The sequence below is a fragment of the Nostoc sp. FACHB-110 genome (assembly GCF_014697425.1).
Classification (GTDB): domain Bacteria; phylum Cyanobacteriota; class Cyanobacteriia; order Cyanobacteriales; family Nostocaceae; genus Nostoc_B.
On the sequence record NZ_JACJRU010000009.1, the window covers coordinates 1 to 57,060 of the forward strand.

A 57,060-nucleotide genomic window follows, 5' to 3' on the forward strand; every position below is an offset into this window, starting at 1 on the left:
TGGAAAGCTACTGCCCGGCGAACTAGTGGCAATACACCGCCTTTAGTCAGGGTATTAGAACCAGAACAAGAACAAACCTTGATTATTTTATTAGATCGCGGTCGCTTAATGACGGCGCGAGTTCATGGCTTACAGCGATTTGATTGGGGTTTAAATGCTACTTTATCATTAGCGTTAGCCGGATTACATCGGGGCGATCGCGTCGGGGTGGGTGTATTCGACCACCAAATGCACACATGGGTTTCTCCAGAACGCGGACAATCTCATCTGGGTAAATTAATCGATTATCTCACCCCCATTCAGCCAGTTTTACTCGAATCTGATTATTTAGGGGCTGTGACCAATGTAGTGCAAAGGCAAACTCGCCGCGCCTTAGTAGTTGTCATTACGGATTTAGTTGATGTCACTGCTTCTACAGAATTATTAGCAGCACTCTCCCGGTTAGCACCAAGATATCTACCATTCTGTGTCACTTTGCGAGATCCCCAAGTTGATCATCTAGCGCACACATTTACTCAAGAAGTCACAGCAGCTTACAGTCGTGCTGTGGCTTTAGATTTATTAGCACAACGCCAAGTAGCCTTTGCTCAATTAAAACAAAAAGGTGTTTTGGTACTCGATGCACCAGCAAATCAAATTACTGATCAGTTAGTGGAAAGATATCTACAACTTAAAGCCAGGAATCAGTTATGAATGGTCAATTGCACTATTTTAGAGTTTTACGCCGATAAATAGAGAGGCTGACTTATATTAAAAATATGCCCAAATTAGACATTATCCACAACTCTGTAAAAAATGCACTGATAAAAGATGGCTGGGTGATTACAGATGACCCTTACATAATTCAGTATCGTAGACATAGAAGCAGAGGAGATTCAACAATGGATAAATTAACGGAGTATCCTAAGTTAATTAAGCGAATTTTAACTGAGTATGTAGAACTGAGTAATAGTAAACCAAACCCAGATATAGAGAGATTTTTGATTGTGGATGAGTCAAAAGCTAATTATATTTGGATGAATCTCGGTTGGCAGAATGGAGAACGCATTTCTGGTATAACAGTCTATGTGCGGATTCGTGATGGCAAATTCTGGATTGAAGAAGATTGGACTGAAGAAGGCATTGCAACTGATTTAGTTCGTGCCGGTGTTCCTAAAGATGATATTGTACTGGCATTTCATGAACCGCAGATGAGGCAGTATACAGACTTTGCTGTAGTATCGTAATTTTTTTCATCTTTGCCCCTACTCTGCGAGTTCCGCTTGCGGTATGTGCGAGACTTAAAATTCGTGTTTCATAACATTCATGCAAGAGGTCTAATAATTACTGATTGAGACTGAAAAATTATGGGGAGTGCAAATAATCAGGGAATTTGCTGGTGGTTTCTCGCACAGTTTACCCGCTACAGTTTAACTTTATTGCTAAGTGCGGTAATGTTTGCTGATGTTGTGGCGGCGACACCGAAAAACCAAGGGTTGCAGATAGAACAGCAAACCACTCAACAAGATACCACTCGCGCTACTGCGAAACGCCTTTTTCAAGAGGGAATGCAGTTTTATCAACAAGGAACAGCAGAATCACTGCGACAAGCAATTAGTAAATACCAAGCAGCTTTGAAGCTTTGGCAAAAACTTGATGAGCAAAGCCGGGAAGCCGAAACTCTCAATCAACTTGGCTTAGTCTACGACGATTTGGGAGAAACACAAGAAATACTCAAATATTACAACCAAGCTCTACCAATACTCCTTGCAGTGGAGGATAGAACAGGGGAAGCCACCACCCTCAACAATATTGGCAAAGTCTACCTCTCATTAGGAGAAACAGAAGAAGCACTAAAACACTTCAACCGAGCTTTACTTATCAGCCGTGCAGTGGGGGACAAAAAGGTGGAAGCCCTGACTCTCAACTATCTTGGTGTTGTCTATAACTCATTGGAAGAAAAGCAAGAAGCTCTCAAATACTATAACCAAGCTTTACCAATACTTCGTGCAGTTGGGGATAGGGAACAGGAAGCCAGCACCCTGAAAAATATTAGCTTAGTCTACGTCGCTTTAGGAGAAAAGCAAACAGCAATCAAATACCTCAACCAAGCTTTATCCATAGGCCTGGCTGTGGAAGACAAAAGAATTGAAGCTCGTACCCTCAATGATATTGGCTTTGTCTACGCCTCATTGGGAGAACCGCAAGAAGCTCTCAAATATTTTGACCAAGCTTTACCCATACTCCGTGCAGTGGGCGAGAAAAGAAGGGAAGCCACTATCCTCCACAATATTGGCGGTATGCACAAATCATTAGGAGAACCGGAAGAAGCCCTCAAATACTTCAACCAAGCTTTATCTATACGCCGTGCCGTGGGGGACAGAAAAGGGGAAATCCTCACTCTCTCTAACATGGCTTCCCTAGAATACAGACGGGGTAATTTACAACCAGCCCAAACACATATTCAAGCAGCTATTGAAATAATTGAAGATTTACGCGCCAAAATCACTAATGCAGAACTACGTGATGCTTATTCTGCATCAGTGAGAGGCTATTATGAGTTCAACACCTATCTATTGATGGAACTGCAAAAAAAGGATTGATAAATTGGCAGTAAAAGTTAGCGATCGCTCTTATCTTCTCATCAAACTACTTGGTTAAAGTGTTTGAAAATTCTCAATTGTCAAGAACAATTCCTCGTCAGCTATTTGAAAGCTGTAGTCGATGCTAATTTGGGTGGGATAACCACGCTGGCCGTTATACTGTACATCAATTCTGTCTGCTCTACGAGCGATCGCATCTACAATTACATTAAACAGTTTGGGAATTGTTCTATATCTTTCAAAAAATTCTGGGTTACTAACCGGTTCACCTGTAGTTGTGGTGATAGATGTTGTAATCCCATTTCTAACAGTAATAATTACTGGCCCTCTGGCAGCAGGCGCACAGAAGCAACTATTACTAAGCGTATAGCGGTAATTGCGGATATTTTGCTGATTCCACAAAAGATAATTTTTTCGGAAATTAGCAATCGCTAACTTGTTTTGTGTTGTCTGTACATTGGTTTGAGAAATGGCTGGTGCAGTCAAATTTATCGGCATTAATAATCCTGCACTAATCACCACAGCCCAACGCAGAAGCATCCTTTGAAACCTAAAATTTTTCAGCATTAATAATCTCCAAGTGTTTATGCTGTTCACTTTTCTTGGAAAACACTTAAGAATTTAAGGCTTATGAATCAGCTTGTCAAGTTCTCGGGTATACATAATAGGACTTACGCATCAAAACGAAAAATCAAGGGTTTTAGCGAGGGTGTAGGGGTTCAGGGGTATACTAATTCAAAATCCTTACACCCCATACCCTTTCACCTATTAACCCAATCTCCACAGATAATCTTTGTGCGTAAGTCCTGATAGTGATTCTATGAGTAAAAAGCTATGTCTGAAGTAGCCCCTCTTTCCCCAGAAATTATCCAAGCTGTGATTACCCAATATTTTGCCGCGACTCGTTCCGCTAATAAAATTGAGTCTGATGTTTCTTGAACATCCAGTACCTTAATTGTTTCAGTATGTTTGCGAACTCTTAAAAGTGCTTGGAAAGTAGTCGAAAGCTCGGTATACTTCGCAGTGATACCCAGAACTCAATCACTAACTAACTCTGAATGGAGAGTTTATTTACTACTACCGATGTTTTACTGATCACCAAAATTGCCCAAAAAGACCAATCTGCGTTATCTGCTCTCTATGATCGCTATAGCAAAATTATTTATGCGATCGCCTTTAAAAGTCTGAAATCAGCAGAAGAGAGTGAAGAAGTGGTATTGGATGTTTTCGCTCAAGTATGGCGAATTGCCGAGCGATACGATACACAAAAAGGTAGAGTCGATACTTGGTTATTTACCATCGCCCGTAGTCGCATCCTTGATCGCTTACGCAAACTGCAACGCACTCACGTATCTACTACATTTTCTTTAGATACAACAGAAATTCAGCCCAAAGCCGATAACATAGATTTGTTTGAGTCAGTATTTATTGCTGAACGGCGGAGTCGGGTAATCGCAGCCATGAAAAAATTACCAGATGAACAACGACTGGTAATTGAATTAGCATATTATCAAGGATTGACTCAAAGTCAAATTGCAGAGGCAACAGGTGTATCATTGGGAACAGTCAAAACCAGAATTCGGCTAGGATTAAAAAAGTTACAATCTATTTTTGTCACTGAGGAAGAATTTTAAGTTAGTGTCTTGCCAGATATATACACGACTTATTTAGTATTAAATCAAACTAGAACTCGATGATGCACAGCAATTCTGAAAACTACTGCTTTTGTGAACTAGCTCCCTTGTATGCTCTTGATTTATTGGATGAACAAGAGCGAAATTGGGTTGAGCAGCAAATAGCAGAGTATCCAGAATTAGCCGCAGAGTTAGCAGAGTATGAGTTAGCAGTGACAGCAATTCCTTATACTACTCCTACTGTGCCAATGGCGACAGATTTAAAAAATCGCTTGTTTGAGCGTTTAGGTTTAGATACTCCAGCACCAACCCCAGTCAAGGAAGCAGTAACACCGCCAGGATTTTTTGCAGTGCGATCGCAAGATTTGAATTGGCAACCACATGATGTCCCTGGTGTTAAAATCGCCATCTTACACATTGATCAAGTCAAGCGCGAAGTCGTCGGATTATTTCACGCCGAGCCTGGTATTCATTATCCCTGTCACCGTCATGCAGCAATTGAAGAAATATACATGATTTCTGGGGATTTGATGGTTGATGAGCAGGTTTATGGTGCAGGAGATTACATCCGTTCTGAACCAGGTTCAGTGCATAGCCCCTATACGAATGGTGGTTGTATGTTTTACTTTCATACCTCAATGGATGATGAATATCCTAGTACAAAAAGTCTGAAGTCTGAAGTCTGAAGTCTGAAGTCTGAAGTCTGAAATGAAGAAGCCCTGATATTTAGCTTTTCAGTAATTTATAATGGGTGCTTTATTTCCACCGACCTGTAATAGTTTGAAAGTGCTGAGTGCTGAGTAGAAATATTCGTTTCTAGTCCTGCTTTCATGTTTGGTTGTGAGTTTTTCCCATGAGAGACTAGCTTGCAGGAGGGTGTAGGGGAGAAGGCTAATAACTAATTTTCCCAAGGATAAATCCAACAGTAAATATTTGGCGTATACCTCTGTAGTTCAACTAATGGAGGGGTTGGATTTATTGGTATGAATATCCAGTATGTAGTTTCCCGAAAGAAATCATCACAATTATCTGACAATGCACAAATTCACTGCTCAACTTTGAAGGAGTATGACGTGACAAGTGTTTCTCAAAAAGTGGTTAAAAGATTTTCTTGCTTGGGCATTGCTATATTTGCTATTTCAATAGTTTTGACTGGCCATCCAGTTTCGGTAAATGCTTCTGAGTCTGTACCTCTAAAAGAAGATTTGGCATTAACTCCAACTAAAATAACGCAATTTACTCTACCAAGGGCTGGACTGGCTCTGGGTCGCCTGATCAGCCGAGGTCGTAGTTTTCAGGACACTGAAATTACCGACTTTATCTCAACCGCCATAGGCTCATTTAATAATGATCTTGGTGCTGCATTTGATTTACGCCAGTCTATTCCAGATGCTCAGTTTATTTATTATTGCGTTCGTCCTAGACGCATTGGACTTCGTACAGCTGACTTTCACTTTTCGACTTCACCAATTTGTCAAGATAAATTTGATGGTGGTCAACGGGCAACAAATCCCCAAACCCGACAGGTTTTAGATCCGATCCAGATATTTAAAAATCCACCTCCTGCATCACTCCTTGTTCAGACTACTCCTCTATTTGCTTGTCAAGCATTGATTAGTGGTGGTATAGAACGAGATTATTTCACCTCTAAAACTCCTAGCTGCAATGATTTTCCAACTTCTTTTCCAGTTGCGCCAGTGATCATCTCTCCAGGTAGTTCCGACCCTTCTTTGATAGGTTTTAGTGTAATCCAGCAATTCTAAGTTGAAATGTAACTGTATTCTTGATGGACACAGCTACATTAATGAAAGCGCACCAATTGAGGCGTAGTAGCGTGGCAAACTTAAAGGATTGGGTTGTTCAGTATGAAAAAGTCAAAACTTCATGATGATTGATTACTTAACCCAAAAAACTTAGACTAGACGCGCTACTACATTCATTTTTCTCTTTTTCAAGTGATAGAAGAGGGCTAATATCTAATTTTCCCAAAAATAGATCCAACAGCCAATATTTAGCGTATACCTCTGTAGTTAATCGAACTCACGTTAAATTTATTTTTTAAATTGATAGATCCAAGTTGCTATTCTTGACGTATTTAATATTGAAAACCAACAAAACAAGTATTCTGCATCAACAAAATACATAGTAAGGTGGAGTATTTACTAATATGAAAAGTCAAACAACGACCAATCAAAAAAATTGGCTACACTTTAGTTTTGCTAATATCAAAGTTCTTATAGGTGTCAGTTTATTAGCTTTAGGTTTAACAGTAGGTTGGACAACCTTAACACCAAAATCTGTAACCGCTTCTGACCACGATGATGGGGAAGTAGATACAAAAGGACGTAATTTAAATTTGACTGATTTATATGTCTTCCGTGAGCAAGACCAGAACCCAGCCGCGCGTCAAGATGATTTGATTTTAGTGATGAATACAAATCCGCGATCGCTAGCTCGGCAACAGTATTATTTTAGTACGAATGCTCTATATGAATTTAAAATTAGCCGGGTTACTGATCGAGATGCTACCCCTACAGGTCGAGAAGATGTGATTCTGCGCTTTCAATTTGATGAACCCAACAGCAGAGGCGAACAACCATTTAAATTGACTGTAATTGCTGATCGTCATAGAAGTAGCGATCGCGGTATCACTACTCCTTTAAGTGTTAATCCCAACAACCCTACTATTAACAACTTAGATTTGCGTAAAACCCCAGTCACTGTTTTTGCTGGACTGCGTGAAGACCCCTTTTTCTTTGATGTTGAACAGTTCTTCCGAGTGCGTGCAGGTGCTTTAGGTATTGGCCCGGCTGTGGGTTTTCGTCCGGCGGATCAAGCCATTGACTTTGCCAAAGGCTATAACGTGAACTCCATTGTTGTCAGAATACCCCGTTCTCTGATTGCGGGACATACCAACGCCACAGTATTTGATGTTTGGCAAACCATATCATTTAAAAACTATGCCTATGGTAAATTCCAACAAGTTGAGCGTCTAGGAAGACCTGGAATTAATGAAGGTTTAGTAGTCACTAACGATTTTCTTAACGCCTTTAACAGCATTCCCCCAACAGCCGATTTAAGCCAAGCCGCAGCACCTGTAGGAGCAGAAGCCAGGAAGACACTTAAAGCCTTGGGTAATAGTGACCAACGTGCTGACGCACTGCTGGCAGCATTTCTTCCCGATGTGATGCGAATAGATACTAATGTCCCTAGTGGTTATGCTAATGCTCTCAATGCCAAAGGCAGTCCTGTTACTGGACGTAAGCTAACAGATGATGTCATTGATACTACACTCAGCGTTCTGACTAACGGTGCTGTGACTAGCGATAACGTATCCTATACAGGGACTCCCGGCAACCCATCCCAAGGACATCAACCTTTAGTCTCGCAATTTCCTTACCTAGCATTACCAAATTAAGGCAAGGGTGCAGGGTGCGGAGAGCAGAGGGGAAATATCTCTCCCTGCTCCCTGCTCCCTGTCCCTTGTCCTCTTCTGTTCTTAGCGTATGTCTGCGTAAAAAAATGCAAATACAGCTTTTCCACTACAAATTCCCCGGAAAAATCCTTTGGGTATTGATTACCGCCCCTATATTGTTCATCATTCCTCTTCATCTCAACTCGCAACCAAATTCGCCCTACCGCTATAACTTTTCTCTCTCCTTACCTGGTACTGAAAATAGCCGTGCCACATTACAACAAGAAATCGCCTTTTACCAAACGAAAGTACGGCAAAGCCCTGATAGTGGTTTGAATTTAACTGCTTTGGCGCAAGCCTACTTAAAAATGGCCAAAGCTACGGGCGAAAGTAATTGGTATTTATTAGCAGAACAGGCAGCCAATCGCTCTCTATCTCATTTACCATTCCATAATCAAGGTGCAATTCTGGTTCTGGCTCGTGTTGCCCAAGCTAGACATGACTTTGCCGCCGCGATTCGCCTATCTGAGCAAGTCTTACAATCTCAACCCAATAACGATCATGCTCTGGCTATCTTAGTCACATCAAATCTGGCGACGGGCAATTTAACTGCCGCTAGAACCGCCGCCGATGCCTTGGTGAACAAAATTCCCACCCAAGGTAACTTAACTTTACAAGCTTTGGTATTAGTTGCCCAAGGGCAAGATAAAGCTGCGATCGCCACTTTTAAAAATGCTTTAGCAACTGAAGAGCCGGGCGAACTCGGTACTTCCGCTTGGACAAGGGTTGTATTTGGTCAATTTTATGACAAACGAGGACAGCGAGATTTAGCCGCAAGTCTCTACAACGAGGCTTTACGCATTATACCGAGGTATCCTTTAGCATTGCTGCATCTAGCAGAACAAGCAACGCGCCAAGGCAATTATCAGCAGGCGGAAAGTTTTTACGCCCAAGTTTTACCTAATTCGCAAACATCATTCACCATTTTTGACCATGCTGTGTTGCGAGGTAGAGCCAAAGTTCTGCAATTACAAGGTAAAGCCGCAGCCGCACAAACACTATTAACTCAAGCAGAAAGCTTACTGCGACAAGAAAACGCCGGACACACTAACGGTTCCTTTGGACATCGGCGAGAGTTAGCCAGGTTGTTATTAGAAAAGAATCACCCTCAAGATACGGCTGAGGCTTTATCACTGATGCAGGCGGAAATTAAGATCCGCCGTGATGCTCAAACATTGGATACCTTGGCTTGGGCTTTATTTCGCGTCGGACGTTTGCGGGAAGCGCAACAGCAAATACAAGCCGCCTTGCAATTGGGTACGCGAGATGCGGGAATATTTTACCGGGCGGGGATAATTGCCAAAGCCTTGGGAAATCAACAGCAGGCTTTGAATTACGAGAAGTTAGCCCAAAGTGTCGATCCGACTTTTAACGCCAAGGCGCGGCTGATATCAGGACTTGGTTTGGAGAATTTGGGAATTTAGGAGCGATGACAACTATGTGGCGCAGATACCGAGTGGCTTTCATCTGCTTGATTGCAGCATTTTTAGTAGTAATTGGTTGGGCTAGTCCTAGTCAAGCACATTGGGCTGATTTGGCGGTGGCGGAGGTGACGGTAGAACAGACAAAAACAGCAATGATTTTGACCTTTCCGACAGCTTTAGTACCTGGGGTTGATGATAACCGTGATGGACAACTCTCCATTGATGAAGTTACCACCAATCAATCAGAATTAGAAAAATTTTTTGGCGATCGCATCCGTCTGATTGACGCACAAGGAGAAACAGGTAAACTGGCGGTGGCTGCAACGAATAATTTACCTGGGAATATTGCGAGTAATATTCAAACTCACAGCACTTTAGAGCTAACTTATACTTGGGCGCAACCAGTCACTGGACTCGTAATTAACTACAATTTATTTCTCCCCAATGTCGCTACCGCAAGATGTCTCGCCACCGTGATGCAAGGGGGACAAATTCGTAATTTAGTCTTTACTCCCGAACAACGAGAATTTACTTTGATTAACCCTCCGATATGGCAACAAATTAGTAGCTTTGTATGGCTAGGAATTGAACATATTTTGACAGGTTATGACCATGTTTTATTTTTAATTAGTTTATTAATGCTAGGTGGTGGTTTTGGTTATTTAACGAAAGTAGTTACAGCTTTTACTATTTCTCATTCTGTGACTTTGACTTTAGCTGTATTGGATATTGTGACTTTACCAGTCAGGTTTGTCGAAAGTGCGATCGCTCTCACGATTGTTTATGTAGCGGCGGAAAATTTCTGGCGTACCAGTTTACGCTGGCGTTGGTTAATCACTTTCATTTTTGGATTAATTCACGGGCTAGGTTTTGCTGGGGTTCTCAAAGATATTCATCTGAATCAAACTAATTTGGCTTTATCCTTAGCTAGTTTCAATGTGGGTGTAGAAATTGGTCAAATAGCGATTGTCACTATTGCCTTTGTGATTTTTAGTACCATTAAAAAATATCCTGGGGAATTAATGCTACGTCGTTGCTTATCTGCTGGTGTTGTGGGCTTGGGATTAATTTGGTTTGTGCAACGAGCCTTTTATTAAATGTCTATGTGTCCTTTGTGGTTCGTTTTGTTGTTACTGGTGCATAAGTCCTGTTTTAAATATCCCACACCCCACACCCTGTTCAAAAAATTGCGTTGCTCCCCTTTATACTTAATTTATCTTTGCGCCTACATTTTGATTGATAATGTATCAAAAAAATGCCTCACATCAAATCATCTAAATTGATTATTACAGCTTGTGAGAAATTCGGGTGTAACCATGAACTGTTAATTGGGATAAATATATGGCAGGTAAATTAGAAAAAAAAGTAGCAATTATTACTGGTGCTTCTGCGGGTATTGGTGAAGCAACAGCGATCGCCTTAGCCGCAGAAGGAGCGCAAGTAGTAATCGCAGCAAGGCGTTTAGACCGTTTAGAGGCATTGGCAAAGCGGATTATTGAAAGTGGGGGTCAAGCCTTACCGATAGTAGCAGATGTGACAGATGAAGTGCAGGTAAAAAATTTGGTAGATAAAGCGATCGCAACTTTGGGAAGAATCGATATTTTAGTTAATAATGCCGGAATTGCAGTTATCGGCAATATTGACGGTGGTAATACTGCTAATTGGCGCAAAATGATTGATGTTAACGTCTTGGGAGTGTTGTATGCAACTCACGCCGTTTTACCTATTTTCAAAGGACAGAATTCTGGACATATCGTTAATATTTCCTCAGTAGCGGGGCGTACAGCTAGGGTGGGAATTGGGATATACAACGCTACTAAATGGGGCGTGAATGGTTTTTCAGAAGCTTTGCGTCAAGAAGTCTGCAAACAAAATATCCGCGTCACCATTATCGAGCCAGGTTTGGTAGACACAGAAATCAACAACCAATATATAGATGATCCCATTGTTCAGCAGCGTAGTGAAGAACGGCGTAAAACAGTCACCCCATTACAAAGCGAAGATATCGCTACTGCTATTGTCTATGCCGTTACTCAACCGCCACGGGTGAATGTTAACGAAATCCTCATCCGTCCTACCGCACAGGAATGGTAATCAAGTTGAAAATTGCAGATAAGTTTAGTTTTGATGAGATATGCTGTGACAGCGTTCTGATATTATGCCATTCGGTAGTATTGTGTTGCACAAATTAACAGAATGGCTATTTTGAATGTTCTGATTTTTTGACGCTTTGCTAAGATTTGCACGACTGAGATTACTATTTCTAAAAGCAGCCATTTCTAGATTAGATGCTTCCAGGTTTGCGCCTTGTAAATCCGTCTCCACTAGTAAAGTAAAGCTCAAATTTGAACCAGTCAAATTTGCTCCCTGTAAATTTGTATAACGTAAGTCTGCCCATTGCAAATTGGCATCTTGAAGATTGGCATTTGTCAGGTTTGCACCCTGAAGATTTGTTGAACGTAAATCAAATTCTTGTAAGTTTGCTCCTGACAAATTTACTCCCGATAAGTTACAGCCCACACATCGCTTAGTTGCTTTCATCTGTTTGAGCATATTCTGATGGAGTAAGTCATTTACTTGAGTCACAATAGTAGGAGTTAATATTAAGAATACAGGGAAAATATGACGTAACAAGTAAATCATCATCTTGGTTTTCGCTCGCTACTTATAGAAACTAATCTCCCCCTTAAATTCTGCTGTAAGATGCTTAGTTTAACTCAAAAACAGAAGTATAACTATTTGTTGGATGAGATTCTAGCAAACAAGTATTCAGCGTATAATAAACAGAATGAATTTTTTTGAGTGTCACTTTTAAAGCCGGAACCATCATAGGATGTATAGCTATTGCTAAAATGTAGTCTCCTGAGTAAATTTCAGGATTTTCTTGCGCTGGTATCACATTTTCTTTTCTTAAAATTCCTAAAAATTTACATTTTTCAGGTAATTTGATTTGGTTTAAATGAATACCACAGTAGATACTATTAGGTTGAATTAAAACTCCAAATAGACTTGGATTTTTCATATTAAAAATATTATTTCGTTAGGGATTTTATTTAGCCGATCGCAATTTGGTAGACAAGAACTTAAAAATTGTGATCGCTTTGATTGCACCATAGTAGCGACTACGAGGATAGAAAAAGCTATCTTTGTTTTCAGCATTAAGCTTTGACATAAACTATTTCCACTGTTTTGATCCTCAAATATTTAAGCAATCACTTCTCCAGATTTAAATCCGTTTTTTGACTTGACTTTTTTATTTTTAACTCTGACTTGAGGCAAATCTTTTTTATCTTTGTGTAAGTAACAAATTTCCACCAAAGTCGGCCATATTTCTAAAGAAGCATGAAATTGGCTAATGACATCATCAACTATTCTAGAGACATTCTGTTGAAAGAAATCAGGTTCAAAGCCATAAAATACCCTCGATAAATTATTTGCAAACAATTGCAAAGACTGTTTACGTTCTTCATTTTGCGTAGACAAAGAAGCTTTAATTACTTCCTGGTGAATGGCAGATATTTTTGCCAAAATCTCTTCCGAGTCAAGTAGAGTCACTTCACCAGAGTAATCAAACTTGATTCCCAAATCATCAATATGATAGACGCTGCTTTTAATTTTCTTTTTGAGTAGGCTGCATATTTCCTCATTAAAAATCTCACTGGCTAAAGGATTACGCATATAATTGTTGCGAATATGATTTTGAACGGCATCAACGTGTGCAGCTACAACACCCTCTTGTTGTATCCAAAGCCTGTAAATATAATCTTCAAATCTGAGTCGAGTGGGAAAGAAAGGTGGTAATCCTAACTGATTATCATATCCAGCTACACCACAATCCATGCGCCAATTTTTGTTAGTCACAACAGGTCTAAAATTGGTGAGAATATAATAATCATTCAGGTCATAAGGACTGATTTGATTTTCATCGTTGAGATACATATGCACAAAGTCAAGTGTATCAATATCGTTAGTGCCTGTGCGGAATGTTTGAGCAATTTTGACAATAGAATTATTTAATACTCTGCCTTTTTGTAGTAACAGAGAGTTTTCTGTAAAATAACCTTTTGTTGTATTAGTTTCTAAATCCATTGCTGTATCAAGTAAAAACTCGCCAGTTTCGTAATTTTCTGGTATATGACTAGCTTTTTTACCTAAAACATCATTAAAAGCAGTCAGTAAATCAAAAGATTTATGAATGTAGCCACCTTCTTGATTAGATTTGACTAATTTACCGCGACAAATTTCATCTGGTGATAGAGATTCTGGACTAGTTTCTATTAGTGCATCAGGGCGCATATCATCATCTGCACTAACCATTAAATGTCCAAGAGTGTACATCAGCGTAAAGTTCCGGTTTCCGCCGTAACTAGGGCGAAATAAATTCTTCACAAGTGATTCTAGTTTTTTATCTCGCAATCTGTCGTTTAAGAAAGTGATAAACTTTTCTTTTTCGTGAGGGCCAACGTAAAATACATCGTTGACTGTTTTAGTTTGTTCTAGGAGTGGATAGTATTTTTCATAGTTTGCAATGCTGGAATCATCAAATATCATGATTTTGGTTGCATGACCATTAGCCCAGAAATTTTCGTCATATTTTTCGATGGTTTGGGCTACATCTCTTAAGCGATGGGTAGGGATGACAAATACGGTTTCTTTATGTTTCATAAATCCTTTAATTTGTATTTAATAAAACTGTGATTTGTCTCAAATTTAATTAGTTATAAAAGGCGTAGGTTGGGTTGAGTAACTACACCCAACATTCACGCATACTTTGTTGGGTTACGCTATCGCTCCACCCAACCTACTATTCTCTTAACTAATCACAGCATTATTTCTAAAAATCACTGCAACGGTTTTTCGTTATGTCCAATGTTCATAAATTGCTGTATGGTTCTGGATATTTCATTTTTCAAATTGCTAGAAATTGAGTTTGATTCAACTACTAGAGCAAGACAAGCAATAGTAAAGGCGATCGCAGTTACAAATATCTGGTAAATCTTGTATAGTCTGCGCCTAGTTCTTGGCTTCATCACAACCCTTGTTTCTTCTGCTTCAGGTGGTGTTTCAACTACCAGGCGTGGGGCTAAAAACGCCGCTACTTTTTCGGCTAGTTCGCTACCTTCGGTTTTCGCCGGTAAGTAATGCCAAGTTTTTGTTTTTGGGTCAAAGATAGTAACGGATGCTATGGAACCATTTAACTAGCAGATTTTAAAGCATCTAAGGCGAGGTTTAATTTCAAAACGTTTACCCCAGGTTCACCAAAGAGTCCTAAAAAGCGACTGTCTGTATTTTGACTAATTAAAGTTTCTAAATCTTGGGGTTGGAGTCCTCGCGCTTTGGCGACACGGGCAATTTGGGCTGTGGCGGCTGCTGGGGTAATGTGGGGGTCAAGGCTGGAACCAGAGGTGTAAACTAAATCTGCGGTGGGCTGTTGGACACCGGCTGTTTTGAGTCGGTTCAAATCACCTTCAACTCGTTTACTGGGGTCAGGGTCGTCTTTACCTTTGATGCGTTCTATTAATGCTGAATTGCTGGGTGCTAAATTGCTTGCACCGGATACTCCTGTTTGTAAGACTTTAGCATCATCTTTTTTGGGGTCGGCGGTGCTGTAGCTGGTGGTGCTGGGGCGAGAGTTAAAATAGCGATCGCTATTAAATGGTTGACCAATTAAACTCGAACCTAACACTTGACCTTGAGCATTCTTAATTAAACTACCATTAGCTTGAGATGGAAATATAATTTGTCCAAAAGCAATCATCACAAACGGATAAATAATTGCCCCAATCACCCAAAGTACAAAGGTAGAACGAATTGCCCTGCTGGCTTCTTTTGCAAAACTCATTAGAATTTCTCCGGTACAAACATCACAAAAAATAAATAAGTAGAAAGGCTTAAGGTTGCTAAACCTAAAAGTCCAATAGACCAAGCTTGAAAGTGAGAAAATTCTTGTCCAGTAGTCGCATAAACAACAGGCGCAACCACCAAGTTGAAACACATTGCCAGAAATAGGTATAACGGCAGTTTTTGTTTACGCCATTGCAACCAAATTTCGCTAATTTCTGCAAATACTTGCGGTAAAAGCATCGAGAAAATATCTGTCCGAGGAAGTTTCATAGTATTGCGATAGTTATTAAAATTCACAAGGTTTAATACTCAACACTCAGCACTCAGCACTTTCAAGACAAAGGCAAAATTACATCGATGATTTTGATCGCAATAAAAGGTGCAATAATACCGCCTACGCCATAAATGAAGATGTTGCGTTTTAATAATTGGTCTGCTGTTAAGGGACGGAATTTTACACCTTTGAGGGCTAGGGGAATGAGAACAGGAATAATTAAAGCGTTGTAAATTAACGCTGAGATAATTGCAGATTGCGCGCTTTTGAGTCCCATAATATTCAGTGCGCCAATACCTGCGGCGGCAAAGATAGTAGGAATGATGGCGAAATATTTAGCAATATCGTTGGCGATGGAAAAGGTGGTTAACGCCCCACGAGTGATGAGTAATTGTTTACCAATGGTGACTAAATCAATTAATTTGGTGGGGTCAGAATCTAAGTCCACCATGTTAGCTGCTTCTTTGGCGGCTTGAGTGCCAGAGTTCATGGCTAACCCGACGTTAGCTTGAGCTAATGCAGGTGCATCATTAGTACCATCACCTGTCATGGCGACTAGTTTACCTTGAGACTGTTCGTTACGAATGACACTAATCTTGTCTTCTGGTGTGGCTTCGGCGATAAAGTCATCCACTCCGGCTTCTTCGGCAATTACGCCTGCGGTAATGCGGTTGTCACCTGTGAGCATAATTGTTTTGACACCCATGCGCCGCAGTTGGTCAAATCTTTCGCGTAAACCAGGTTTGACAATATCTTTGAGATAAATGACTCCGATAATTTGGTCGTCTTGGCAAACTGCTAGGGGTGTACCGCCTAAGCGCGAGACTCGCTGATATGCTACATCGACATCATCGGGAATGCGCCCACCGCGAGAACGCACAAAACCTTTAATTGCATCTACCGCCCCTTTACGAACTTGCTTTTCGTTAGGTAAATTAGTGCCACTCATCCGAGTTCTGGCGGAAAATTCCACACCTTCGGCTTGTTTGAGGTCAAAATCAACTTTTACGCCAGAATTTTCGGCTAGTTTAACAATTGACCTGCCTTCTGGTGTTTCATCAAAGATACTCGCAGCTAAAGCAACTTGCGCCACATCTTGCACGGTGTAACTGTTGACCGGAATAAACTCATCAGCCATACGGTTGCCCAAGGTGATAGTACCTGTTTTATCTAGCACTAAGGTGTTGATGTCACCGCAAGCTTCTACAGCGCGTCCAGAAGTAGCAATCACGTTAAATTGTGCGACTCTATCCATACCAGCAATCCCGATCGCACTGAGTAAACCACCGATAGTTGTGGGTATTAAAGCTACCAAGAGCGAAATCAAAATAGCCACGCTCGCACCTGCACGTAAACTGTTTCCCGCTTCTACACCAAACACTGTGCTGATAAAGGTGGCGATGAAATTGACAAAAGGAGGCATGGTAGCCACGACAATTAAAAACACCTGTGTCAGAACGGCGAGTAATACAGTCAGGGCAATTTCGTTAGGTGTTTTAGTGCGTTCTGCTCCCTCTACTAAAGAAATCATCCGGTCTATAAAACCCTGTCCAGGATCGGCGGTGATGCGAATTGTCAACTCATCTGAAAGTAAGCGCGTCCCTCCTGTAACAGAAGAAGCAATATCTGTACCTGGTTGCTTGAGTACAGGCGCAGATTCTCCGGTAATTGCCGACTCATCTACCGAACCGATGCCTTGAATTACTTCCCCATCGGCAGGAATCATGTCATTGGCAATGACTTTGACTAAATCGTTGCGGCGTAATTGGGTAGAATTAACTTGCTGAATTGTGCCGTCGGGGAGGACTTTACGGGCAACTGTATCAGAACGGGTTGACCTTAAAGAATCTGCTTGGGCTTTACCTCTTCCTTCCGCAACCGCTTCGGCAAAGTTAGCAAATAAAACTGTGAAAAATAAAATTAAGGTAATTAATCCATTTAACAGGCGTTGCTGATTGACATCTACCTGTAACGTACCAAATAAATTTGGGTCAAGAGTGACTAAAAAGGTAACAATTGTGCCTAGCCACACGACAAACATCACGGGGTTTTTGACCGCAATGCGAGGATTGAGCTTGACAAATGATTCTTTAATAGCTCTTTGATAGATGCCCCGCATATTTGCTTTAGGCGTGTGTCTGCGTGAGTCACGCGTTCCTTGAGGCACACGGGGCGGGTGAGGTGAAGGGGATGAGTCTATATTGGTGGTCATAAATTATATAAGTTTTTATCTCACGCAAAGGCAAGGCAGCGCGTTGGGCGGCTCTGCCGACTTGAAGCGACTGCCGCGCAAAGGCGCAAAGAAGGAGTTTTGCAAGAAGTGTATTGAGGCTTTGAGATTGAATGTTGAGGTTCTGAGGTTGAACGTTGAGGTTTTGAGCTTGAACTTTGAGGCTTTGAGGTTAAACGTTGAGGTTTTGAACTTGAACGTTGAGGTTTTGAACTAAAACGTTGAGGTTCTGAACTAAAACGTTGAGGCTTTGAACTTGAACGTTGAACCTTTGAGGCTGAACGTTAAGGTTTTGAACTAAAAATTTCAAGCTCGACCAATGACCAATGACTCATCCAATCCCTTTGGCTATCCAAAACGCTTCACCGATGGGGCCAAATGCGAGAACGGGAAAGAATGTGAGTGCGCCGAGGATTAAAATTACGCCTGCGGTTACGCCTGTAAATAGTCCAGTGTCGGTGCGTAATGTACCAGCCGTGAGCGGAACTGCTTGTTTGCGGAACATACTATCTGCGAGTAATAGCAAACCAATAATGGGAATGTAACGTCCTGCTAATAGGCTGAAGCAAGTACTGAGGTTCCACCACAAAGCGGTGACAGTGGTTTTTGCACCAGTAGCAATAGCAATGGGTGAGGGTTGAGAGTCACCTAAACCTTCAAAACCCGAACCGTTGTTAGCCGCAGCCGAGGCATATTCGTAAATAACTTGAGCAAAACCATGAAAGCCGGGGTTACTTATTCCTGCTAGTTGGTCGGGAAATGCTAAGGCGATTCCCGCAGGAATCATAATTGAGATGGGGTGAACTAAAAGAATCAGAAAACTCGCCAGCACCACCTCACGCTTTTCAATTTTGCGTCCGAGAAATTCTGGTGTGCGCCCAACCATTAAACCTGTGACGAATACAGCCAAAATTAAATAAGCAAATAAATAAGCTGTTCCCGTACCTTGTCCACCCCAAATGATTTGCAGAAACATATTCGAGAGGGTGACAAAACCACCGTTAGGCATAAAGGAATCATGCAGACTATTTACAGCACCGCACATGGTTCCGGTTGTACTGACGGCGAACAATATAGACTGCGCCCAACCAAACCGGACTTCTTTACCTTCTAAATTCGGTTGTGTGCTTCCGAGTAGGGCATTGACGGCGGGATTACCGTTATATTCGCCAATGGCAGTGATAATAATAAAGCCAATATAAATCACGCCCACCATGCCATAGACTAACCAGGCTTGTTTAATGTTGTTAGCAAATACGCCATAGGTGTAAATCAAGGCTGTGGGAATTGATAACATCGCCACAATTTGAATTAAGTTAGAAAATCCGTTGGGATTTTCAAAAGGATGGGCTGAATTGATGGCAAAAAAGCCGCCGCCGTTTTCGCCTAGTTGTTTGATGATTTCAAAATGGGCAACAGGGCCGCGCGCGATCGCTTGACTAATATTAGGATCTTCTAAAGTGGGGAACACAACAGGCCCGGCTAAGGTTTCCGGTACACCCGCCGCCATCAGGGCAATCCCACCGACAATACATATAGGTAACAAAACCCGTGTAATTGAGCGAATCAAATCTACATAAAAATTACCCAACGGTCTACCAGTCAAACCGCGAATAAAAGCAATCCCCACCGCTAACCCAGTCGCCGCCGAGGTGAACATATGATAACCAAGTCCCCACATTTGGCTGGCATAGCTGAGGTATGTCTCACCAGAGTAGTGCTGTTGGTTAGTGTTAGTAATAAAAGATATGGTAGTGTGCAGTGCTGTATCCCAAGTTGGCGCGTCTATCTGCGTAGGATTAAAAGGCAACCATCCTTGATTCATGATAATGAAAAATATCAGCAACCCCATCACTACGTTGCTGTACAAAATAGCTCTGGCATATTGCCAACCTGTCATATTTTCTTTAGCAGCAACGCCCACCAAAGAGTACAGCACGCGTTCAACTGGATTTAAAATTGAGTCGAGAAATGTGCGCTGTTCTAGGTAAACCCGCGCCAGATATCGCCCAAAAAAGGGAGTAATCGCTACGACAATGAGTAGCGTTAAGGTTATTTGAATCCATCCTTGGAGCATGATTTATACCATTTTTCAACGCAGAGGTTTTATGGATTTAATTAGATCGTCAATTGATTGGCTAATAAAAACAAGATATAGAATATATAATTTGATGTTTATTCTTTCTATATCTAATGTTTAGTGTGTTTATATATCAACTAAACGCCAGTAAATTTTCATAAGATTAACTTAGGAATTTAACGTCTTCATCACCAACAGACTGTAAAAATACTCTGCGTTACTCCGCGTAAACCTCCGCGTTACTCTGCGTTTAAAAAAGTTACTAATTTATGCAAAGCAATACAAAAAACACACAATTGAGCAGATTAGCAGTCATATTTAGCCTATTTGTGGGCGTGATTTTGATGGAGTTTGAAACACCAACGGAGTATGTGTTTGGCTATTTATACACAGGGCCAATATTATTAACTAACTCCTGGTTTGGAGGCATTGCGACTTTTCAAGCAACATTAATTGCTGTGAGTTTAACAATGTTAAATCTTTTTTGGCCTGCTGGTGAAGTGATTAAGACATCAACATTTGCCAGTCGAGCGATCGCCGCAATGGCTTTGATTGTCACAGGGGTATTAAGCGATCGCTTGCGTCGTTCTCAAGAAGCGATCGCCCTCACCCGTGCTAAACTAGAATCGCAAGAAGAATTAGTCAAACTCCGCGAAGATTTTGCCTCGACACTTACCCATGATTTAAAAACGCCATTACTAGGCGCAATTGAAACAATCAAAGCTTTTCAACAAGAAAAATTTGGTACAGTTTCACCCACTCAGCAACAAGTTTTAGATACAATGGCACGCAGCCATAAAACATCTTTACAACTGTTAGAAACGTTATTAGATATCTATCGCAACGATACAGAAGGTTTAAAACTAGATTTAGTAGCTGTAGATTTAACCGAGTTAGCACAAGAAGTGGCGAGTAGTTTAATCGGATTAGCCGCCAACCGTCGAGTGCATCTTGCCGTGAGTTATGGTGATTCTGATTGGCGACGTGCGTTGTGGGTACAAGGCGATGCACTACAACTACAACGAGTTTTGAATAATCTGTTGGTGAATGCAATTAATCATTCGCGGCGTGGTGAAAGAGTAGAAGTAGTCTTAGAAGGACAAGCCTCTTATCAGGTGGTGAAAATTTTAGATACAGGCGCAGGAATTGGGATAGAACAGTTTCCCTATTTATTTGAAAGATTTTACCAAGGCCATAGCCAGCGTCAAGCCAAAGGTTCAGGGTTAGGGCTTTATCTGTCTCGCCAAATTATTGAAGCTCATGGAGGTATAATTTGGGCAGAGAATAGAGTACCCAGTGGTGCGATGTTTGCTTTTAAATTGCCTGTTTATCCATTTCAATCTCTAAGTGTGTGAAATGTCCTCGAACCCAATTAAAATTTTGCTTGTTGAGGACGATGAACTGTTCCGCTTAGGTTTGCGCGTGCGATTACAGCAAGAACCAGATTTAGAGATTGTCGCTGAAGCTGAAGATGGTGAAACCGCGATTGAATTAATCAAGCAAATTCTTGTAGATGTGGTGCTGTTAGATATAGGTTTACCGGGAATTGGCGGAATCGAAGCTTGTCAACAAATTAAACAGCAAAATCCGCAATTACCAGTTTTAGTTTTGACTTCTCACTCACAAAAACCTTTAATTACGCGGTTAATTGAAATAGGCGTACAAGGCTATTGTCTCAAAGGAATTCCTGCCGAAAAATTACTTTTAGCACTGCGTTCTGTGGCGGCGGGTGCTTCCTGGTGGGATGCAACCGCCACACAAGAAATTCGTTCTTCTTTAGTTGGGGAATTAACATCACCTGAGTTAGAAACTACCCAACTTTCTCATCCTTTAACACAGCGCGAACAAGAAATTTTATCGCTGTTAGCCGCAGGTAAAACTAATCAAGAAATTGCTCATGCACTGTATATTGCACCTGGCACAGTACGGGTACATATTCATGCCATTTTACAAAAATTAGAAGTGAGCGATCGCACTCAAGCTGTAGTTGTTGCCTTACAAAAACGCTTAATTAAAGGAAATTCGCCAAGCACACATATTTGATTTGTGAATCAGTAGTAGTGCAAAATATTTGGGATATTTTCTCACTTCTGGAATCTTAGGCTGTATGATCAAAAAATAATCCAATACGGTTCAGTTACGGGTATTTGTGATGTTTGGTGAATCTGTAGAGACGTTGCATTAGACTTATCCGCAAAACGTAAATGCTTACTGTGAATGATTTTGAGCAATTACTCAAAAGCCAAACACAAAAATTAGACGATAATCATTGCAAAAGCGAAGCATCGGCAACAAATGTTCATCGTAAAACTCAAGTATTTCCTCGCGGCTCACTCTACCGCGTGGTACAAAATCAGCTTCATTATATAAGCTGTCTCGCCATTCGGTAAAAGCAGCAAGATGTTGCTCTAATCCCCCTACCCAAAAGTCTTTTAAAGGGGTAACGCAAAAGTCTTCTAACTTGATTCGGGAGTATAGTAGTTGTTGTATAGCCTCTGTTGACTGTACTCGTTTACCAAATCCAGGTATCAAGATGTCCGCAATTAGATCTGGCATTTTAGAGCAATATTCATACGGCGCATAATCTACTGTTTCCACGTTTTGAATGGCGGTGAGAATTGGGAGAGCAATTCTATCGGGTAGCTCACCCCCACTATTAATACTAGATGCAATCACAGTAGGTCTGTCAGTAGGTTCTGCTCTAGTGTACAAATCTACACCAGGTTTCATAAGAACTTCACGAATTTGTACATCATCAGCTAGCTCTGATTCCAGTTTATCAACGAGGCGATTGAGGATTTCGTCTGGATAATAGTCATCGTATTCCTTGGGAATAAGTTGCATAATACCGATGCCAAACCAAAAAGTCATAAGCTCTAATTATTTAAAAATATTTTATTTCACAAATTGAATGTTTCTGACACTTCCATATCCTGCACTCATATTGAATCCAGCAACTTGATGAAAGTCATCATGGACAAACTGCAAAGTGATGTCCGTACCTTTCAGTAAATCCTTGTTAATTGGCTTGAGGGTTTCTCGAAGAGAATTTCTTCGATTTAGCAGCAACTCTCCGTCTTCTATACTGATTCTGTAGGTGACATCTAACTCTTTGCAATAATACTCTCCTGTAAAATCCATCCACTGTTCAGAATCAGGAGGAGCAAAGTCTAGCCGTTGGAAAACGTCGCGTGTTTTGCCCTCCCAACAAACGTAAAGATGGGAGGGTTCATCTAAACCTGCCTCTTCAAATTCAACATCGGCATTAGAAGGAATATCCATTATTACAAAATGATTTGAACTCACAGGAGAAAGTGTAAAGCTCATTCCAGCAAATTCCACGATTAATTTCCCGTTCTTTACCAATAACTCCCAAACAATTCCTGTTTTTGGGTTTTGATAAAAGCCAGTCTTGCTCTCTAAATCAATCGATGGAATTTCTCTTATTTGGGTTTGGCGGCGTACAGATTCTCTGCTTTGCTCAGTAAAGTCATCAACTAAGTAGATATCTGCGACTTTTCTGGCAAGTTCTGGCGGTTCAGGGCTGCCCAAATTTGACAAGCAAATTACAGAGAATCTCTGTTTGGGGAATCGAAGCATCTGTGAGCTGTAACCCATCCATCCACCACTGTGGCTGATGGTTTCTAATCCTCGGTAATGCCCTATAACTAAACCAAAGGCATAATCTATCCCTTCGCTGCTATTCAATCTTCCAGGTGTAATGATTTCTTCGATCAGGTCTTGCCCATATCCTCCTAATTTGTTTTGGTAAAAATTCTCATCCCAGATACATAGATCCTCAACTGTAGTATAAATACCACCGTCACCCACGACATCAAGAATAGACATATCAATCCGAAAGCTACCTTCGTCCCTCACAGAGTAACCAATCGCTCTATTCTTAACAATCCTTGTGAAATCATCGTGAAAGTGAGTTGTCTTCATCCCAAGCGGACTGAAAATATGCTTATCAGCAAAAACCGCCAGAGATTCTCCGGAGACACGTTTTACAATTTCTGCCAAAAGAAAATATCCTGAGTTGCTGTACAAATGCTCCTCTCCTGGCTTGAAGTTCAATTCTTTTTGACGAGCTATTAAACCAATGATTTCGTTCTCAGGATACTCATTCTCACATCGCATTCCTGCCAACCCCATGAGGGTTAGGTAATCACGAATGCCGCTTGTATGGTGAATCAGATGCCGCACAGTAATGGGATACTCATATCTGGGTATCTCTGAAATGTAGATTTGGATCTCGTCATCTAAAGAAAGTTCCCCCTTTCTTGCAAGTAAAGCAATGCACATCGCTGTAAACTGCTTGGATGTTGAGGCAATATCAAAGACCGAATTTGGAGAAATCGTTACGTTGTGTTCTAAGTCAGCGATACCATAGCCGCGCTTATAGACAGTCTCACCATCTTTGATGATGGCTAAAGCAAAACCAGGAGAGCCTGGTTTATCCCATTCAGAAAATAATTCATCGACTTTATTTGGCGATGGGAGTGTCATTATTAAAAGCTTGAAAGATTACTTATTTACTTATTATTGTACGAAGCGTCGATTATTAAGCCATTTTCTTACTTATAAGCACCTGTGTAAGTTTCTTAATACTGTAGAACTCCATCACCCTAGTAAAACAGCATTCACTGTCCTGGGCGAATGCTGTTAAGGCAGGATGTAGCTCATAGCTCAATACGGTTCAGTTACGGGTATTTGTGATGTTTCCGAATCTGTAGAGACGTTGCATTGCAACGTCTCTACAAAGGTTATCGGTAGGCTAATTATCTTCTTTGAACTGTATTGAACAATAATTAGCAAATTTTAAGTTTTTACTAGCAATTTAATTTTATTAACCTGCTTAAGCGAATTCATCTCTATAAATATTTGCATAGCTGTTTGAAAATACATCTGACTTTCATCAGTATTGAGCATTTCTTGATAAGTAAGCCCTAATTGAAAGTAAGCCTCAGCTAAATCGCATTTAGCACCAATATTATCTAAAATTTCAATCGCCTCTGCATGATTAACAATTGCTAATTCAAATTCTGCTTGTTGTCTATAAATTTCTGCTAAACCATTGAGAGTTTTAGCTTTCACTTGCAGATAATGACTTACTTCGGCAAAATGCAAGGCTTTGCTAAACATTTCTTTAGCTTTGATAAATTCACCTAAATTAATATAAGTTTGTCCTAAAAGCTGGATGAAATAAGCAAACCTACCTGTATGTGCGCCAAGATTTTCAGCAATGATATTTTTATAAGCAACGTTAGCTAAAGAGAAAGCTGCTTCATTTAAGCCTAAATAAGAATTGACTAAGGCTAAACATACGCTGGCTTTTTCAGCCCAACGATGATGTGCAGTATTTTGAGCAAGATAAATGACTTTTTGAAATAATTGTGCAGATTCTTCTAGTTCCCATAAATCCATTTTGTAGAGACCAATGCTTAAGAGTGAATCTACCTCTAGCATTCGTAGATAGTAAACTGTATGTTTATTTTCTGGTTGCGGAACAAGTGATTTTAAAGCATTAGTGGCTAAATTAATTGTTTTTTCTTGACAAGCGATCGCCTGATTTATCTTACCAGTTATCCAATACAAATCACCTAAAATATTGTAGAGTTCTATGAGTTTATTTTCATCTTGAATATTACTCAAAACTTGATTAATTGCGCTCATCACAGGTTGAATCAAACCCATCCGATATAAAGTGCTACCCAGCGGTAAAAACTGTTGCCATTGGTTATTGCGACTTTGAAGAATTACTTTACCAGCTAATTCAAATTGATTAATTTCAATATAATGATAGTAAGCTTCTAATGCCTGTAAAGCATCGGCAAAATTCGTAATTTTTTGAATACTATTTGTCCAAAATTCTGCGGCTTGATGGTTAGTAATTTCCCATTCATCACTTTGGCGTAAACGTGCGATCGCTTCAGCACGAATTACCGGATGTAACCAGTATTCACCTTTATGACATTCTACCAGCGATCGATTTCTTAAAGACGTAATAATTTGCCGATGTTGTGCCACTGGAACATCCCACAATAAAGCAACCATCCCCAGCGATGAAATAGTGGCGACATCTTGATAGCGATAACAACCCAAGCGACAAAGCAAGCGATAAGCTTGAGTATCAAGTGCTTGTAAGCGATTAATTTGACTAACTGCTAAATTTTTTAAGTCTGTGACTGCTAATAAATCTGCATTATTTTCTCGCCAGTAAGCAGTGATGTCACCGTCAAAATCTTCCGCAATTGCACCACAGAGAATTCCCATTGCTTTGGCATTTCCGCCGTAAGCATGGTGCATCATTTGGAGAGTTGACGCATCAATAGTTAAACCACGACTGCTAAAAAATTCTTGCCATGCCGCTTGCGCCAAACCAGGAAGGCGATAATGATGAATATTAACACTCGGTTCACACAAGCGATCGCGGCTAGTAATCAAAGTCACAGACTGCACATTCGCATCAGCTAAAACCCGCAACAGTTCTACATAGCTACGGTGTTCGCAAATCAACCGACCTTCACTATCTAACGCTGGTTCAAGGTTGTCAATTAACACCCCAATACGTCGAGTGTGTAGTTGACGTTTTAGCCTTCCTAAAGTTACGCCAAACTCTACCCCCGGTTCTTCGTGAAAATCCTGCTTCAGCCATTCTTCTACAACGCGTTCTGCTGAGGTGATATTTTGTGTTTCCTGCGCCATCAGCAGTTCTAAAACCAAATCAAACTCTTGATGCAGATATTGTTGTGCTAGGGTAGTTTTGCCTAATCCTCCCTCACCTTGAATGACAATGACTTTTGCACCTTGACTCACCAACGCATTCAAATGTGCGATCGCATCTTCTCTCCCTATAAAATTAGTATCTACTACTTTTGCTGGGATAATCGGCGTAGAGTAATCTAATAAATGAGAAATTCGGCTAGCTTTTTTGAGACAACGTTCTAAAGTAGCGCGACAATTACCTTTAGTAATTTTCTCCCGCAGAACTTTTGACAGCAACTTCCACAACTGCGAACCAACATCCTTGGCGTGTCCTTCTGTACAGCCATAGTCATTGGCAATATCCAGATATTTTCTACCCAACCAAACCTGCTGAAGAATAACTTTTTGCAAATCGCTCAACCGTTCCCCAGTTTGAGCCGGAATTATGGTATCTAACCAAGCCAATGCTGCTTCAGCATCCATTATGTAACGACGAGGGTAGCCTACATTTTAGTCTACAGCGTCAGTGCCACAATTTTCGGAAAATTTTCCTCAGGCAACAGAAAACAGTGAATAGTTCTTACAAATGAAGTTTATCCCCCTGCCCCCTGCCCCCTGCCTTCTGCCTCCTGCCTCCTTATCAACGCCTAGCAACGCGTCCCAACAAAAATAAACCAATACCCAAGAAAATAAAATTAGGCAACCAAGCACCCATAAAAGGAGAAAGAACACCTGCTTGTCCCAACGCACCGCTAATAAAGAACAATAAATAATATGTAAAAATAACAATCACGCATACCCCAAAACTTGTACCTCTACCTGTACGTTGGGGGATAGTTCCCATCGCTGCACCCACCAAACCAAACACTAAACAGACAAACGGTAGAGAGATTTTTTGATGAATTCTCACTTCAAGTTTACGAATTTTTTGGCGATCGCCACCTAACTTTTCTACTGTTAACTGTTCTAGAGATTCAGAAATATTCATTTCCCCGTAATCGCGGCTTTTTTCTGCCAGACTTAACGGGGTGCGCGGTAATTTTAGTTGTTGTTGTTCAAACCTTAAAATATTTCGATAAGAGCCATTAGGAGCTACTAAATAAATAGTACCATTATAAAAATCCCAGACACTTTGTGCGCCATTCCACTTAGCTGACTCAGCTACAACCACTTGATTTAAACCTTGGGTAGAACGGTCAATAATTGTTAGACCTTTCATCTGTTTACCATCAAACTGGTCAGCATAAAATAACCGTGCCAGCATTTTACTTTTAGTGCCATCAGCTTCTAAAATATCGCGGTATTCTGGATAAAAAATATTTTGCTGTTTGAGAATTGGCTTTTCAGATTTGAGGGCATCTTCTAAAGTCTGGTTTGCTTGATAGTTAGCCGTAGGTGCAATTTGCTCGTTAAAAACAAACGTCATCCCTGTGACTACCAAACTTAACATCACTGCTGTTAAAACCATCCGATAAACACTCACCCCACAACCACGCAGAGCAATTAACTCACTCTCACTTGACAGTTTGCTGTAAGTCATTAACGTTGCCAACAGCGTAGACATCGGGAAAGCTAAAACAATAAAATTGGGCATTTTCAACAAAAAAACTTGAATAGCGATGCCCACAGGTAGCCCAGATTCGACAATTTTTCTTACTAAATCAAATACAGCATCAATAGTGACACCAATTGAAGAAAATGCCCCGACACCAAATAAAAATGGTGGAATTAACTCACTGAGCAAATAACGATCCATGATCGTAAAAGGCAGCAGAGAATTAATACTATAAAAAGACTTCTGCTTTTTTGAAATCATAAGTAAGTAACAATCAATATAGGCAATCCAACTGAAGTATGAAATACTTAGGACTTACGCACAAAGATTGTCTGTGGAGACTGGATGTAAGGGTGTCGGGTGTGGGGTTAATGGGTTTTGGATACATACACCCCTACACCCCTACACCCTTGATTTTTCGTTTTCATACGTAAGTCCTGATACTTATAACTCCTAAGAAAATACTTTCAACTTTAATTACTGTTTGAATATTTAAACCTGAAAATTATCTCCTAAGTAATATTGCCGCACAAGCGGATTGCTGTAAAGTTCGTCAGCCGTGCCGGAAGCAAGAATTTGTCCTTCACGCATGATGTAGGCGCGGTCAGTGATGGCGAGAGTTTCGCGGACATTATGATCTGTAATTAAGATACCCATACCGCGATCGCGCAAACCAGCAATAATTTGTTGAATTTCTGCCACAGCAATAGGATCAACACCCGCAAATGGTTCATCCAGTAATAAGAATTTTGGCCCCTCTCGCCCCGAGGCCAAAGCTCTAGCTAGTTCTGTTCTGCGTCGTTGTCCCCCTGAGAGTTGAATACCTTTAGTCTTAGCGACTTTTTCTAAACCGAACTCGCCCAATAAAGTTTGTAGTCGCCTCGGCCACTCCCATCTCGGTACATTAGTTTGTTCAAATACCAAAAAAATATTATCCTGTACGGAAAGCTGACGAAATACACTTGCTTCCTGCGCCAAGTACCCAATACCTAACCGGGCACGTTTGTGCATAGGCAATTCCGTAATATCTTGAGTATCTAGCCAAACTTTCCCTTGATTTGGTTTTTCTAAACCTGTGGCAATATAAAAAGTCGTTGTTTTGCCAGCCCCATTCGGGCCTAATAAACCAACGACTTCGCCCTGAACCACAGAAAGATTGACGCGATTGACAATAACTCGCTTGCCGTATGATTTGTGAATATTCTCTAAAACAATTTTCACTATCCGCGTTGGTAGTAGTAGATGCTAGTTGGAAGGTTTCAAAGCAGGTGTTTTGGGGGCAGATACATTATTTTGTCTATCTAATTCTGAATCTTCCACCATATAAATAGACTCTACCTGACGGTTGGTCTGGGGTAAAGCTACAAACCGCCCCTCATCTATTAAATAAGTCACCTTTTCTGCCCGAATACTATTATTGCCCTGTTGCAAAATATAGACATTTCCTGTAAAGTCTATCCGGCGTTCTTTGCTAAAGTATTGTGCTTGAGCCGCCGTTGCTTGCAGCTGACGCGCTGGATAAACCATTTGCACATTGCCACGCGCCGTAATGACTTGAGTTTTAGCATCATATTCTTGCACATCAGAGCGAATAGTCAGAGGGCGATTTCCACTAGCCGCTTGTGCAGTGGCTGTTTGCAGTTGACTAGGAAAAGTCAACGCACCCAAAAGTGTGGCTGGTAGTACCAAGGCTAAACCAAAGCGGCGCATTTGTGATATTGGCGATTTGCAGGGCATCATAACGATTTAAAATTTAATATTCAGCTTTTATACCAATTATCTCAAGTACTTTATCCAGAGATAACCTCTACAATCTGGAACAGCTTGGATAACCAATGGCTAAAATACTGACGCTTTGCCGAACGTGGAAGTTTCACAGAAAATTTACATTTATTAAAAATCTGTAGCTTGCCACGCCAGTAATTTGGGTGAAGCGGAGGGTAACCCAACAAAATTCTGAAAGTGTTGGGTTTCACTACGTTACACCCAACCTACCTTTAATGCACTACTTTAGTCTAGACAGTCCACTACTAACTTATCTATTCACCATTTGCTAGCAAAATCCTTGGTATAGGCAAGGATGGATTTTCACTCAAATCACCTACGGGAACTTTATTGACTCCCATTTGTTGGATTACCTTTAACAATGCTCCACTTTGGCTCAACAATGCTTCTACGTCTATACCCGCGTAAATATCTGGGTAACGCCGCAAGCGATTACCACCTTCTCCTAGTAAGATTGCTGCACCCCGTAAATTATCATTACCCAGATGATACAAGCCCACAGCTATTTGTAAAATCCCTTGATAAAAAGTCTTTTCGGGTTCGCTGGCTTCGATCCACAAAGCTTCTAAAGTGTCATGACAGGCGTAAAACTGTCCAGAATTGAACTGTTCTACACCTTGCCAAAACTCCTGGGGCATTGCCTCGCTCATGCCATACTGTCTCTTACTTCTTTGATTGTGTCTAAGGTGATTTCTTGACTTTCACCTGCAAACTCATTTTCTGGAGTCAGAAACAACATACAATGACACTCTTTGCGCTCTCTCATGGGTACGCAAGGACAATTCCAATATGAGGCCTTAACTTCAGCTTCTTTATCTTCGTAGTGACGGCAGGGACATAAAGGCGCACCTAATTCATCTTTGTGTTTGGCTAACCCTTCAATTACCACCGCAGTAACCGAAGGTTCACTACAGAAGTAAGTTCCAGTGCGCTTGGCGTATTGTTCGGAAAAATGCCGCATTGCTTCTAGGCTTTTATCGCTGGATTTTGCATTAGCTTCTGATGTGATCATGTGGATCTGCCGCTCATAATTTAAATATTTCTTTGCATTGTACCTCAGCACCAAGCTGCTATTACTAGGGAGATTTCCCCAAACTAGCTAAAACTCTACCTGAATAGTAAAAGCCAGCAGCTGGATTTGAACCTGCGACCTTCCGATTACAAGTCGGAAAGAATTTAAGGCAGAAGGCAGGTGGCAGAAGGCTAAGAGAATAGTTAAAAATTTAGCGCACTAATTTTGAGCTAGTTTGGTTTATGAAAAGTTTTTCAGGAACTACCTAAAATTTTGTAACCCAACTCTGCATCACCCTGGATTTTTTCGAGCCTTATCAACTCCATTAATGCACCTCTGATTATCTCGGTCTTGGGTGGCGTGCCGTTCCATTTGCGGGATTTTCTAATTGATTCAAAGCTTACCGGCTGATTGCCTGCATTGATAATTGCCAAAACAGCGTGAGCCATCTGTGACATTTCTATGGTTGGTACATTATCAAGCACACCCTCAAACGGATCTGGTTGTTTGGGCCGCTCAGTTGGGGTAACTGCTGTAGACCCCTCTGGCCTAAAATCGATTCGCTTGTGAGTTAATGGTGGTAATTCAATTGGCAACCATTGACCATGCCCAGGTAGTTTGATTGCTCCTTTGCCACTGGCTTTTGCTTCTGCTGTAACCTCATCAATATCTGGGATAAGTTCAATCTCTAACAAAGATGAATCCCTTAATCTAGATAACCCTTTGGCTTTAGCTAAAATTTCCATCGTCCGATCATGGGCGACAAACAAGGGAATCATCAACTGTTTACGAGATTCAGTCATGGCACAGCGAAACCATTTACCAACAAAATCAGGGTCAGGCTTCCATTTTTCATCCTCACAATTATCTGGCATTGGCTCAACAATATTATCAGTCCAAGTTGTAAACTCCTCAGCAACTACACAGAAATGCTGATTGGTATCCCTTAAATGTTGTGTCCACTGTTCCTCAACCATGCCCGATTTACGATAGGCTTTATAGCGATCGCGCATCTCTCCCAAATACCACTGCATGAATTGAGAGATTTCTTCATAGCCAGTAATCAACTCAACACCCTGCCACTCTACAGGTGTGCCGTGAGGGTCAAGAGCAATAATCCGATTCCACCCAGCTTTACGCTTATGCCAGATAATTTCTCTGGTAGTCCATGATTTACCCGCACCCATGCCACCAAAAATTAGGGTAGGGTAGCCGATGGTATTTTGCATCCACTTATATTTATCTGCTGCGGCAATTGCTGTTTGGTTTGTGCCTTCTACCTTGTCACCAGGGTTAACTATCTGCTCAAGTGTTTGAGTTCCTTGCAAGTAAGGTGTTTGTGATGAGCGCAAAAAGTTAATATATTCCTCTTTCTGTTCATCTGTCATACCTGCTGTCTTGGCTTCAAATAAAGCGTCTGATGCTTCTAGCTTAATTACTTCAATTTCAGTCTCAGCTAGTATCTCAGCTTTTTGTAGGTCAATAGAGCGATCGCCTGCAATAAGTTCCAGGTCAGCTTGTAATTCAACTTCCTTAATGGCCAACTCCCTGTAGTTATCCATCAAACTAATCTTGGCTTTAAGTTCAGCTTGGGCTATATCGTGTTTATCCTTTATCGCCTCAAACTTCGCTAATTTTTTTTCTGTATGCTGCAAGTGCCGCAGCATCCACCCAGCTACAGCAAAGCTTAAAAATGCGCCACCTGCCCAGTAAGGTTTGTAAGGGTTACTGGCAATGATTGTGCGATTCATTACTACTGCTTTTGGCCTACCTTCCATGCCCCACTGCTGCCATTGCCAAGCTGTCATTCGGTAGGGTCGATTGCTGAGGTCTTCGCAGATAAATTCGTGGGTGGGAGATTTTAAGCAGAAGTACACGCGATCGCTGCTTTCTCCTTTCCATGCCATTGCAGATGCACCAACCCCCAATACCAAGCCCAAACCAATAGCAGCAACTTTCAAATCCATTGCTGCTGCGTCAAAGTTTACTACCAAGTCTGATTGTTGAGAGTTAGTTAATTCTTGATGCGCTTCGCTGAGGTAATCCATATTGCTACCAAACCTAAGACAACGGCAATCACTACCGGATTGACCCAAACTGAAGATTCTTTTTTCACGGGTTCATACATCTGGGTAGTTTCGGCAATTGCATTATTCTTTGACTGACTAGCTTCCCACCATTCCCCTATCGGTTCACTAACAGCACAAACTAGAGCGAGTGATGCTGATGCCCCAGTCATAAAGTTAGTTACTAATTTATCCCTGCTCTCACCTGCCGCTGTCGCACTCAAGTACAAGTGAGCTACACCCAAGGCTAGTATGATGCCAGGCGGATGAACCTGCATTAAGTGGAAAGTGAACACTACGGCTGAATTTAAACAAGCTCCAGCCGCAATCTCGCAAACATTACCAGCACGACGGAACGAACAAGTTTTATTGTTTTCTGGGGGGTCTTTCTGTTCCAGTTCCTGTGGTTCCTGTTGTTGCTGCACCAACCCAAAAGGATTGGTGTTAGTAGGGTTTTGTTCGTTCCTGGCTAACACCGCATTTGTTCCTTATCGCTCGCCTAATTTATCCCACAAATTACCCCAGCCTCGATTCTTCCCTGTCGGACTAACACTATCAGCCACCGGGAATGACCGCATCTGTACTGGTATAACTTCCTTAGGTGCGCGGTTCATGTCAAATGCTCTATCCCCGTATCTCGCACGATTGAGCAGAAGTTGACGCTGTTCATGTAACCTGTTTTGGACAGTCTGCCTCTCGGCTTGAACTGTGTGCCGATTTTCGATGCTGCTGATTTTATTTTGATGGCGGAACAGTTCAGCCTGTAAGTCGTTCCTAAGCTGTACCGCAACCTCATTTAAAGCATTCTTTCTGCGCTCCTCAATCCGCAGCATCTCTGCTCTATCACTAGCGTCAAGCAATTCCATGTCAGCGTTAAAGCTGGCATTTAGCTTTCTGATTTTAGCGATCGCGTTGGCTACATGATTGCCATACTGCTTTCTCAATTCAGTCCAGGTGACTTGTCCGTTGTTTAATTTCTCCAATGCCTCAAACGCAGTTTTGGCATTTTCTAAAAACGGGTCTAGTCTTTCACTCAATTCAGCCGCATTTTGCGCCATGTTCGCAAATGCTTGCAGGTTATTGATATCGCTGAGGTAGCTAAGAATATCAGCCTCAAACCCACCCCAGGACTTAGCTTTCTCATCGATATGAGAACTGTGTCCCATCACTGGGTTGTGTATTGCTATTGCTCCGAAGTCCATAGTTGCTGCTTTCTTTGTTCTGGGCATTGGAAGCTATTAAGTATGTGGTGAAAAACAAAGTTGAGAATAGGCAGGCGATCGCCACAAATTTACACGCTCTTTCTACACGGGCGATGCCTTCGGCGAGCTTCGCTAACGCTGCCACAATCATTACGAAGCTATCGACTCGCTGCTCGATGGCAGCAGTAATTTTGGGTCATTATCCCAAGCTTCAATTTGTTTGATTTCTTCAGTCAGGTGGCTTGTTGCAGAACTTTTGAACGACATCAAAAGCTTGGGCGCAGTTGTTCCTAAGTCTCCGCGAGAAAGTCGGGACATGACACCTTGGACAACTTTAGCCCCAATGTAATCAATCATTTTGTCTTCAAGGTTAGTAATAACAGAATCGAAATCACCTGCTATTTGTTGTCCTGTATTTTGTCCGGCTGCTTCACTGGCTGTAGTTGGTTGCTTTTTATCTTTGTTGTTGATTGCTTGCTTGTAGCTCATAGTAATTCTCCATGTGTTTTTTAATTTTTGGAACAGCACCCTCATACTGAAATCTCTCTACAAGTTGCTGGAACTGGAACAAAGCCTCAAGTGTTCCGCGACTCAGATATTGATTTCCTGGTATGTAATCGAAGTATTTAGGACGTTCCTGTAATAGACAAGTTAAGTATCTGTAGCAGGTCGTTCTGCTAATGCCCAGTTTTTGCAATACCAAATCCCTTCTCAACCCATCTATCTCGGTTCCAATTACTTCTGATAGCGATTTTGTCTTGATCTGGCTAAAATCTGCGACGGTCATGAATTACTTATGAATCGTTTCACTTTTGGTTCTGAGTTGTTTCATGGCTCAATAATAAAAAACCCGCTCAAGGCGGGTAAATAAACTTGTAATTTTTCCAGCAACTTTTTTAGGCGGCGATTCTTTGATTAGTGGCGTGGTACAAAGCAGCGATCGCCCACTCTGGGCATCCAGAGTAAAACCAGCTGCGAATAGCAGACAGCTGCGGCTCTTTTGCACCAGTACCTTGATAGTATTCTTTGAGCTTTCGCTGAATTAATCGTGTAGCCGTGCCAACGTACATATTTTCGCCTGGATAATATCGCTGGCTTGGTGGTAATTCTTCTATGAGTTTTTGTGCAAATGTGTCGATTTGAGTGAGTTTTCTTGGCATGATAGACATTGCCCTCCATAGGCCGTAACTGTGGATGGGTGGAAAAGTCCTGCTGGTGGTGACTCACTAGCAGGCAATTACAAAAATTAATTTGTTCTCTGCATGGTATTTTACACCAAAAAATTACCCTAGTGACTGTCACTAGGTATCCCTATGGTAGACTAAAAATCGAATTGACCTACCAAGTAGTAACCACTAAGGCGAAAATTATGGAAACAGAAGCCGTTTATCAAGTGGAAACCATGCCAGAAACAAACGCACCAAAGATGATAAAAATAACCTTTGCTGTGCCAGAAGAAGTTCACAAACAAGCATTAGATTTAGCGGCTGCCGAAGGGTGGAAGCCAGCAGAATTGCACAGGTTAGCATGGGTGCTTGGCTTAAGTGAATACGCAGAACGCAGTAACAAGCTTCTGGTGAATGAAAGTCTTAGAAACAAAAAGCGGTCTTAAGTCAACAATTCATAAGCTCTAGCCCCAACAAAAACGCCACTAAGCCAGTGGCGTTTCGTTTATGAAAAATTTTTCAGGAACTAGGCAGCGTAACGAGTAATAGTAGGAGAACCTTGACCCATAAACGTACAGCTAAAAGTAATGATGCCTTGTGATGCCAAATTTTTGTTCATGTTCATAACTACTGCTGCGCCTTTTAGCCCATCGCCTGTAGTAGCTCCTGCGGGTGCTGGATCTTCTTGCCACACGTAAACTTCGCGGCCTGAAACACCATTAGCAGCTGCATAGAAAATTCTGCGAAACGCTTCATCACTGCTGAGTAAATTCGCAGTCCAAGGCAATTCCCAGCTTTGCCCTGTAATCGCCCCGTCCTTGTAACCCAGTGGGTCTTCAAACACTAGGACATCGGTGCGATCGCTGTTGATATTCGCATTCAACTGAGTACCGCCGAGTAACCGTTTCTTGGCAACGTACTCAGCAGTAGAACTGCCTGTGAGTGCTGCGTGTGCTGCCTCAATGTGCAGGGTGGTATCACCTTCTTTGGCATCAGCAGTTAAGTAAACCGTGAGTTCTGCGGTTCCATTGTCAAAAGTCAGTGGCGTTCCACCAGCAATAGGGCCATCCAAAGCAGCTACGGTTACGCTAGTTGCATTGTTGGTAATGCCACTACTGGCTGTAACTTCTACGTCAACGGGTTCGGTGCGATCGCCCAAAGGCAACAACGCAACGTAGAGCTTGACCTTATTCCCTGCGCCGACTTGAAAAGTCTTCGACATCTTTGAAATCTCCGGAGATTGATCCGAAAGCAGGATTCCCTATATTCGTCGCAAGAAAGGCAAATATGTTTTAGGCTCTACTATAAATTCGCCCCTTCTGATTCTTCGTTTGTAATTGTAAATAGTCCAAGTAGATACGCCGTATTTTTGAGAAATCACGTTGGTTTTCAAACCTGCTTCGATATCTTTTTTTATCAACCTCTTTGTTTCGTAACTGATCGCGTTTCCTTTTCCTACAAAAATCCTGTCACTATTGGTTAAAAACCAGATAATTATTTTTGAATCTACATTTGGTCTGAAGTCGATAACGCTACTGCAAGTGAAATCGTAAATAATGGCTTCAACCGTCTTTTTGGTAACATAAAGTTTTGCAGAAATCTCTTGCCTTGTATAACCCTGTGCTAAGAGACTAAAAACATCATATTGTCGCTTACTAACTCGATACATTTGCTTTTTTCTTAATAATCCAGCCCGCCTCTCGCCCAACCTTACCACAGCGACTAATTTGAAAACTGCCATAAGCCATTCCTAATATTCTTGGCTTGATTCCAATAATTGCTTCGATATCTGAGGTTGACAGAACCCATCCATTTTGTGCAACTTCTTCTAATTCTCTGTATCGGTCAAGCGGAGATTTTCGAGAAGTGAATATCAGTCTTTCAACTACATTCATTAGCCAATTTGTTGTGAAATTAGCTGGCTCATTTTGTAGCATAGCTATGCTGCTAATTTCCTCGACTGGTACAATGGTTGGGCGAAATTCCGAGAGAACGCCACCCGTTTTCAAATAAGAATCAAGCCCATCAAGTTCTTCCAGTTCTTCGGTTGAAATATAAGAGCGTGTTCCCTCTTTAATCGGTTTTATGCCAGCCGCTTCAAATCTGGCGTAAAGTGCCGTTTTGCCAATGTTGTAGCGATTCGTTAAATCCTTAACTGGGACTCTGTTGACACTGTTCACAAGCGTTCACCGAACGTTCACCGAACGCTATTATACCGGAACCGCAACAGCCCATTCCTGAATAAATATCTTGCATTGTTCGACGGTTAATAACTTTTCAGAAGGGGGCATGAAACTCACTCTTTCTATTGAGTAATCCCCTGGTAAATCGCCTGACAATAGCCCAATAGCCTCAATCAAACTATCTTGAGTATCCCACTGCTTGAGGTGAACTTCCCAGGTGTAAGATAAAGTGCGATCGCCTCCTAAATTCCCCTCAGCTTCTGGATATGGTCGCTTAATTACAACTTCCAATCCTGAAGTTTTTGTGCCGTGTGGTGGGTATTGGTAGCCTAAATCTGGATCAGGGAGAGTGGCGATCGCTGTGGTTGTTCCGCCATCAGGAAATGTGTAATTTCCTAATTTATTACCAAGAATTGCAAGAATATCATTGCGAAAATTAATAGGGTCAATCATAGTAATATTTTTGTAGTAGTTAATAAATATAGATTCCTGTGTGTAGCCGAAGTATACTCATTGAAGCTGATAGTCGCCACTCGCAAATCTCTTTTTTTATCAAAGGTGGCGCATCAGGACTTTATCGCACACTACTTAAGAAAAATTATCGAATTCCCAAAACCTATACTCAGTGGCAAGAATTAGCAGCCTTGATCGCTTTAATATCGCCAGAATTTAATAACAATGTATTTGACCTAGCACAGCGATTCGCATCACATCGCCATGCTTTGTGGTTGGTGCAAGATGCGCCGATTTATTGCTTAGATAAAAATTTATTAGAACTTTTTAGGCAAACTGATATTGGTGATGAAAGCCTAATATTTAATGATTTGGTGGCACATCTACCAATTCATTCATTGATGTTGTTATTGCCATCGGGGGTGCATTCTCCTGATGGGGGTTGTGTTGATTATCTCAATATTCATTGTTCAAACATCCATCACCCAGAGTGGTCAACTGGTGAAAAATACGGTTTGGAAGTTCCCTATTTAAAGCATGAACATGATGTAAATGTTCATTACTGTTGTGTAGACACCCAAGGAACGGTTTGGTTTTCTGGATGGGGGATAAATAATGGCAAACTTGAACAACGGGATGGGGATTTAGGGTGCGATCGCTCAACTCAATTAGACAAAGCCTTTTTGCGAGAATTGCGAAATTTGGCGATGCAAAGCCTCATGTTTTTGTCATTTGAAAGGACTGAAATTGAGACTGTTAGCCACAGAGAAACTATTGGCAATGGCTTTTCTCCAAATAAAGAACCAAGGGAAAAGTGCTTATATCCCCGTTGGCTTAGACTTCAGGAGTCCAGTAAAACCAGAATTGACAAGGGTGGAACTCACGCTTCCCCATCTCCTCACTGGAGGCGTGGACATTGGCGACGTAGTGCAGTGGGTGAAGGGCGGACTGAAAGAAAGTGGAACTGGATTCAACCAACGCTTGTGGGTTCCTGAAAAATTTTACAGAAACCTCAAAGCAGTTTATTCAATTGTTTCTGCATTACCTCAGCCACATCGCAGTTCTCAATACCAACCTTTGTCCAGGGTCTAGCAGGCAAGTCTGTGCCGCTTTTGGTAGTTGCGCCATCATGCACAATGGCGGCGTGGTCAGCCTCCCAAGTCAGTTCGGCGGCGTTGGCACTTCTGCTAATTACTAGGGAATCAATCAATTCCTCGGTGTCTACGATGTCTCTTGGACTGCCTACGATGTCGGAGTTTTGGCGAACTGTTTCTCTTGGCCATTCCCAGATTTCGGATGCGATCGCATCTTGGCAAGAATCAGCAAGTGCATCCACAGCCACATCGAAGGCTTTATCAATGGCGGCGTTGATTTGAGAAATGTTGATGTTGTTGCTCATTTCAATGTCCTGGCGTAATCCTCGTAGCGAATTTTGGCGATTTGCGATCGCGTTTTGGTTCTAATCACAATGCCTTCTGGCTTGCCTGGGGCTTGTTCATCAAGGCAGGATAAGCTTTTGGGCAACAAATTTTTCAATTCCTGATACATCGATTCGATGTCTTTGGGTGGTGTCCAGTTGGTGAGGATGCGAGGGGTTAGGGTTAGATTGTGGACTTGGGCAAATCCAACTAAAGCTTGCTCATCCCAGAAATGTTGACCACTGCCTTCTCTCCATAGGGCAATTTTTTCTATTTCATGGGCGATTATTCCAGAAGGAATTTCTGCTATATCAAAGAGTCTGCAATCTAAACTTGAATTTGTGGTGTATTGCTTGGAAGCTGATGTTACTTTTCCGCCATAAACTTCAAAATAAATTGCGCCGCAATTGAATTTAAATTCACTAAGTTTGTCTGCTATTGGTTTTAATGTTTCTACTATCCCAAGGGTAGGATTAATAATTAAATCACCCTTGGCGTAAAGCAATTCTTCTCTACTGCCAATAATGTAGCCATCATCCCACAAAATAATTCTGGCGTTTGTACCGTCGATTTTTTCGGTGACAATACATGGTTCTTTAAAATCTATGTATTCAGAGGTAAGCTTGCCTTTTTCTCCTAGTTGATGATAGGTAGGAATTGAAGGATATTTTGTGGCACTATTGATTTTTCTTAACTGTTCTTGGGTTAACTGCATAGCTTCAAAGTATGTTCAACTTATACAAATTATCTACAATCTGCCGAGTGCAGCTACCAATGCAGTAGGCTAATTTCTCCTCAATTCCTCCGAAATATCCCTTTAATCGGCGTAACTATATCAATCCCCATTCCCACAACATAAGGGGATTGAGTAATAGGCAGTAGTTTAAATCTCCCAGTCTCTGGCTTGCCAAGTGCCACCATGATTTCAATATCGGCTTCCATCAAAAATTCCACACCTTGGGGATAAGTCGTGGGCAAAACCAGATACCCTTCAAGCAGCGAAGCAAACCCATCAGCCCCGGCGAATTGTTGAATTTCCTTGGCATAGCGTTCAACCGCACCACTGTCAGTTACTGGCTTGAGTAGTGCTTTGATGATTGTGGGGATAGTCGCAGGTATGCGATTGCCGAGGGTGTTGGTTGTGTAAGTGCCGCCAGCAATTTGGAAGGTGAGAACGCTATTATCAAAACCAGTAAAAGGTGATGTCATTAATGAATCAAGAATCTGAGTTTCTAACTGTTAAATCATTCCTTGACCTAGAAACTTTTGAGCCACTGGTCAAGATTGAATACAAAGGTAAAAAACTTTCTATCAGCGCAACAGAGTCCACAAAAAAAGCGATCACTATCATCAATGCTGCTGCCTACGCTGAATCGGAAGGTGCTTTATTTAAGGCTTTGTGTCCAGATAAACCAAAAGGTTTTGGTAAACCTAGCAAGGATGAACAAATGGCGATCGCGGTTTTAAGATTAGTACGCGAAAAAAGACAACCCTTGCCCGATGATGTCAACCCAATTTTTGGATTTAATACACAAAAACCATTGATAGAGTTGGATTATCAAGTATTTAAAACTACCTTGCATTTAGATGAAGCAAGAAACCATGCAGCTATTTTGCTACAAGCATCTGAAGCTGCAAGATTTGATGCTTTTTGGTTTAGGTTTGGCAAAGAATTGCAAATGAACGAGGGAGAAATTCAAGAGGTAATAAATGAATACAGACTCTACAAAGAACGATATTCAGTTGAGTCTTTGTTTAGGCTATGAAGTTGAATTAGAGATTGCCTTGCTCCTTTTTAGCTCCTAAGTAGCATCCCCCCGCTTCCGCCTGTTGGATCTGGGCTTGGTGGCAGATTCAAAAAATATCTCAGATTTTCAACATAATTGTCTCTTTGGGCAAACATCCCCGCGCTTCGTCCTCCGCCGCCAACTTCCCATTCCAAAACATCAGCACGTTTCAAGGCTGAGTTTGGGCTGCTGCGTTCAGATGCGATCGCGCGCTCTTGTGTCTGTAACCCATCAAGAACGCCTTGCACCTGTTCAACCAGATATTCAGCCTCATTCTCAATTGCGTCCATCCTCGCCCAAATATCATCTTTTTGAAATAGCAGTGGCACAGGGCGATTTTTCTGGTATTCAGTGGGGGTGAGGGTGGCATCGAAGCGGTAAAAGTCGCCTGAATAGTCTGAGGATTGCGCCCTCATCTGATCGGTGCGGAGCAGGGCTTGATTTAAGAAAGTTAATGTTTGATATCGCTGTTCTTCGGTGAATGGCATAAAAGAAGTGTGAAGTGTGAAGTGTGAAGTGTGAAATTTCAGAATTCAGACTTCTTAATTCAGACTTCCTCAAACTCTCCGAAATACTAACCGACACCGACAATTCCCCCCGCACTCACAATCAACCCCAGGCGGGGTAACATTCTGAATGGGTGTCCAGGTTAATCGCTGGTAGCTAATACATGATTGGCAGTGCCTTGCTTGGGCATCCAGTAAGCGTTTGGCATAAAACCCAACCTTCCCCCGACTTGTAAACTCCGCCTCAAAGAATGATGTCCGCGCAGATTTGGCATAGCTTCCAGCCCGTTTAATTGCCTGTTCCTTGGTCAGTTTCCCCTCGGCTAAATCCTGCCCGAAGCCATGAAGATATTTGTATTGCTTCTTGAGTTGCGCTCCGACCTTGCCATAATGCGTAGAGGTCAATTGTTGCACCCCGCCTGCACCAAAAGCCGCGTTTCGCAGGTGGGATTCCTTCAAGCTTTGCGCCATCCGAGTTTGAAATTCAGCGATGTCAATTTTGCCTTGAGTTAACAGCCTCGCGTGTCCCTTCAATCGCACCTCAAGGCGGCTAATTTCAGAGTTAACAGTCTCAAGAACTTGGGTGTACTTTACAAATCGCCCAGTCTCGGCATCTCGGTATCTATGGCTGCTTTGGTCGAATTGGTAGGGCATTTATGAAAAATTTTTCATGAGGTCGGCTTCGCCTCACCATCTCATCCACATCAGATTGGCGGATAGTGGCGAGGTTAAAAAGTTGGGCTAGGGTCAAGGGTGTTCCCTTGGGTTGGAATGTTTGCATCGGCTAATACCTGGTCGTGCTGTTGTTGGGTTGCTGCTACTTCCTCGTCGATGTCGAATTGGCGTGGCAAAACCTTACCTCGCTGTAGAAGTAGCAGCAGTGTGCGTTGGCTGATAAATCCACCTGTGGCAAGGCTTTCAAGCTTGTCTACTTGCTCAGGAGTCATTGGCATTGAGAGTAAGTCTTCATCCATTGCAATGCTTCCGCCTTCCGCTTCCCCGGTGTAGGCAACCCAGAAGTCAAATATCTGTTGCATCGCTGATTCTTTGCGACGGGACACGCCTTTGAGATTGGCGCTGGTTTTGGTGGAGTCCAGAACAACTTCAGTAGCAGTTTTTTGATGATCGCCACTGGTCAAAAAGTCCAGCGTCATTCTGTCCATCGCCGCTTCAAGGTCTTTCAAGTCTTCTTTTGAAGCTGCGATCGCACTTCCTGAAGGCTCGGCAAAAAAGAAGTCGCCATTAACTGGAACATCTAAAACTGTATTCGGGCCAATTATCATCGGCGGCTTGGGGTCATTTGCTGTTGTGATGTATCCCTTCCGCACAGGTACAGGTAAATTACACTTTCTCAATACCTCATTAAGTTGGCTACGCTTTTGGTAGTGTTCGATATTGAGCTTGGCCAAGTTGTAGAAAGGTGCTTTGGCTGCAAATAGTTGGCTTTCAGTGACCGAGTAGTAAACCAGTGGGATTGAGTTTAAGCTGGTTGTCCCTTGCTCAACCAAAATTACCTGCGCCTCGCCTGTCTTCCCTTCAATAATCTGAAAAACAAAATACTCGCCTGGGCGTAACACTCGGTAATATATCGCCTCTTTCTCTCCAAAATCACCATCAGGTTCAAGGCGAATTTCTCTAATGGTGACTTGCACTAGTACAGATTTACCATTTACCTTAATTGTTCGCCAGTTGAGGATATCGCGGCGGTCAATCAAAACGAGGTATGGGCGGCGTAAGCTTGCCAACAAATCTGCTTGGGAAGCAATGTTTGGATCTTCAGGCGGGAATTCAACCATAATCCCGCACCAACCATCTCTCAGGCAGTATTGGTCAGCTTCGTGGAAAAATGTCCAGATGTCATTGCCGCATTGGTCGATATTGTCTTGGCTGTCAACTATCGATTGGGCAACGTCATCATTTAAGCTAAAAACGCTTAAAAGCCCTGCGTAGTCTTTAATTGCAGGTTCAAAGCGATTGTCAAAAGTTGTGCGGCGGATGCGATCGCTCCAAGCTTGGGGCGGTTCTTTCGCTTCTCGCGGTAAATAAGCTTTTTCTCTGCCCTTCAAGCCATTCCAGCAGTCGGACAGCAACTGCAATTCTTCCAAGTATGCAGCAGCAGCGATGCTCAAGGTTGAAGGTAGGCTGGAATTGGGGGAAGGCAAGCAACGTAAGGGGTAAGGTACGTAGCCAAAATTCCCGAAAGGCAAAGACAGGACTTGCACCTGCATTTCCTACTGTCCGGATAGTGTAGGAGCGATTGCGTGCGGTAAACCACGTTCGCGCAATTACTATTTCTGCCACTTTGCCAAAAGCGATCGCACTATTCAAAACCATTTCGTAAGTGAATGCGATCGCTATCACCCGTTTATTCGCTATTCTCGGCTCCAGTATGCTAACGGGAAACATCAACCGTCTGCCAAGGCATATAAGATGCCAGCTTGCTTGGCTCTTAGGGCTTACACATATCGCCTAAGCTACTTCGCATCTATATATTACTGCTCGTTCGCCGTTGCTGTCATAGCCTCTAGATGGGCTTTAGCCCCATCAATCAGCCTAGCCTCAACCTCTTCCATATTTGGCTTAGTGGCGAATTTTTTGTATGCTGCCAAAATTTTCTTTCTCAAAGCAGTTCCAAATTCGCTTGTCCCTTCAATGAATGCGGAAACCGCGTCAACTTCAGTAGTGTCATCGAGCTTCACTTTACCGAAAAAGCTCTTCAAGGTCTGCTCAATTCCCTTCTGGGTGAGGTTGGGCGAGCCTGCGCTCTTTCCAGACTTGACTTTGACAATATCGTCGGCAACCAGTTCAGAGGTCAGAACTTTTGGCGTTGCTTTGCGTGTTCTAGTTTCCGACTTTTGAGCTTGTCCTTCTGCCTCCTGTACTGTTGAACCACTGCCCTCTGCCTTCAAAGATTTAGCCCAGTCAGAAAGAACAGTATCAAATATTACTTCTTCGATTGCTTCGCTTCCGTCTAACTGGGGGTAAATGGGCGATCTTGATTTAGCAAGCAAAAGCTTAACTTCTTGGGTGGTTGAGTGGGTTGCTTTTGCCAGAATCTCTAAGTTAAACAATCTATTTTCGTTGCTTGTGGTGCTGTTTTCAACTCTATCCGCAACTGCAATCATATTTGCTTCTCCAACTGCATCCTCACCACATTCTAAACAAAAATCAAAACCAAGAACTGATTTCAATCTAGTAGCAATTATTTGTCCAGAGTTAAGCATCAACGTGGTTGTGAGTAGATCGCGGCAATGAATTATCAAGCAGGGATTTCCATTGATAACTGCTACGTAAGCAGTAGTGTTTGCAATTTGTTCTGCAAATTCTGGAAAATCTCGGAATAGCAAGGATAATAGGAACGCATTGTTAATTTTCATAGCACTCTGGCTGACTACTGGCTCCAGTTAGAGTGCCTTTGTTTACAATATGCTCGTAAATGACTACAACCGAGACACAGCAATGAATAAAGGTGAATTAGTTGATGCAGTAGCAGACAAGGCTGGCATTACCAAAAAGCAAGCCGATGCAGTATTAACAGCTGCAACAGAAGCAATCATTGAAGCGGTTTCTAAGGGCGATAAAGTGACGCTGGTGGGGTTTGGTACTTTTGAAAGGCGCGACAGAAAGGCCCGCGAAGGGCGTAACCCCAAAACCAATGAGAAAATGGAAATTCCAGCAACTAGAGTACCTGCCTTCTCTGCTGGTAAACTTTTCAAGGAAAAAGTTGTAGGCGAGAAAGTGACGACAGTATAAAACAGCAAAACAATTCTTTTGTTATGGAACTCTAAAAGCACCAATTCTCAAGGCTTTCATGAGTTCCCTGTCCCGCGTCTCTACTGACCAAAAATTAATAGAAATGTGGCTGCACGGAAGGCCCCTTTCTACTCAAAAAGAATATCGGCGTGATGTGCAAGTTTTTTTAGGATTTGTGGACAAAGACCTACAAGAGTGTAAGTTGGAAGACTTGCAGGGCTACTCTAGCTATCTGGATGAGCAGGGCATCAAACCCACCACCAAAAAGCGCAAGCTCAACTCCCTCAAGTCGCTATTCACCTTTGCCACCAAATTAAATTACATCCGCTTCAATGTCGCCGCGGCCTTGAGGATGCCCAAGGGCGATACATCCCTAGCTGGCAGGATTCTCAAACAATCCGAGGTGTTGAGGCTAATTAGTCACCCTCAATTATCCGTGCGCGATCGCTCTTTCCTCAAGCTAACTTACGCCACAGGAGCGCGGGTGAGTGAAGTTTGTCGGCTGAAGTGGGAAGATTTTCAAGAGCGTGATTCAGGTGAGGTGCAAGTCACGCTGTTGGGTAAGGGCGAAAAGTTGCGGACTGTGCTAGTTCCTGTCAGTGTATGGATAGAAATGCAGCAGCTTCGAGGTAGTGAATATGTATTTATTGGTGCTACGAAAAACCCTATTGATAGGGTGATGGCACACCACATAATTAAGAATGCAGCCGCTTTAAGTGGGATAACTTCAAAAGTTTCTATGCACTGGCTAAGGCATTGTAATGCGTCTCATGCTCTTGCTAGGGGCGCATCATTGGCACTGGTACGTGATTCGCTTGGCCACTCCAGCGTTGCCATTAGCGACCCATATCTTCATGCCAACCCCAGCGATTCTACTTCTAACTATTTGGGCTTGTAAATAATGCAAATCCCGGCACTCTAGTTGCCGGGATATTAAAACAGGAAAACTTGGTCTATCTATGAGGCTTTGGTATCAGAGGCTGGACGCTGCACCAAGTAACCTAAAACTGCGGTAGCAATTCCGCCAATTGTCCCCGCAGTCTGCGGATTGATGACGTGGAAATTGCCAAGTAGAGTAGCCCCACCGGCGACAATGCCAAGAATTGTGCTTACCGTATCTAAAGTTCTTTGAGACATGATTCTATTCCTAGGGGAATCGTACGATGCTTGAATTCCCCTAGTCTGTCCACTTGAAAAAGTGCCTCTCTACATCAGAACTCATAATCACTTTCACTACTTTCTGGGAGGCTTCTATTGTCTCTTCATCCTCCCAAACCCTGGCTGATTCCCAATGCCATCGTAAAGGGAAATTGCCGTCTACCTTGCAATATTCGCAAAACATCACTCTGCCTTTGTTGGGGCTTTCGTAGGCAACTAGGGAAGGACGGTTACAGCGAGGGCAATTGATATCATTGCTCATTTTTGAATAATTCTGATAATAAACTTTTGGCTTCCCTGCAACGATAAACCAGATGTTCTAGGGTGCTTTCAATTATGCTTGGTAATTGGTTGAGCATTCTTCCTTCTTGCATCCATTGTTGGTATGTTTTCAGGGAGTCAAGCTCATGCTCCAAAGATTTTAAAGCTCTTGTCAATTCTTGAACTTTATTGGCTTGTAGCCTTCTTTCCCACTTATCCAACCAAGGGCGAGGTAAAGTATCTGGGTTGCGTCCAAGTATGTAAACCTGCTCTAAAAAATCTATCTTGTCTTCCCAGTTACCTTTTAATGTCCAGCCTTGGTGCTTCTTGGAAAATTTTTCATAAATAATTAATTGAATCTTGTATAGGCTCCATAGCTTTTGTCTGTGGCTTCTGTCATAGTCAACAAGGTGTCCACATCCTGAGATTCTCCTAGTCAAGCAATCTGAGGATATGGGTGAGCGACAATTGGTTAAATATTCGCAGATATCGCGCCACAGCCTTATATCTTCGTAGCTCAAAGGCGCATCCCACTTGTCAATAATCTTTTCACAAAATTTCAGCCCATCATCCACATCCAAGCAGTCGTCTGGTAGAGTTTCATAGGCAATGCGATCGCCTTTTTCGTCATAGATCACATAAGCCCAATACATATTGTGCTGATGATTGCTGCCACCACCTGCATAAATGCAAATCTGACGATTTTGATATGGAGAGCAGCAGCAAAAATTACGGGCTTCTTCAATTCGTTCGGGTGGAAAATTACTCATATTAAAAACTTAGACAAATCAGACAAAATGCTGCAAGCTTTACCAGATGGGAAATCTGCACATGAGCGCAGTAAAAATAATTTCAATATTGTCCAAATAATGTCCAGGAAAAAAGATGGCGACAAAATGAAGCTTGCTGAGGCTAAGTATATTACTGGGGAGCCACCAGAAGAAATAGCCGAATTTCTTGGGGTGTCTCGTCGCACAGTTGATCGCTGGGCAAAAGATGGCAGCTGGGATTTATACCGCCAAAACAATAAACAAGCTAATGTCATTCCACTCCAACCCAAACCCAAGGAAAAGCTTGGCGGGACAAAGCTGCGTGAAGCTGTTAGAAGACGCGACACAACTGATGGACTAGATGATATTGATGTGATTGAAGCTGCGATCGCTGATATCCACTCCAGCCTGCCAGGTTCGGAATTGGGCAAAGGCTCTATGGCGACGGCGCTTGTCAAGCTCATCGAACTCAAAAGGAAGCTAAAACCTGAGACTGTAGCTGATTTAGTTGAACGGGCGATCGAACTTGAGATTGGCCCTGAAGAATTTTTAACTGAGCTTAGAAATGCGTGGCAACAAAGACGAGCGTAAGGAAGCAGTGGCAAGCAGCCGTTCTTGATTTGCCGGAGCCTGAGACGGAAGTTAAGCCAGTCCTCAGTTTTCGTGAATTTGTTGATAAGGTCTATCCAAAGTACAAATGGTATCGCCATTGCATAGTTCTTGCTGATGTTCTCCAGCGTGTAGCAGATGGAGAACTCAAGCGGGTGATGGTATTCATGCCTCCTCGCCACGGCAAGTCTCAGCTAACAACTAAATTATTTACTGCTTATTACCTCTACCGCTATCCCGAACAGTGGGTTGGCATTAATAGCTATGCAGCAGAGTTAAGTTACACATTCAGTAGAGCTTCGCGGGATGCCTACAGACAGAATGACGGCAAGTTGCGAGAAGATGCACAAGCTGTCAAAAACTGGGAAACTCCAGAAGGTGGCGGATTGTGGGCTGCTGGTGTTGGTGGCCCTATCACCGGTAAAGGTTTTCATTTGGGGTTGATTGATGACCCACTTAAAAACCAAGAGGAAGCCTTCAGTGAAACCATTCGCAAGAAGCAGCAGGAATGGTATGAATCTACTTTCTATACTCGCGCTGAACCCGATGCAGCGATCGTTGTTATTCAAACTCGCTGGCATGAATTGGATGTATCTGGCTGGCTGCTGTCCCAAGAAGGACAAGATGAAGAATCAGAATGTTGGCACATTGTCAATTTAGAGGCAATCAAAGAAGAAAAGCCGCCAAAAGTTCCTTCAACTTGCACTCTTGAGCCGGACTGGAGGCAACCAGGTGAGGCACTATGTCCAGAACGTTACCCACTTAAGCGACTCTTGCGAATCTGCAAGCGCATTGGCGCATTTTTCTGGAACGCGCTTTTTCAGCAGCATCCCGCACCACTGGAAGGCAACCACTTTAAGCGCTCATGGTGGAAGTATTACAAGGTTGCGCCCTCTGACTTTGACTTAATTATTCAATCCTGGGATTGCACCTTCAAAGAAACCAAGAAATCAGACTTCGTGGTTGGGCAAGTCTGGGGTAAGCGTGGCTCTCAATTCTACTTGCTCGACCAAGTGCGGGACAGAATGGATATCAACGCGACCATCGCCGCAATTCGCGCACTTTCCATTAAATGGCCTCAAGCAAGTGCCAAATTAGTTGAAGACAAAGCCAACGGGCCAGCAGTAATTAGCTTGCTAGAGCGTGAAATTCCTGGACTCATCGCCATTGAACCAGAGGGTGGGAAGTTGGTCAGAGCAGTTGCGATCGCTCCTTATGTTGAAGCTGGTAATGTGTTTCTGCCTGAGAATGCGCCTTGGGTTGGCGATTATGTGACCGAGTTCAGTACCTTCCCCAATGGGGCGAATGATGACCAAGTAGATGGCACAAGTCAGGGTATTAACTGGTTGCAATCTCGCTTGGGAGTTTGGGGCGAAGATACTGCGGTGTGGGGATAGGTTATGAAAAGTTTTTCAGGAAGCTTGAGCGCGGTTACTTTTACCTCCGCGCAAAGTCACTGTGGGCTTTTTAATAAGCGTCCAAAATGTCACAGCAAAAAATGACTAGATTTATTCTACAACACACACTCTCAGGGCATTGTAGAAAAGCAGCCATCAAGCATTGAAAATGACCTCCCCGCCACCTGATTCCAAAATAGGCAAGGGATATTCTTATCTATTCGCCGCAATCCTAACTATATTAATAGCCTCGCAGACAATCAGTATTGAATTCAAAACTGATAAAAGTGGCGACTATCACTTCAGCGTTGCCAGCAAAGATTTAAATGTGCAGTTGTTCACTGCGGGGGTGGGGATAATTGCCACGATTTTGGGACTGCCCACAGATGCGATCGCTATTGCTATTGGTAGCTTTTTAAGTAGGGAGCGCAAATAATGTGGGATGGTTGGAACAACTACAACGCTGGATTAGGCGATTATTCCAGCCAAAACGCAAACGACGCGCTGCACCAACAATTCTCAAGCGATGGTATGGACAAAACTGCGCCGTGTTGCGACTTGAACGGAATACCCCAGGCGGCATCGCAACCTATAGAATCACTTCAATTCATGGGGTGTGCGATTATCTCATCACCTTGGATTACCTGCCCGACTTACACGGCGAAGTGGTTGGGGAATACGACGGAACCCCTATCAAACTTGGATCGCTGGACTATAAAAATTATCCTGCATCTCATCGCTTTGCAGTTTTTCGCTTGGGTAGGGATGGCAGTAGTCACCCTATTGGCATATGGGATGTGGATTTACAGGGATACGGCAAAAGCTACGCCCTCAGTGAACTCGCACCATCCCGCGCCGTTGCTGGAGTTGCCCTTCGATGCCTGCAAATTATCAACAGCGATAAAACCCCATCTTTAAGCTGGCAATCTCAGATGGATCGCATGGATTGGTTAGGGCTGTTGAGCGATCGCATTCGCCAAGAACTCTCAAACCCCAATCACAATCTCAGGGCGATAACTCTTCATTAAAAAACTATTAATTTTTCCGCAAGTATCCCATTACAATTTGCTCTCTTCTATGACTAATTTTGATTGATAGTCTAGGGCTTGGATGATGTCAAAATGTTGTCAACCAGAGAAAGAAATGCGCTTGCCGAAGCTAATAAAAAGTTAGTTCACAAAGTTGTTCATCGCGCTAGGGCTACCTGTAGAGAACCTTACGATGATTTATTCCAGATAGGATATATCGGATTATTAAAGGCTGCTGATAGATTTGATGCTGCTACAGGAAACGCTTTTAGTTCCTTTGCTATACCCTACATTCAAGGGGAAATTCAACACTTTTTGCGCGACCAGTGGCAATTAATCAAAGTTCCGCGCACAGCACTTGAAACCAAAGCGAAAGTCAAAAGATTGCAGCGAAACTTGGCAACTTTGGGTAGAGAAACTGAGACTTCACAAATTGCTTTGGGATTAGGAATTAAGCATGAAGCTTGGCAAAGTTTAGATGCAATTGATAGCAACTTGGCTGTTAGCTTGGATGAAATGATTCATGAGCCTGTTTCAGCAGAAGAATCAGAGGAAATTGATAAAGAATTGCTATTAAAATATCTTGGCAAGCTACGGGATAAGCAACGCACCGCACTTCTTGAAAAATTTTTCAACAACTTGTCAATTGAACAAATTGCAAAAAAACAGAAGCTTTCTCCTCAACAAGTGAAAGCTTCTGTCAACCTAGGGCTTGCTAAATTGAAATTTTTATTATTACAAGAAGCATGAATAATTTAACTATTTTGGCAACAAATATCAATGAAGCTGTGGAGCGATCGCGCTCACTATACAAAGATGGAATTGAAACTCTAGGGCAAGCATTAACTTCTGATAAAGAAGCAGGATTGCTATTAATTGAAGTGAAAGGTTCCTTGCCTCATGGCGAGTTTACCAAGTGGATTGAAGTTAACTGCAAATTCTCGCCACGCCATGCCCAATTTTTGATGAAAATCGCTAAGGAATGGGACAGGATAATAAGTAGTTGGGAGAAGATGAAAAACGAAACGCGTTTCGTTTTTGATTCGCCTCTACCGTCATTAAGACAAGCAATCTTCTTGGCTTCCGCAGAACCCAAAGAAGAAACTATCCCCAATCAAGTTACTTCAACAAAGTATAAAGTAGCACTACTAAATCATGAGTGTTACGGTGAAGTTGTTGAAGTTGCCAAAACGGTATCGAATGGGGATGTTTTGGTTTGTAAGACCTCTAAGGGTGAATTCCCATTCCTTAAAGGTGAACTGGTAGGCGAAAACGAACCGATTAAGGCAGTAGAAGCTGAAATTATTGATGTTGAGATTGAAGATAAGTCTGAAGAATTGCGGGAAGCGATCGCAACTCTCATTGAATATTTTCCAGAAGCTCAATTGAAGTCGCTATTGATTCAGGCTGTGGCTTTGGGCAAGGACTTCTTGCCAGATGATGTGAAGGCGATGGCTGGTAAATTCCAGGTAGCTGTGATTACTGGCTCTTGATTGGGCATTATCACACTAATGTTTACCAATTATATTTATCAATTATGATTAAGCTACCCTTTAAAACGTCTCCCAAGGGCTTTGAAAAAATCACAGTTGGCAATGCAGAAATAGGCGAATTAGAGTTACCAAGATATTTCGATTTAACTCCTAACGAACGCCTATTTATTGCATCGGCTAACCTAGCGGATATCCGCACGGAAGCTGTGAAAGTAGCGCGAACCATAGCGACTAAATCAGGTAAAACACTGCTGGAAATTTACAACGCTTTAGTCTATGGAGATGCTCAATCTTTGGGTGAATATTTAGAAGAGTTTCTACAATTTCAGGATTTGATTCAAGAAACTCAAAGAGCGCGAAATTTCATTTTAGCAACCACGATAATCAAACGAATCGCGCCTGAATGGACACTGGAAAACACTCAAGATGTTGACCAAATTCCGCCAGCTTTAGTTAAGGAAGTCGCTAACTTTGCCCGTAAGGAAGAATCGGGGTGGGTTGTTGAGGAAGAAACTCCTGAACTGACTGAGGAAGACTTGGGAAACTTGGCGACGGCAGAGAACCAGACTGGAGCGAAATCTACTGGCGATGCCGAAGATACTGGCCGCAAGAAAAAAGATTTAGTAGCCGCAACTTCGGAAACCAACCAACCTGGTTAATTTTACAAGCGTTGCACTACGGGGCGAAATTACATCGTGAGGAGTTGCACTTACAGGAACTTGGCATCGCAACTCTCACTAGCTGCTTTGTCAATTCCAACCGCGACCCCAAAAAGGGTGAGCCTGCCAAACCCTCAGATTTCTTCTACTTCACACCAGCTACAGACGAAGATACTAAGATTTCTGCTGTGGCGGCGAATGCTTTCTTTGCCTTGGCTGATGCAGGGAAGTTGCCTGGGTGGTGTGTTGCGATCGCACCTGTGGATAAGTTGCTCAAAGCCAGGACAAGCGATCCTGTGAAGCCATTGGTTTGGATTGGTGAGGGATTGGTACTATTGCAGCCACGAGTTGAGGATGGTGTGGCTGGCGGTGAGCGAAGCCGAACTGTGCGATTCCCTCTAGGGTTTGTTGATGCGGCGGGTGAAATTGAAACTAGTGGCGGCGTTGTAAAAGTGCCGGACTTGGGCAATGTTTGGATGCTGGATGGAGAATTTGCGCTTTCGGCAGACAGTGTGTGCCGAATCTAGTTCCTGAAAAATTTTTCATAACCACTGTGATTATTCTGTTTTGTTTCAATCCCTGATAGGGATTTGACTAGAGATGAGGACTTGAGGCGATCGCTCTCCATCAAATTTTTGAAAGGTACTTTCAAAAATCCACTCAATGGTGATATCATATTTTTGTGGTTACGAGTTACGTAACACATAACATCTACTACTGTTTTGTAAATGTACTATGTCTCCGTCAAGCAAATTTCCGAAGTACAAGGATAAAAGGACGGAGGAGTTTGCTGTTGGTATAAGGGTAAAAGAGTTTCAATCTTTTGAGAAGCAAGCGAATAAACGATTGTCGATATTAGAAGCCGCCACTAGCAAGGAGGATCTAATGGGACTACCGAGTAATCGCTTTGAAGCTTTAGGAGGGGATAGAAAAGGTCAGTATAGTATCCGAATTAACGAGCAGTGGAGGATTTGCTTTAACTGGCCAGAAGAATCTCTTGAACCCTTCAACATTGAAATCACGGATTATCACTGAGGGAGTAAAATGGCACGCTTACCTATCCATCCTGGAGAAATTCTTGCTGATGAAATTAATGAATTAGGCATATCCGCAAGCGAATTAGCGCGTCTTCTTGGTGTGCAGAAAAATCGAATTACGCAGATAATCAATGGAGAGCGAGGAATCACCGCTAATACAGCTTTGAGATTGGCTCGGTATTTTGGTAATAGTGCTGAGTTCTGGATGAACTTGCAAAAAAATTATGAGCTTAGATTAGCCGAACAACAGACAGGAAAAGAAATCGAAGAAACTGTTCGCCCTCGCGTATTGGCTCCTTGTTCATAGCTATATCTTTCATGCGATCGCCTAAATCAAACGCCACTTGTGATTAGTGGCGTTTTTGTTTATGAAAAATTTTTCATAACCTAGCACAAGTCTTAGGGAACCAAAGCACTGATGTCATGCGATCGCCCTCCCTTCAATGGCCAGTGCAGGTTCTATCTCCCTAGAGTTAAAGCTTTCCCGTACCCAATTCGATAAAGACCTTGCCAAGCTATCTGGTGAGAAACGAAGCATTGCAATCCAAGCCAAGCTTGATGTCAAAGACTTTGAGCGACAAATCAAGGGTCTAACTGGCTTTCTCCCTACAGTTCTTGTGCCAGTCAAGCTCGACATTCAGGCATCCGCAGTCAGACAGCAGTTTCAAGAAATCGGCAAACAGGCGCTTGCTGGCTTCAACCAGGGGTTCCAAGGGGATGATACTGGCAAAGTTGCGGCTGATTCGCTCGTTAAATCGGTCAGGAAGGGGCTACAAATCCAGTCTCCCTCTAGGGTTTTTCGGGATATAGGGGAATATGCAGCCCAAGGGTTAGTTCAAGGTTTGCAATCTGGCACTGATTCGCAGGTCAAGGGCGTTGTCAACAGAATTGAGAATACTTTCAAGAGTGCCAAAATTAGAGCCACTGTCGAGCTTGACATAGATCGCTCTAAAATAAGTGCTTTAAAAACTTCCATCTCCGTTGATGGCGAGATTGGCAAAAATATCACCTCTGCGATTGAACAAGGGTTCAAAAATGCCAAGCCAAAAACTGGGTTTTTGAGTTCTATTTTTGGTGGGATTGGATCGCTCATTACTGCGCCACTCGCTGGGGCTTTTCGTGGTGCATTTGAGGGAGTCGGCACACCTATTGGCAGGCAGGTAGGCTCTGGGGTTGCCAAAGCAATTCAATCCACTTTGGGTGCTGAGATTGGCTCACTAGAGTTGATATCTCAAAAGGCTGTAGAAAAATCATTAGCCGCTATTCCCGGCGCGACTAATGCGATAGTCGCAACTATCAAAGCTAATCCCATAGGTAATGCAGTAGCTAAACAGCTAGAACTATTGCAGCGCACACTTGAACGCTACAGCATTAACCTTTCTCCTAAGCAAGCAATTAAATCGCTCTCTAGTAGTGAAGAAAGGGCAGTTGCCTCCTCTAGTGCCACGTTCACATCTCAAGAAGCAGAATTCAAATCTCGCAAAAAAGCCAAAGCCGCAGCTAGTAATGAATTCATCTCCCTTGTAGATAAGCAAGGTGACGTTGATAAAATCTCCGAAACTATCAAGCAACGAGAAAAGGAATTAGCCGCCAAAGTCAAGAAACTCCAAACCGCTCAACAAGCGATCGCATCCCTTGAAGCTCAACTGGCAAAAATCGCTCAACTACCACAACAACAAAGGGCAACTGCTGAAGCTCCCATCAAAGCCAAAATTGCAGAACTATCTCAAGCGTTGGCTGGAGGAACTGCCAGCATTGAGCAAGATACCAAAGATATTGCCTCACTTAAACAAACTAAATCTGCATATTTTGAAAAGTTAAATAATCAAATAAAAATACTTGCCGAATTAGGAATTGAATCTAATTTATCTTCCCAATCGGCAGATATTTTAAAAGGGATAGAGGTATTTGAGCAGATGGTAACTGCTCAAAAAGCCCTTCAAGAAGCCCAAAAGAACGTTAAAACCAATGCCAAAACTCCTGACGCAATTCGGGGCAAGAAACTAGATAAATTAACGGGTTTGGCAGTTGGTGCGAAAACGGAATTAGACAAAGCGATCGCTTCTCCTGATGCTACACCCGCCCAAATTCAACAACTGCAAAAACGCGCTGCTGCTGCTAATAAAGCATTGGATTTGTACAAATTAGAACTTGCAGATCCAGCCAAAGAAATTGACAAATTAAATCAAAAATTAGCCAATGGTAACGCGGTACTCGCTCAAAATATTCAGGATTTGCAGGCGCGATTAATTCAAGCCATTCCTGCACTGCTTCGGGAGGCTTCGCAGGAAGTTGTTAAGGTTGGCAATTTAAACGAAATTCCAACACCCAGCCCAAGTAAAGGGCAATTAGCAATTGAAAGGCAAGCTTTAGCCTCTGAAAAAGAAAGACAAAAAACTTTAGAACTTGAAAGGCTAAAGCAACAAAAAGCTCAACAAGTAGGCACTCTGCCTAAATTGTATGTTGACGCTGTTCAATCTGTTTCGCGGATTGTCACGGGTAAAAATTTAGCACCTGAAAAAATCCCAAACATTGTGCCATCTAGTGAGGTGGCGGGGCGTGGTGATTACAATGCAGGGCTTAATACTTACAGGATTCGACCTGACTTATATCAACAACTACAACTAGGCGATATTAACCAAGTAGCAGATGAAGTTATTGGCAATATCGTTCATGAAATATTTCATGCTTTTCAGCATGGATTTGGCAAGGCGATCGCAGATAAAACTGGGCAATTAGCTGTTGATATTACTCCTACTCCTGAAGAGCTTTTAAAACTAGGCGACAAAATTGAATCTTCAGTTGCAATTCAACCGGATGAACGTAAACCTTTATCTAGGCAACTAGAAACAGGCGCGAATGTATTTCAACTGCGAAACACTGATCGCGTCAAAGAAGAATTAAAACGTATTCAACTTAAAGACCAAGCCTTGTCTTTAGGTGGCGTTGCTGGTTCTAAAATTGGTCTAACCGATGTCAATAAATTAATTGATAATATTTCTGCATTTATAAAAGAAGCGGGGATGTTGGGTGTTGACATCAGCAAACAAAGAGCTAAATACCTCTCTTTGGTTAAAGATATTCGCACTCAAGCGGATTCGGTAGGTGCAAAGTCTGTCAAAATTGATGAATTGCCGACTGCTGAAATAGAAGAAATAGTCAAGCAATATCAGCAGATTTTACAAACAATTGAAGATGCCAAAACTGAAGTTGCAAGTCTCACTCAATCGCTACCCCAAACCAAGGCACTCCAACAAGAACTAGTAATTCAAAACCAAAAACCTCAATTAGTTAGAGCGGCTAAAGAACTAGGAATTAAAGGCGTATCCGGCAAAACCAAAGAAGAAATTGCCGCTTCTATCGTTGCTTCTGGCGTTGCTCCAGAAAAGATTAAAGCTAAACTTCCACTACCTACGGTGGATACCCAAAAGGTGATTGCTCAGGCTCAAGAGTTGTTGCAGTTACCAACCCAAGAGCTAGAAAAAGCAACTAAATACGCTGTTAATAATTT

65 protein-coding genes (1 of these 65 only partly in view) are annotated in these 57,060 nt (G+C 42.3%); 28 read left to right on the top strand and 37 right to left on the bottom strand.

Annotated elements, in window-relative coordinates; translation table 11 throughout:
- The 3 genes from H6G69_RS10885 to H6G69_RS10895 all read left to right on the top strand — a co-directional run.
- The coding region (locus H6G69_RS10885; protein WP_190685832.1) for a DUF58 domain-containing protein at positions 1–693 on the top strand (693 nt) is incomplete at its 5' end.
- A gap of 65 nt (positions 694–758) precedes the next feature.
- Complete coding sequence (locus H6G69_RS10890; protein WP_190685836.1) at positions 759–1,226, top strand: XisI protein; 468 nt, start codon at positions 759–761, stop codon at positions 1,224–1,226.
- A 120-nt stretch (positions 1,227–1,346) separates the two neighbouring features.
- Positions 1,347–2,582, top strand: coding sequence for a tetratricopeptide repeat protein (locus H6G69_RS10895; RefSeq protein ID WP_190685840.1), 1,236 nt, complete (start codon positions 1,347–1,349; stop codon positions 2,580–2,582).
- A 54-nt stretch (positions 2,583–2,636) separates the two neighbouring features.
- On the opposite strand, the gene H6G69_RS10900 is transcribed toward H6G69_RS10895, so the two are convergent.
- On the bottom strand, positions 2,637–3,149 hold the full coding sequence (locus tag H6G69_RS10900; protein ID WP_242072036.1) for a DUF6174 domain-containing protein: 513 nt from the start codon (positions 3,147–3,149) through the stop codon (positions 2,637–2,639).
- A 491-nt stretch (positions 3,150–3,640) separates the two neighbouring features.
- On the opposite strand from H6G69_RS10900, the gene H6G69_RS10905 reads away from it, so the two are divergent.
- From H6G69_RS10905 to H6G69_RS10935, 7 genes are all read left to right on the top strand, one after another.
- A complete protein-coding gene (locus H6G69_RS10905) occupies positions 3,641–4,216 on the top strand; it encodes a sigma-70 family RNA polymerase sigma factor (RefSeq protein ID WP_190685842.1) in 576 nt (191 codons plus the stop codon).
- A gap of 62 nt (positions 4,217–4,278) precedes the next feature.
- Positions 4,279–4,902, top strand: a complete 624-nt coding sequence (locus tag H6G69_RS10910) for a cupin domain-containing protein (RefSeq protein WP_199335908.1) — start codon at positions 4,279–4,281, stop codon at positions 4,900–4,902.
- 387 nt (positions 4,903–5,289) lie between these two features.
- On the top strand, positions 5,290–5,979 hold the full coding sequence (locus tag H6G69_RS10915) for a hypothetical protein (protein WP_190685848.1): 690 nt from the start codon (positions 5,290–5,292) through the stop codon (positions 5,977–5,979).
- Between the two features lie 404 nt (positions 5,980–6,383).
- Positions 6,384–7,634 carry a DUF4331 domain-containing protein gene (locus tag H6G69_RS10920; RefSeq protein WP_190685850.1) on the top strand — a complete coding sequence of 417 codons (1,251 nt, stop codon included), beginning with the start codon at positions 6,384–6,386 and terminating at the stop codon, positions 7,632–7,634.
- A gap of 104 nt (positions 7,635–7,738) precedes the next feature.
- On the top strand, positions 7,739–9,115 hold the full coding sequence (locus tag H6G69_RS10925) for a lipopolysaccharide assembly protein LapB (protein WP_190685853.1): 1,377 nt from the start codon (positions 7,739–7,741) through the stop codon (positions 9,113–9,115).
- Between the two features lie 5 nt (positions 9,116–9,120).
- Complete coding sequence (locus H6G69_RS10930; RefSeq protein ID WP_190685856.1) at positions 9,121–10,212, top strand: HupE/UreJ family protein; 1,092 nt, start codon at positions 9,121–9,123, stop codon at positions 10,210–10,212.
- A 244-nt stretch (positions 10,213–10,456) separates the two neighbouring features.
- Positions 10,457–11,209, top strand: coding sequence for an SDR family NAD(P)-dependent oxidoreductase (locus tag H6G69_RS10935; RefSeq protein ID WP_190685858.1), 753 nt, complete (start codon positions 10,457–10,459; stop codon positions 11,207–11,209).
- Between the two features lie 24 nt (positions 11,210–11,233).
- Here H6G69_RS10935 and H6G69_RS10940 read toward each other — a convergent pair whose 3' ends face one another.
- The 8 genes from H6G69_RS10940 to kdpA form a co-directional block, all read right to left on the bottom strand.
- Positions 11,234–11,761: a pentapeptide repeat-containing protein gene (locus H6G69_RS10940; protein ID WP_190685861.1), complete on the bottom strand. Its 528-nt coding sequence runs from the start codon at positions 11,759–11,761 to the stop codon at positions 11,234–11,236.
- Positions 11,762–11,822: 61 nt separating this feature from the next.
- Positions 11,823–12,137 carry a TrkA C-terminal domain-containing protein gene (locus H6G69_RS10945; RefSeq protein ID WP_190685865.1) on the bottom strand — a complete coding sequence of 105 codons (315 nt, stop codon included), beginning with the start codon at positions 12,135–12,137 and terminating at the stop codon, positions 11,823–11,825.
- 27 nt (positions 12,138–12,164) lie between these two features.
- Positions 12,165–12,287 carry a hypothetical protein gene (locus tag H6G69_RS34365; RefSeq protein WP_277883375.1) on the bottom strand — a complete coding sequence of 41 codons (123 nt, stop codon included), beginning with the start codon at positions 12,285–12,287 and terminating at the stop codon, positions 12,165–12,167.
- Positions 12,288–12,319: 32 nt separating this feature from the next.
- Entirely contained in the window at positions 12,320–13,780 is a 1,461-nt protein-coding gene (locus tag H6G69_RS10950) for a hypothetical protein (protein WP_190685868.1), read from the bottom strand.
- A gap of 529 nt (positions 13,781–14,309) precedes the next feature.
- Complete coding sequence (kdpC, locus tag H6G69_RS10955) at positions 14,310–14,957, bottom strand: K(+)-transporting ATPase subunit C (RefSeq protein ID WP_190685871.1); 648 nt, start codon at positions 14,955–14,957, stop codon at positions 14,310–14,312.
- Positions 14,957–15,229, bottom strand: a complete 273-nt coding sequence (locus H6G69_RS10960) for a potassium-transporting ATPase subunit F (protein ID WP_190685874.1) — start codon at positions 15,227–15,229, stop codon at positions 14,957–14,959. The genes kdpC and H6G69_RS10960 overlap by 1 nt, the downstream gene beginning before the upstream one ends.
- A gap of 62 nt (positions 15,230–15,291) precedes the next feature.
- Entirely contained in the window at positions 15,292–17,445 is a 2,154-nt protein-coding gene (gene kdpB, locus H6G69_RS10965) for a potassium-transporting ATPase subunit KdpB (RefSeq protein ID WP_190685877.1), read from the bottom strand.
- Between the two features lie 349 nt (positions 17,446–17,794).
- Positions 17,795–19,540 carry a potassium-transporting ATPase subunit KdpA gene (gene kdpA / locus H6G69_RS10970; RefSeq protein ID WP_190685880.1) on the bottom strand — a complete coding sequence of 582 codons (1,746 nt, stop codon included), beginning with the start codon at positions 19,538–19,540 and terminating at the stop codon, positions 17,795–17,797.
- A 272-nt stretch (positions 19,541–19,812) separates the two neighbouring features.
- Between kdpA and H6G69_RS10975 the strand changes: the two genes are divergently transcribed.
- A complete protein-coding gene (locus tag H6G69_RS10975; RefSeq protein ID WP_190685882.1) occupies positions 19,813–20,898 on the top strand; it encodes a sensor histidine kinase KdpD in 1,086 nt (361 codons plus the stop codon).
- A 1-nt stretch (position 20,899) separates the two neighbouring features.
- Complete coding sequence (locus H6G69_RS10980) at positions 20,900–21,586, top strand: response regulator transcription factor (RefSeq protein WP_190685885.1); 687 nt, start codon at positions 20,900–20,902, stop codon at positions 21,584–21,586.
- 192 nt (positions 21,587–21,778) lie between these two features.
- On the opposite strand, the gene H6G69_RS10985 is transcribed toward H6G69_RS10980, so the two are convergent.
- The 14 genes from H6G69_RS10985 to H6G69_RS11050 all read right to left on the bottom strand — a co-directional run bounded on the left by H6G69_RS10985 (position 21,779) and on the right by H6G69_RS11050 (position 35,031).
- Positions 21,779–22,387, bottom strand: a complete 609-nt coding sequence (locus H6G69_RS10985; protein WP_190685889.1) for a hypothetical protein — start codon at positions 22,385–22,387, stop codon at positions 21,779–21,781.
- 51 nt (positions 22,388–22,438) lie between these two features.
- Positions 22,439–24,052, bottom strand: a complete 1,614-nt coding sequence (locus tag H6G69_RS10990; protein WP_190685891.1) for a serine hydrolase — start codon at positions 24,050–24,052, stop codon at positions 22,439–22,441.
- Positions 24,053–24,364: 312 nt separating this feature from the next.
- On the bottom strand, positions 24,365–26,734 hold the full coding sequence (locus tag H6G69_RS10995) for a tetratricopeptide repeat protein (RefSeq protein ID WP_190685894.1): 2,370 nt from the start codon (positions 26,732–26,734) through the stop codon (positions 24,365–24,367).
- A gap of 157 nt (positions 26,735–26,891) precedes the next feature.
- The gene (locus H6G69_RS11000) at positions 26,892–28,007 is read right to left on the bottom strand and encodes an LptF/LptG family permease (RefSeq protein ID WP_190685897.1); all 1,116 of its coding nucleotides are present in this window, start codon (positions 28,005–28,007) and stop codon (positions 26,892–26,894) included.
- 291 nt (positions 28,008–28,298) lie between these two features.
- The gene (lptB, locus tag H6G69_RS11005; protein ID WP_190685899.1) at positions 28,299–29,027 is read right to left on the bottom strand and encodes an LPS export ABC transporter ATP-binding protein; all 729 of its coding nucleotides are present in this window, start codon (positions 29,025–29,027) and stop codon (positions 28,299–28,301) included.
- A gap of 24 nt (positions 29,028–29,051) precedes the next feature.
- Positions 29,052–29,546, bottom strand: a complete 495-nt coding sequence (locus H6G69_RS11010) for an LptA/OstA family protein (protein ID WP_190685902.1) — start codon at positions 29,544–29,546, stop codon at positions 29,052–29,054.
- Between the two features lie 299 nt (positions 29,547–29,845).
- Complete coding sequence (locus tag H6G69_RS11015) at positions 29,846–30,241, bottom strand: DUF309 domain-containing protein (RefSeq protein ID WP_190685905.1); 396 nt, start codon at positions 30,239–30,241, stop codon at positions 29,846–29,848.
- A complete protein-coding gene (locus tag H6G69_RS11020) occupies positions 30,238–30,603 on the bottom strand; it encodes a ferredoxin thioredoxin reductase catalytic beta subunit (protein ID WP_190685908.1) in 366 nt (121 codons plus the stop codon). The genes H6G69_RS11015 and H6G69_RS11020 overlap by 4 nt, the downstream gene beginning before the upstream one ends.
- A 254-nt stretch (positions 30,604–30,857) precedes the next feature.
- Complete coding sequence (locus H6G69_RS11025; RefSeq protein ID WP_190685910.1) at positions 30,858–32,651, bottom strand: hypothetical protein; 1,794 nt, start codon at positions 32,649–32,651, stop codon at positions 30,858–30,860.
- The gene (locus H6G69_RS11030; protein ID WP_190685915.1) at positions 32,618–33,145 is read right to left on the bottom strand and encodes a hypothetical protein; all 528 of its coding nucleotides are present in this window, start codon (positions 33,143–33,145) and stop codon (positions 32,618–32,620) included. Before H6G69_RS11030 ends, H6G69_RS11025 begins: the two co-directional genes overlap by 34 nt.
- Before the next feature lie 12 nt (positions 33,146–33,157).
- Positions 33,158–33,898, bottom strand: a complete 741-nt coding sequence (locus H6G69_RS11035) for a hypothetical protein (protein WP_242072037.1) — start codon at positions 33,896–33,898, stop codon at positions 33,158–33,160.
- Positions 33,899–34,021: 123 nt separating this feature from the next.
- Positions 34,022–34,360 carry a hypothetical protein gene (locus H6G69_RS11040; RefSeq protein WP_190685918.1) on the bottom strand — a complete coding sequence of 113 codons (339 nt, stop codon included), beginning with the start codon at positions 34,358–34,360 and terminating at the stop codon, positions 34,022–34,024.
- Positions 34,326–34,658: a hypothetical protein gene (locus H6G69_RS11045; RefSeq protein WP_190685921.1), complete on the bottom strand. Its 333-nt coding sequence runs from the start codon at positions 34,656–34,658 to the stop codon at positions 34,326–34,328. Before H6G69_RS11045 ends, H6G69_RS11040 begins: the two co-directional genes overlap by 35 nt.
- 109 nt (positions 34,659–34,767) lie before the next feature.
- Positions 34,768–35,031 carry a hypothetical protein gene (locus H6G69_RS11050; RefSeq protein WP_190685924.1) on the bottom strand — a complete coding sequence of 88 codons (264 nt, stop codon included), beginning with the start codon at positions 35,029–35,031 and terminating at the stop codon, positions 34,768–34,770.
- Positions 35,032–35,162: 131 nt separating this feature from the next.
- On the opposite strand from H6G69_RS11050, the gene H6G69_RS11055 reads away from it, so the two are divergent.
- Entirely contained in the window at positions 35,163–35,483 is a 321-nt protein-coding gene (locus H6G69_RS11055) for a hypothetical protein (protein WP_199335909.1), read from the top strand.
- An 80-nt stretch (positions 35,484–35,563) separates the two neighbouring features.
- On the opposite strand, the gene H6G69_RS11060 is transcribed toward H6G69_RS11055, so the two are convergent.
- From H6G69_RS11060 to H6G69_RS11075, 4 genes are read right to left on the bottom strand one after another with little or no spacing between them, the layout of a single operon-like run.
- Positions 35,564–36,259: a hypothetical protein gene (locus tag H6G69_RS11060; protein WP_190685927.1), complete on the bottom strand. Its 696-nt coding sequence runs from the start codon at positions 36,257–36,259 to the stop codon at positions 35,564–35,566.
- A gap of 39 nt (positions 36,260–36,298) precedes the next feature.
- Positions 36,299–36,706, bottom strand: coding sequence for a LuxR C-terminal-related transcriptional regulator (locus H6G69_RS11065; protein WP_199335910.1), 408 nt, complete (start codon positions 36,704–36,706; stop codon positions 36,299–36,301).
- Positions 36,693–37,217: a hypothetical protein gene (locus H6G69_RS11070; protein WP_190685933.1), complete on the bottom strand. Its 525-nt coding sequence runs from the start codon at positions 37,215–37,217 to the stop codon at positions 36,693–36,695. Before H6G69_RS11070 ends, H6G69_RS11065 begins: the two co-directional genes overlap by 14 nt.
- 30 nt (positions 37,218–37,247) lie before the next feature.
- Positions 37,248–37,673 (bottom strand): hypothetical protein, encoded by a 426-nt coding sequence (locus tag H6G69_RS11075; RefSeq protein WP_190685936.1) that lies wholly within the window; start codon positions 37,671–37,673, stop codon positions 37,248–37,250.
- A 38-nt stretch (positions 37,674–37,711) separates the two neighbouring features.
- On the opposite strand from H6G69_RS11075, the gene H6G69_RS11080 reads away from it, so the two are divergent.
- On the top strand, positions 37,712–38,668 hold the full coding sequence (locus tag H6G69_RS11080; RefSeq protein ID WP_190685938.1) for a hypothetical protein: 957 nt from the start codon (positions 37,712–37,714) through the stop codon (positions 38,666–38,668).
- A 17-nt stretch (positions 38,669–38,685) separates the two neighbouring features.
- Here H6G69_RS11080 and H6G69_RS11085 read toward each other — a convergent pair whose 3' ends face one another.
- The 3 genes from H6G69_RS11085 to H6G69_RS11095 form a co-directional block, all read right to left on the bottom strand.
- Entirely contained in the window at positions 38,686–39,072 is a 387-nt protein-coding gene (locus tag H6G69_RS11085) for a hypothetical protein (protein ID WP_190685941.1), read from the bottom strand.
- Positions 39,069–39,806, bottom strand: a complete 738-nt coding sequence (locus H6G69_RS11090) for an RNA ligase family protein (RefSeq protein WP_190685944.1) — start codon at positions 39,804–39,806, stop codon at positions 39,069–39,071. Before H6G69_RS11090 ends, H6G69_RS11085 begins: the two co-directional genes overlap by 4 nt.
- An 80-nt stretch (positions 39,807–39,886) precedes the next feature.
- Entirely contained in the window at positions 39,887–40,300 is a 414-nt protein-coding gene (locus tag H6G69_RS11095; RefSeq protein WP_190685947.1) for a hypothetical protein, read from the bottom strand.
- A gap of 2 nt (positions 40,301–40,302) precedes the next feature.
- Between H6G69_RS11095 and H6G69_RS11100 the strand changes: the two genes are divergently transcribed.
- Positions 40,303–40,857 (top strand): hypothetical protein, encoded by a 555-nt coding sequence (locus H6G69_RS11100; protein WP_190685949.1) that lies wholly within the window; start codon positions 40,303–40,305, stop codon positions 40,855–40,857.
- Between the two features lie 29 nt (positions 40,858–40,886).
- Here the strand turns inward: H6G69_RS11100 and H6G69_RS11105 are convergent, their stop codons facing one another.
- The 5 genes from H6G69_RS11105 to H6G69_RS11125 all read right to left on the bottom strand — a co-directional run bounded on the left by H6G69_RS11105 (position 40,887) and on the right by H6G69_RS11125 (position 44,761).
- On the bottom strand, positions 40,887–41,366 hold the full coding sequence (locus H6G69_RS11105) for a hypothetical protein (RefSeq protein WP_190685952.1): 480 nt from the start codon (positions 41,364–41,366) through the stop codon (positions 40,887–40,889).
- 69 nt (positions 41,367–41,435) lie between these two features.
- Complete coding sequence (locus H6G69_RS11110) at positions 41,436–42,038, bottom strand: hypothetical protein (protein WP_190685955.1); 603 nt, start codon at positions 42,036–42,038, stop codon at positions 41,436–41,438.
- A 74-nt stretch (positions 42,039–42,112) separates the two neighbouring features.
- A complete protein-coding gene (locus H6G69_RS11115; protein WP_206757641.1) occupies positions 42,113–43,474 on the bottom strand; it encodes a DUF4055 domain-containing protein in 1,362 nt (453 codons plus the stop codon).
- Entirely contained in the window at positions 43,362–43,790 is a 429-nt protein-coding gene (locus tag H6G69_RS11120) for a hypothetical protein (RefSeq protein WP_190685961.1), read from the bottom strand. Before H6G69_RS11120 ends, H6G69_RS11115 begins: the two co-directional genes overlap by 113 nt.
- 86 nt (positions 43,791–43,876) lie before the next feature.
- Entirely contained in the window at positions 43,877–44,761 is an 885-nt protein-coding gene (locus tag H6G69_RS11125) for a hypothetical protein (RefSeq protein WP_190685964.1), read from the bottom strand.
- A gap of 82 nt (positions 44,762–44,843) precedes the next feature.
- Here H6G69_RS11125 and H6G69_RS11130 point away from each other — a divergent pair, with 82 nt between their 5' ends.
- Together H6G69_RS11130 and H6G69_RS11135 are read left to right on the top strand one after the other, a co-directional pair.
- Positions 44,844–45,137: an HU family DNA-binding protein gene (locus H6G69_RS11130; protein ID WP_190685967.1), complete on the top strand. Its 294-nt coding sequence runs from the start codon at positions 44,844–44,846 to the stop codon at positions 45,135–45,137.
- A 58-nt stretch (positions 45,138–45,195) separates the two neighbouring features.
- On the top strand, positions 45,196–46,035 hold the full coding sequence (locus tag H6G69_RS11135; protein WP_190685969.1) for a tyrosine-type recombinase/integrase: 840 nt from the start codon (positions 45,196–45,198) through the stop codon (positions 46,033–46,035).
- A gap of 59 nt (positions 46,036–46,094) precedes the next feature.
- On the opposite strand, the gene H6G69_RS11140 is transcribed toward H6G69_RS11135, so the two are convergent.
- Together H6G69_RS11140 and H6G69_RS11150 are read right to left on the bottom strand one after the other, a co-directional pair.
- Positions 46,095–46,274 carry a hypothetical protein gene (locus H6G69_RS11140; RefSeq protein ID WP_190685973.1) on the bottom strand — a complete coding sequence of 60 codons (180 nt, stop codon included), beginning with the start codon at positions 46,272–46,274 and terminating at the stop codon, positions 46,095–46,097.
- Positions 46,275–46,546: 272 nt separating this feature from the next.
- A complete protein-coding gene (locus tag H6G69_RS11150; RefSeq protein ID WP_190685978.1) occupies positions 46,547–47,326 on the bottom strand; it encodes a hypothetical protein in 780 nt (259 codons plus the stop codon).
- Between the two features lie 27 nt (positions 47,327–47,353).
- On the opposite strand from H6G69_RS11150, the gene H6G69_RS11155 reads away from it, so the two are divergent.
- The 11 genes from H6G69_RS11155 to H6G69_RS11205 all read left to right on the top strand — a co-directional run.
- Positions 47,354–47,917, top strand: coding sequence for a helix-turn-helix domain-containing protein (locus tag H6G69_RS11155; protein ID WP_190685981.1), 564 nt, complete (start codon positions 47,354–47,356; stop codon positions 47,915–47,917).
- Positions 47,896–49,332: a phage terminase large subunit gene (terL, locus tag H6G69_RS11160; protein ID WP_190685984.1), complete on the top strand. Its 1,437-nt coding sequence runs from the start codon at positions 47,896–47,898 to the stop codon at positions 49,330–49,332. The genes H6G69_RS11155 and terL overlap by 22 nt, the downstream gene beginning before the upstream one ends.
- Positions 49,333–49,501: 169 nt before the next feature.
- Positions 49,502–49,768 carry a hypothetical protein gene (locus tag H6G69_RS11165; RefSeq protein ID WP_190685986.1) on the top strand — a complete coding sequence of 89 codons (267 nt, stop codon included), beginning with the start codon at positions 49,502–49,504 and terminating at the stop codon, positions 49,766–49,768.
- Between the two features lies 1 nt (position 49,769).
- A complete protein-coding gene (locus H6G69_RS11170; RefSeq protein ID WP_190685989.1) occupies positions 49,770–50,360 on the top strand; it encodes a hypothetical protein in 591 nt (196 codons plus the stop codon).
- 93 nt (positions 50,361–50,453) lie between these two features.
- The gene (locus H6G69_RS11175) at positions 50,454–51,110 is read left to right on the top strand and encodes a sigma-70 family RNA polymerase sigma factor (RefSeq protein ID WP_190685992.1); all 657 of its coding nucleotides are present in this window, start codon (positions 50,454–50,456) and stop codon (positions 51,108–51,110) included.
- Positions 51,107–51,853: a DUF3102 domain-containing protein gene (locus H6G69_RS11180; RefSeq protein ID WP_190685995.1), complete on the top strand. Its 747-nt coding sequence runs from the start codon at positions 51,107–51,109 to the stop codon at positions 51,851–51,853. Before H6G69_RS11175 ends, H6G69_RS11180 begins: the two co-directional genes overlap by 4 nt.
- A gap of 44 nt (positions 51,854–51,897) precedes the next feature.
- Positions 51,898–52,512: a hypothetical protein gene (locus tag H6G69_RS11185; protein WP_190685997.1), complete on the top strand. Its 615-nt coding sequence runs from the start codon at positions 51,898–51,900 to the stop codon at positions 52,510–52,512.
- 44 nt (positions 52,513–52,556) lie between these two features.
- Positions 52,557–53,039, top strand: coding sequence for a hypothetical protein (locus tag H6G69_RS11190; protein WP_190685999.1), 483 nt, complete (start codon positions 52,557–52,559; stop codon positions 53,037–53,039).
- 208 nt (positions 53,040–53,247) lie between these two features.
- Entirely contained in the window at positions 53,248–53,547 is a 300-nt protein-coding gene (locus tag H6G69_RS11195; RefSeq protein ID WP_190686003.1) for a type II toxin-antitoxin system RelE/ParE family toxin, read from the top strand.
- A 9-nt stretch (positions 53,548–53,556) separates the two neighbouring features.
- Positions 53,557–53,856 carry a HigA family addiction module antitoxin gene (locus H6G69_RS11200; RefSeq protein WP_190686005.1) on the top strand — a complete coding sequence of 100 codons (300 nt, stop codon included), beginning with the start codon at positions 53,557–53,559 and terminating at the stop codon, positions 53,854–53,856.
- 136 nt (positions 53,857–53,992) lie between these two features.
- Positions 53,993–57,060: the 5' end (the start) of a tape measure protein gene (locus H6G69_RS11205; protein WP_190686008.1), read on the top strand. Its footprint extends 5,245 nt past the window's final position; 3,068 of the gene's 8,313 nt are visible here — the first part of the coding sequence; it begins with the start codon at positions 53,993–53,995; its stop codon lies off the right edge, out of view.

Coding starts and splice junctions, on each gene's coding strand:
- H6G69_RS10890 (WP_190685836.1), top strand. CDS start 759: ATGCCCAAATTAGACATTATCCACAACTCTGTAAAAAATGCACTGATA.
- H6G69_RS10895 (WP_190685840.1), top strand. CDS start 1,347: ATGGGGAGTGCAAATAATCAGGGAATTTGCTGGTGGTTTCTCGCACAG.
- H6G69_RS10900 (WP_242072036.1), bottom strand. CDS start 3,149: ATGCTGAAAAATTTTAGGTTTCAAAGGATGCTTCTGCGTTGGGCTGTG.
- H6G69_RS10905 (WP_190685842.1), top strand. CDS start 3,641: ATGGAGAGTTTATTTACTACTACCGATGTTTTACTGATCACCAAAATT.
- H6G69_RS10910 (WP_199335908.1), top strand. CDS start 4,279: ATGCACAGCAATTCTGAAAACTACTGCTTTTGTGAACTAGCTCCCTTG.
- H6G69_RS10920 (WP_190685850.1), top strand. CDS start 6,384: ATGAAAAGTCAAACAACGACCAATCAAAAAAATTGGCTACACTTTAGT.
- H6G69_RS10925 (WP_190685853.1), top strand. CDS start 7,739: ATGCAAATACAGCTTTTCCACTACAAATTCCCCGGAAAAATCCTTTGG.
- H6G69_RS10930 (WP_190685856.1), top strand. CDS start 9,121: ATGACAACTATGTGGCGCAGATACCGAGTGGCTTTCATCTGCTTGATT.
- H6G69_RS10935 (WP_190685858.1), top strand. CDS start 10,457: ATGGCAGGTAAATTAGAAAAAAAAGTAGCAATTATTACTGGTGCTTCT.
- H6G69_RS10940 (WP_190685861.1), bottom strand. CDS start 11,761: ATGATGATTTACTTGTTACGTCATATTTTCCCTGTATTCTTAATATTA.
- H6G69_RS10945 (WP_190685865.1), bottom strand. CDS start 12,137: ATGAAAAATCCAAGTCTATTTGGAGTTTTAATTCAACCTAATAGTATC.
- H6G69_RS34365 (WP_277883375.1), bottom strand. CDS start 12,287: ATGTCAAAGCTTAATGCTGAAAACAAAGATAGCTTTTTCTATCCTCGT.
- H6G69_RS10950 (WP_190685868.1), bottom strand. CDS start 13,780: ATGAAACATAAAGAAACCGTATTTGTCATCCCTACCCATCGCTTAAGA.
- kdpC (WP_190685871.1), bottom strand. CDS start 14,957: ATGAGTTTTGCAAAAGAAGCCAGCAGGGCAATTCGTTCTACCTTTGTA.
- H6G69_RS10960 (WP_190685874.1), bottom strand. CDS start 15,229: ATGAAACTTCCTCGGACAGATATTTTCTCGATGCTTTTACCGCAAGTA.
- kdpB (WP_190685877.1), bottom strand. CDS start 17,445: ATGACCACCAATATAGACTCATCCCCTTCACCTCACCCGCCCCGTGTG.
- kdpA (WP_190685880.1), bottom strand. CDS start 19,540: ATGCTCCAAGGATGGATTCAAATAACCTTAACGCTACTCATTGTCGTA.
- H6G69_RS10975 (WP_190685882.1), top strand. CDS start 19,813: ATGCAAAGCAATACAAAAAACACACAATTGAGCAGATTAGCAGTCATA.
- H6G69_RS10980 (WP_190685885.1), top strand. CDS start 20,900: ATGTCCTCGAACCCAATTAAAATTTTGCTTGTTGAGGACGATGAACTG.
- H6G69_RS10985 (WP_190685889.1), bottom strand. CDS start 22,387: ATGCAACTTATTCCCAAGGAATACGATGACTATTATCCAGACGAAATC.
- H6G69_RS10990 (WP_190685891.1), bottom strand. CDS start 24,052: ATGACACTCCCATCGCCAAATAAAGTCGATGAATTATTTTCTGAATGG.
- H6G69_RS10995 (WP_190685894.1), bottom strand. CDS start 26,734: ATGGATGCTGAAGCAGCATTGGCTTGGTTAGATACCATAATTCCGGCT.
- H6G69_RS11000 (WP_190685897.1), bottom strand. CDS start 28,007: ATGGATCGTTATTTGCTCAGTGAGTTAATTCCACCATTTTTATTTGGT.
- H6G69_RS11010 (WP_190685902.1), bottom strand. CDS start 29,546: ATGATGCCCTGCAAATCGCCAATATCACAAATGCGCCGCTTTGGTTTA.
- H6G69_RS11015 (WP_190685905.1), bottom strand. CDS start 30,241: ATGAGCGAGGCAATGCCCCAGGAGTTTTGGCAAGGTGTAGAACAGTTC.
- H6G69_RS11020 (WP_190685908.1), bottom strand. CDS start 30,603: ATGATCACATCAGAAGCTAATGCAAAATCCAGCGATAAAAGCCTAGAA.
- H6G69_RS11025 (WP_190685910.1), bottom strand. CDS start 32,651: ATGGATTACCTCAGCGAAGCGCATCAAGAATTAACTAACTCTCAACAA.
- H6G69_RS11035 (WP_242072037.1), bottom strand. CDS start 33,898: ATGCCCAGAACAAAGAAAGCAGCAACTATGGACTTCGGAGCAATAGCA.
- H6G69_RS11040 (WP_190685918.1), bottom strand. CDS start 34,360: ATGAGCTACAAGCAAGCAATCAACAACAAAGATAAAAAGCAACCAACT.
- H6G69_RS11045 (WP_190685921.1), bottom strand. CDS start 34,658: ATGACCGTCGCAGATTTTAGCCAGATCAAGACAAAATCGCTATCAGAA.
- H6G69_RS11050 (WP_190685924.1), bottom strand. CDS start 35,031: ATGCCAAGAAAACTCACTCAAATCGACACATTTGCACAAAAACTCATA.
- H6G69_RS11060 (WP_190685927.1), bottom strand. CDS start 36,259: ATGTCGAAGACTTTTCAAGTCGGCGCAGGGAATAAGGTCAAGCTCTAC.
- H6G69_RS11065 (WP_199335910.1), bottom strand. CDS start 36,706: ATGTATCGAGTTAGTAAGCGACAATATGATGTTTTTAGTCTCTTAGCA.
- H6G69_RS11075 (WP_190685936.1), bottom strand. CDS start 37,673: ATGATTGACCCTATTAATTTTCGCAATGATATTCTTGCAATTCTTGGT.
- H6G69_RS11085 (WP_190685941.1), bottom strand. CDS start 39,072: ATGAGCAACAACATCAACATTTCTCAAATCAACGCCGCCATTGATAAA.
- H6G69_RS11090 (WP_190685944.1), bottom strand. CDS start 39,806: ATGCAGTTAACCCAAGAACAGTTAAGAAAAATCAATAGTGCCACAAAA.
- H6G69_RS11095 (WP_190685947.1), bottom strand. CDS start 40,300: ATGACATCACCTTTTACTGGTTTTGATAATAGCGTTCTCACCTTCCAA.
- H6G69_RS11100 (WP_190685949.1), top strand. CDS start 40,303: ATGAATCAAGAATCTGAGTTTCTAACTGTTAAATCATTCCTTGACCTA.
- H6G69_RS11105 (WP_190685952.1), bottom strand. CDS start 41,366: ATGCCATTCACCGAAGAACAGCGATATCAAACATTAACTTTCTTAAAT.
- H6G69_RS11110 (WP_190685955.1), bottom strand. CDS start 42,038: ATGCCCTACCAATTCGACCAAAGCAGCCATAGATACCGAGATGCCGAG.
- H6G69_RS11120 (WP_190685961.1), bottom strand. CDS start 43,790: ATGTTTCCCGTTAGCATACTGGAGCCGAGAATAGCGAATAAACGGGTG.
- H6G69_RS11125 (WP_190685964.1), bottom strand. CDS start 44,761: ATGAAAATTAACAATGCGTTCCTATTATCCTTGCTATTCCGAGATTTT.
- H6G69_RS11130 (WP_190685967.1), top strand. CDS start 44,844: ATGAATAAAGGTGAATTAGTTGATGCAGTAGCAGACAAGGCTGGCATT.
- H6G69_RS11135 (WP_190685969.1), top strand. CDS start 45,196: ATGAGTTCCCTGTCCCGCGTCTCTACTGACCAAAAATTAATAGAAATG.
- H6G69_RS11140 (WP_190685973.1), bottom strand. CDS start 46,274: ATGTCTCAAAGAACTTTAGATACGGTAAGCACAATTCTTGGCATTGTC.
- H6G69_RS11150 (WP_190685978.1), bottom strand. CDS start 47,326: ATGAGTAATTTTCCACCCGAACGAATTGAAGAAGCCCGTAATTTTTGC.
- H6G69_RS11155 (WP_190685981.1), top strand. CDS start 47,354: ATGCTGCAAGCTTTACCAGATGGGAAATCTGCACATGAGCGCAGTAAA.
- H6G69_RS11165 (WP_190685986.1), top strand. CDS start 49,502: ATGACCTCCCCGCCACCTGATTCCAAAATAGGCAAGGGATATTCTTAT.
- H6G69_RS11175 (WP_190685992.1), top strand. CDS start 50,454: ATGTTGTCAACCAGAGAAAGAAATGCGCTTGCCGAAGCTAATAAAAAG.
- H6G69_RS11180 (WP_190685995.1), top strand. CDS start 51,107: ATGAATAATTTAACTATTTTGGCAACAAATATCAATGAAGCTGTGGAG.
- H6G69_RS11185 (WP_190685997.1), top strand. CDS start 51,898: ATGATTAAGCTACCCTTTAAAACGTCTCCCAAGGGCTTTGAAAAAATC.
- H6G69_RS11195 (WP_190686003.1), top strand. CDS start 53,248: ATGTCTCCGTCAAGCAAATTTCCGAAGTACAAGGATAAAAGGACGGAG.
- H6G69_RS11200 (WP_190686005.1), top strand. CDS start 53,557: ATGGCACGCTTACCTATCCATCCTGGAGAAATTCTTGCTGATGAAATT.